General features: G+C 50.5%; 43 protein-coding genes, 4 tRNA genes and 1 pseudogene (1 of these 48 running past the window's edge). 9 read left to right on the top strand and 39 right to left on the bottom strand.

Annotation, left to right across the window (positions count from 1 at the left end; genetic code table 11):
• Positions 1 to 148 precede the first annotated feature (148 nt).
• Both BMY01_RS13325 and BMY01_RS18405 read right to left on the bottom strand, forming a co-directional pair.
• Complete coding sequence (locus tag BMY01_RS13325) at positions 149 to 1270, bottom strand: glycosyltransferase family 2 protein (RefSeq protein WP_074748312.1); 1122 nt, start codon at positions 1268 to 1270, stop codon at positions 149 to 151.
• A 398-nt stretch (positions 1271 to 1668) separates the two neighbouring features.
• Positions 1669 to 1919 (bottom strand): annotated as a pseudogene (locus tag BMY01_RS18405) (IS5/IS1182 family transposase); the annotation flags it as partial.
• A gap of 550 nt (positions 1920 to 2469) precedes the next feature.
• On the opposite strand from BMY01_RS18405, the gene BMY01_RS13315 reads away from it, so the two are divergent.
• The 4 genes from BMY01_RS13315 (at position 2470) to BMY01_RS18400 (ending at position 5112) form a co-directional block, all read left to right on the top strand.
• Positions 2470 to 2721 (top strand): acyl carrier protein, encoded by a 252-nt coding sequence (locus BMY01_RS13315; protein ID WP_074748306.1) that lies wholly within the window; start codon positions 2470 to 2472, stop codon positions 2719 to 2721.
• Entirely contained in the window at positions 2718 to 3569 is an 852-nt protein-coding gene (locus BMY01_RS13310; RefSeq protein WP_074748303.1) for a hydrolase 2, exosortase A system-associated, read from the top strand. The genes BMY01_RS13315 and BMY01_RS13310 overlap by 4 nt, the downstream gene beginning before the upstream one ends.
• Positions 3482 to 4444 (top strand): hydrolase 1, exosortase A system-associated, encoded by a 963-nt coding sequence (locus BMY01_RS13305; RefSeq protein WP_368086244.1) that lies wholly within the window; start codon positions 3482 to 3484, stop codon positions 4442 to 4444. Before BMY01_RS13310 ends, BMY01_RS13305 begins: the two co-directional genes overlap by 88 nt.
• Before the next feature lie 428 nt (positions 4445 to 4872).
• Positions 4873 to 5112, top strand: coding sequence for a tetratricopeptide repeat protein (locus BMY01_RS18400; RefSeq protein ID WP_074748297.1), 240 nt, complete (start codon positions 4873 to 4875; stop codon positions 5110 to 5112).
• A 42-nt stretch (positions 5113 to 5154) separates the two neighbouring features.
• On the opposite strand, the gene BMY01_RS13295 is transcribed toward BMY01_RS18400, so the two are convergent.
• The 8 genes from BMY01_RS13295 to BMY01_RS13260 form a co-directional block, all read right to left on the bottom strand.
• Positions 5155 to 6207, bottom strand: a complete 1053-nt coding sequence (locus BMY01_RS13295) for an SDR family oxidoreductase (RefSeq protein ID WP_074748294.1) — start codon at positions 6205 to 6207, stop codon at positions 5155 to 5157.
• Positions 6208 to 6224: 17 nt separating this feature from the next.
• Positions 6225 to 7505 (bottom strand): nucleotide sugar dehydrogenase, encoded by a 1281-nt coding sequence (locus BMY01_RS13290; RefSeq protein WP_074748291.1) that lies wholly within the window; start codon positions 7503 to 7505, stop codon positions 6225 to 6227.
• Between the two features lie 508 nt (positions 7506 to 8013).
• The gene (locus BMY01_RS13285) at positions 8014 to 9117 is read right to left on the bottom strand and encodes a fatty acid desaturase family protein (protein ID WP_074748288.1); all 1104 of its coding nucleotides are present in this window, start codon (positions 9115 to 9117) and stop codon (positions 8014 to 8016) included.
• Positions 9118 to 9224: 107 nt separating this feature from the next.
• Positions 9225 to 9776 carry a dTDP-4-dehydrorhamnose 3,5-epimerase gene (rfbC, locus tag BMY01_RS13280; protein ID WP_074748285.1) on the bottom strand — a complete coding sequence of 184 codons (552 nt, stop codon included), beginning with the start codon at positions 9774 to 9776 and terminating at the stop codon, positions 9225 to 9227.
• A complete protein-coding gene (gene rfbA / locus BMY01_RS13275; protein WP_074748282.1) occupies positions 9773 to 10660 on the bottom strand; it encodes a glucose-1-phosphate thymidylyltransferase RfbA in 888 nt (295 codons plus the stop codon). The genes rfbC and rfbA overlap by 4 nt, the downstream gene beginning before the upstream one ends.
• Complete coding sequence (rfbD, locus tag BMY01_RS13270) at positions 10657 to 11559, bottom strand: dTDP-4-dehydrorhamnose reductase (RefSeq protein WP_074748279.1); 903 nt, start codon at positions 11557 to 11559, stop codon at positions 10657 to 10659. Before rfbD ends, rfbA begins: the two co-directional genes overlap by 4 nt.
• Complete coding sequence (gene rfbB, locus BMY01_RS13265; protein WP_074748276.1) at positions 11559 to 12620, bottom strand: dTDP-glucose 4,6-dehydratase; 1062 nt, start codon at positions 12618 to 12620, stop codon at positions 11559 to 11561. The genes rfbD and rfbB overlap by 1 nt, the downstream gene beginning before the upstream one ends.
• A 111-nt stretch (positions 12621 to 12731) precedes the next feature.
• Complete coding sequence (locus BMY01_RS13260) at positions 12732 to 13463, bottom strand: pseudouridine synthase (protein ID WP_074748273.1); 732 nt, start codon at positions 13461 to 13463, stop codon at positions 12732 to 12734.
• Positions 13464 to 13572: 109 nt separating this feature from the next.
• Here BMY01_RS13260 and BMY01_RS13255 point away from each other — a divergent pair.
• A tRNA-Val gene (locus BMY01_RS13255) sits at positions 13573 to 13649 on the top strand.
• Between the two features lie 504 nt (positions 13650 to 14153).
• Here the strand turns inward: BMY01_RS13255 and BMY01_RS18135 are convergent.
• From BMY01_RS18135 to xrtB, 15 genes are all read right to left on the bottom strand, one after another.
• The gene (locus BMY01_RS18135; RefSeq protein WP_217638671.1) at positions 14154 to 14723 is read right to left on the bottom strand and encodes an FxDxF family PEP-CTERM protein; all 570 of its coding nucleotides are present in this window, start codon (positions 14721 to 14723) and stop codon (positions 14154 to 14156) included.
• 214 nt (positions 14724 to 14937) lie between these two features.
• Positions 14938 to 16383, bottom strand: a complete 1446-nt coding sequence (locus tag BMY01_RS13245) for a mannose-1-phosphate guanylyltransferase/mannose-6-phosphate isomerase (protein WP_074748270.1) — start codon at positions 16381 to 16383, stop codon at positions 14938 to 14940.
• A gap of 102 nt (positions 16384 to 16485) precedes the next feature.
• Positions 16486 to 17544: a UDP-glucose 4-epimerase GalE gene (gene galE, locus BMY01_RS13240; protein WP_074748267.1), complete on the bottom strand. Its 1059-nt coding sequence runs from the start codon at positions 17542 to 17544 to the stop codon at positions 16486 to 16488.
• A 152-nt stretch (positions 17545 to 17696) separates the two neighbouring features.
• On the bottom strand, positions 17697 to 18413 hold the full coding sequence (locus BMY01_RS13235) for a class I SAM-dependent methyltransferase (protein WP_217638670.1): 717 nt from the start codon (positions 18411 to 18413) through the stop codon (positions 17697 to 17699).
• A gap of 34 nt (positions 18414 to 18447) precedes the next feature.
• Entirely contained in the window at positions 18448 to 19560 is a 1113-nt protein-coding gene (wecB, locus tag BMY01_RS13230) for a non-hydrolyzing UDP-N-acetylglucosamine 2-epimerase (RefSeq protein WP_074748248.1), read from the bottom strand.
• Positions 19557 to 20720 carry a polysaccharide lyase family 20 protein gene (locus BMY01_RS13225; protein WP_074748244.1) on the bottom strand — a complete coding sequence of 388 codons (1164 nt, stop codon included), beginning with the start codon at positions 20718 to 20720 and terminating at the stop codon, positions 19557 to 19559. The genes wecB and BMY01_RS13225 overlap by 4 nt, the downstream gene beginning before the upstream one ends.
• Positions 20721 to 20738: 18 nt before the next feature.
• A complete protein-coding gene (locus tag BMY01_RS18130) occupies positions 20739 to 20990 on the bottom strand; it encodes a hypothetical protein (RefSeq protein WP_217638669.1) in 252 nt (83 codons plus the stop codon).
• 682 nt (positions 20991 to 21672) lie between these two features.
• Positions 21673 to 22422 (bottom strand): WecB/TagA/CpsF family glycosyltransferase, encoded by a 750-nt coding sequence (locus BMY01_RS13215; RefSeq protein WP_074748347.1) that lies wholly within the window; start codon positions 22420 to 22422, stop codon positions 21673 to 21675.
• Between the two features lie 23 nt (positions 22423 to 22445).
• Positions 22446 to 23534, bottom strand: coding sequence for a glycosyltransferase family 4 protein (locus BMY01_RS13210; RefSeq protein ID WP_074748242.1), 1089 nt, complete (start codon positions 23532 to 23534; stop codon positions 22446 to 22448).
• Positions 23535 to 23888: 354 nt separating this feature from the next.
• Positions 23889 to 26030 carry a heparinase II/III domain-containing protein gene (locus tag BMY01_RS13205; protein WP_175463266.1) on the bottom strand — a complete coding sequence of 714 codons (2142 nt, stop codon included), beginning with the start codon at positions 26028 to 26030 and terminating at the stop codon, positions 23889 to 23891.
• A 150-nt stretch (positions 26031 to 26180) separates the two neighbouring features.
• Positions 26181 to 27251 carry a glycosyltransferase family 2 protein gene (locus tag BMY01_RS13200; RefSeq protein ID WP_074748240.1) on the bottom strand — a complete coding sequence of 357 codons (1071 nt, stop codon included), beginning with the start codon at positions 27249 to 27251 and terminating at the stop codon, positions 26181 to 26183.
• Between the two features lie 116 nt (positions 27252 to 27367).
• The gene (locus tag BMY01_RS13195; protein ID WP_074748238.1) at positions 27368 to 28849 is read right to left on the bottom strand and encodes an O-antigen ligase family protein; all 1482 of its coding nucleotides are present in this window, start codon (positions 28847 to 28849) and stop codon (positions 27368 to 27370) included.
• Positions 28850 to 28899: 50 nt separating this feature from the next.
• A complete protein-coding gene (locus BMY01_RS13190; RefSeq protein WP_074748236.1) occupies positions 28900 to 30366 on the bottom strand; it encodes an oligosaccharide flippase family protein in 1467 nt (488 codons plus the stop codon).
• 59 nt (positions 30367 to 30425) lie between these two features.
• Positions 30426 to 31103, bottom strand: a complete 678-nt coding sequence (gene epsI / locus BMY01_RS13185) for an exosortase-associated protein EpsI, B-type (RefSeq protein WP_074748234.1) — start codon at positions 31101 to 31103, stop codon at positions 30426 to 30428.
• 2 nt (positions 31104 to 31105) lie between these two features.
• On the bottom strand, positions 31106 to 32020 hold the full coding sequence (gene xrtB, locus BMY01_RS13180) for an exosortase B (RefSeq protein ID WP_074748232.1): 915 nt from the start codon (positions 32018 to 32020) through the stop codon (positions 31106 to 31108).
• 46 nt (positions 32021 to 32066) lie between these two features.
• Between xrtB and BMY01_RS13175 the strand changes: the two genes are divergently transcribed.
• Positions 32067 to 32396, top strand: coding sequence for a VanZ family protein (locus tag BMY01_RS13175; RefSeq protein ID WP_074748340.1), 330 nt, complete (start codon positions 32067 to 32069; stop codon positions 32394 to 32396).
• Positions 32397 to 32573: 177 nt separating this feature from the next.
• Here the strand turns inward: BMY01_RS13175 and epsG are convergent, their stop codons facing one another.
• The 14 genes from epsG to BMY01_RS13105 form a co-directional block, all read right to left on the bottom strand.
• Entirely contained in the window at positions 32574 to 33503 is a 930-nt protein-coding gene (gene epsG, locus BMY01_RS13170; protein ID WP_175463265.1) for a chain length determinant protein tyrosine kinase EpsG, read from the bottom strand.
• A gap of 20 nt (positions 33504 to 33523) precedes the next feature.
• Entirely contained in the window at positions 33524 to 34915 is a 1392-nt protein-coding gene (epsF, locus tag BMY01_RS13165) for a chain length determinant protein EpsF (protein ID WP_074748230.1), read from the bottom strand.
• A gap of 15 nt (positions 34916 to 34930) precedes the next feature.
• Positions 34931 to 35725, bottom strand: coding sequence for a polysaccharide export protein EpsE (gene epsE, locus BMY01_RS13160; protein WP_074748180.1), 795 nt, complete (start codon positions 35723 to 35725; stop codon positions 34931 to 34933).
• Between the two features lie 28 nt (positions 35726 to 35753).
• Entirely contained in the window at positions 35754 to 36719 is a 966-nt protein-coding gene (locus BMY01_RS13155) for an EpsD family peptidyl-prolyl cis-trans isomerase (protein ID WP_074748334.1), read from the bottom strand.
• A 272-nt stretch (positions 36720 to 36991) separates the two neighbouring features.
• Positions 36992 to 38209 (bottom strand): XrtB/PEP-CTERM-associated polysaccharide biosynthesis outer membrane protein EpsL, encoded by a 1218-nt coding sequence (epsL, locus tag BMY01_RS13150; RefSeq protein ID WP_254772742.1) that lies wholly within the window; start codon positions 38207 to 38209, stop codon positions 36992 to 36994.
• A 233-nt stretch (positions 38210 to 38442) separates the two neighbouring features.
• Entirely contained in the window at positions 38443 to 39912 is a 1470-nt protein-coding gene (locus tag BMY01_RS13145) for an undecaprenyl-phosphate glucose phosphotransferase (protein WP_439331406.1), read from the bottom strand.
• The gene (gene epsA, locus BMY01_RS13140) at positions 39854 to 40657 is read right to left on the bottom strand and encodes an XrtB/PEP-CTERM-associated transcriptional regulator EpsA (protein ID WP_074748174.1); all 804 of its coding nucleotides are present in this window, start codon (positions 40655 to 40657) and stop codon (positions 39854 to 39856) included. The genes BMY01_RS13145 and epsA overlap by 59 nt, the downstream gene beginning before the upstream one ends.
• A gap of 1014 nt (positions 40658 to 41671) precedes the next feature.
• Positions 41672 to 41746 (bottom strand) — tRNA-His (locus BMY01_RS13135).
• A 65-nt stretch (positions 41747 to 41811) separates the two neighbouring features.
• Positions 41812 to 41888, bottom strand: a tRNA-Arg gene (locus tag BMY01_RS13130).
• A gap of 35 nt (positions 41889 to 41923) precedes the next feature.
• A tRNA-Pro gene (locus BMY01_RS13125) sits at positions 41924 to 42000 on the bottom strand.
• A gap of 164 nt (positions 42001 to 42164) precedes the next feature.
• Positions 42165 to 42956 carry a GTP cyclohydrolase FolE2 gene (folE2, locus tag BMY01_RS13120; protein ID WP_074748171.1) on the bottom strand — a complete coding sequence of 264 codons (792 nt, stop codon included), beginning with the start codon at positions 42954 to 42956 and terminating at the stop codon, positions 42165 to 42167.
• A gap of 61 nt (positions 42957 to 43017) precedes the next feature.
• Positions 43018 to 44862 (bottom strand): 1-deoxy-D-xylulose-5-phosphate synthase, encoded by a 1845-nt coding sequence (gene dxs / locus BMY01_RS13115; RefSeq protein ID WP_074748168.1) that lies wholly within the window; start codon positions 44860 to 44862, stop codon positions 43018 to 43020.
• Between the two features lie 59 nt (positions 44863 to 44921).
• Entirely contained in the window at positions 44922 to 45815 is an 894-nt protein-coding gene (locus BMY01_RS13110) for a polyprenyl synthetase family protein (protein ID WP_074748165.1), read from the bottom strand.
• Positions 45805 to 46059, bottom strand: coding sequence for an exodeoxyribonuclease VII small subunit (locus tag BMY01_RS13105; protein WP_074748162.1), 255 nt, complete (start codon positions 46057 to 46059; stop codon positions 45805 to 45807). Before BMY01_RS13105 ends, BMY01_RS13110 begins: the two co-directional genes overlap by 11 nt.
• A gap of 232 nt (positions 46060 to 46291) precedes the next feature.
• On the opposite strand from BMY01_RS13105, the gene BMY01_RS13100 reads away from it, so the two are divergent.
• From BMY01_RS13100 to BMY01_RS13090, 3 genes are all read left to right on the top strand, one after another.
• The gene (locus BMY01_RS13100) at positions 46292 to 47389 is read left to right on the top strand and encodes an aromatic ring-hydroxylating oxygenase subunit alpha (RefSeq protein ID WP_074748159.1); all 1098 of its coding nucleotides are present in this window, start codon (positions 46292 to 46294) and stop codon (positions 47387 to 47389) included.
• A gap of 106 nt (positions 47390 to 47495) precedes the next feature.
• Entirely contained in the window at positions 47496 to 47840 is a 345-nt protein-coding gene (locus BMY01_RS13095) for a SpoIIAA family protein (RefSeq protein WP_074748156.1), read from the top strand.
• A 689-nt stretch (positions 47841 to 48529) separates the two neighbouring features.
• Positions 48530 to 50128, top strand: partial view of a fatty acyl-AMP ligase gene (locus BMY01_RS13090; protein ID WP_074748153.1) — the 5' portion only. It continues 228 nt past the right edge of the window; 1599 of the gene's 1827 nt are visible here — the first part of the coding sequence; it begins with the start codon at positions 48530 to 48532; its stop codon lies off the right edge, out of view.

Below are 50128 nucleotides of genomic sequence, written 5' to 3'. Positions count from 1 at the left end.
GCGGGATATATCTCTTTGTGCCTGTAGATTCATGAACAACTCCTGAAAACAGTTTCAATTTATCAAAACTGTCAACCGAAGTCGTCATATTCATAGATAAATTATAGGGAAGTGAACCTTTGTAAGCGGATGCCCCCATTCGGTCATTTTAATTCCTGGACTTCGGAGCATTCTTGAATGTCCAGTAAGAATTCAAGAAATAATTGATAAGCATTGCGGGCGCAATACCGACAAGCTGGTGAATCTCCGGAGAGACCTCAGGGAACAGAATGGATAGCACTACAAAAGTGGAATAACTTACGCCCAGAGATACGAGAGAAACCATGTTGAACTTCAGACCCTTGACACGGATGTGATCTTGAGACGTGCGCCAGCGAAAGGTCCAGTAGTTATTCAACAGAAAGTTCGTGATAATCGATATTTCGATTGAGATAGGTGATGCCACATATTTATTTACGTTCGCCTGAAGGAGCAGCGTAAACACACCCAGATTCACAATCACGCCGGATAGCCCCACTATGGCGAACTTGATAAAGGTCTTTGAGCTGTGGAGACGTATCCACCAGGCGTTCAGGATAAACTCGATGATGTCCGAAATTCCGAGCTTCGACTCACCCTTGGTACGATCTACGAAGTCCACGGGAACTTCTTTTATGACTGCACCGAGAGATACGGCCTTGTGCAGCAGTGCAACCTGGAAAGCGTATCCCTGAACACGAAGATCATCAAAAGTGATTTTTCTGAGGAGAGTGGTTTTGATCGCCCTGAAACCGGCTGTGCAGTCTCGAATTCTGTACATTCCGGCAACGTAGCGTGCAACGATATTACCGCCTAGGGAATTCATGCGGCGTAGAAGCCCCCATTCCTTTGGAATGGAGCCGCCCTTCACATAACGGCTGCCAATCACAAAATCGGCGCCTCCATCGAGCGCCGCCATAAGCCGAGGCACATCCTCGGGTTTATGCGAAAAATCAGCGTCCATCTCGAACACGACGTCGGCATGAAGCTCATCCATTGCATGAATCATTCCGCGGATATAGGCGGCACCTAGCCCTGCCTTTTTTCCCATCAGCAAATGCACATTCGGATATGTCGTCTGCTTGGCCCGAATTACTTCCGCCGTGCCGTCGGGTGAATCGTCATCCACCACAAGGAGGTGCATATCATGAAGAAATTCTCGAGCCTGAACCTGTAGCGCATCAATTATGATGCCAATGTTATCCCGCTCGTTGTAGGTCGGCAAAATCACTACAACTTTTAAAGTTGTCATAGAGTATCCACGGAAAGAGACAATTCCTTAATTTAGTGGGCAGTTTGGTGCAAAAAGGACGGGGAGTTATGGGACTTTGGTTGGTTGAAGATTCTCAGGATTTTGTGGGAAACCGTTCCATTGCCGCCACATTTGTCGTATTCCAACTCGAACCAGTGGTACCTCCGACCTTGTTCGGATCGGCTTTTCTTGGATTCCACATAAAAGGTCCGGCGACGCTCACATTAGTCCCATCCGTTTAGAGGAATCTATCCGCCTAGCGCTGCGACCCCTCCGAATGTAAGGAACATATCATTTAGCGGGAGATAGAGATTATTGTCATAGATAGGGCAGATTGGGGTGCAATAAAACCCTTCGAGTCTATTCTGCTGACTAGATAGTGTAGTCACGAGACTTTGAGCCAGAGAGCGATGCATGATGGCAGCAAGGAATGATGTAGTGTTCTTGGCATATCGGGTGGCAATGCCTCGCCAGCGTTTCAGGTGGAGAGAGGTGTTTTCTACCAGATGGCGGAGTCTTTAGAGATGCTCATCATACGGTCTTTGCCTTGTCCGGTTCTTCCTCGTGGAATGACAGGTTTCATGCCCTACTTTATGGCCTGCTCAATGATCTTATCACCGTCGTAGACACGATCTGCAATCAACCGCTCACAAGTTTTTGGCGTTTACTTGTCCTACACAAACCCGCGAAAGAAGCGCCAGCGAGTAAAACAGGAAGAATCAAACTAGTCGAGCGAACCTCGTTCGAGCCTACCGAATCCTTTCCCGACTTCAGCTTTATGGAATACCCTCATTTTTTTCATGTTATTGTTTCCCAATAAAAAAAGACGTTCGAAGATTACAAGAAAATCTATTAGAAAGTAAAGCAATTTTTACCTTCAAGAAGTAACGGCCTGTGACTTGTAGTACCATTAGTGAATTTTTATCCAGGATAGCAAAATTACTGGCAGAAGCAGCAAAAACAGTGACAGGAAGGAATTTATCGCTGTCCAGCCAGTATATGCTGAAGGAGCAGCGCCTTATAAATTCTTGTACTGCTACCGCGTTTTGTCAGCTTCGGAAAAATGAAGTACGCCGTCTCGCAGCCCTTATCCTGTTTTCATTTGCCTTGACATCTCCGGTTCATTTTGAAAGTCTCATCTTGATACTCAGGGATTGCAGCAATGACGTATCCTCAAAAATAAACAGCTCGGAGTAAATATGCAGCATATTGAAGAAGTGAGAAACATCCTATCTGATGTATTGAGCCTCGGTGAAAGAAGAAATTCGCTCAATGAAGATTTCCCCTTGCTTGGGGCCATTCCCGAACTGGATTCAATGGCTGTCGTCAATGTAATCACCGCTCTCGAGGAGCACTTCGACATTACGGTTGACGATGATGAGATCAGTGCAAAAACTTTTGAAACAGTCGGCAGCCTGACGCAATTCGTCGAGCAGAAGCTGGCGGAATGAAAACGGATCCGGGCTCGATTCATGCAGAGCCTTTCTTTTTGCAAACTGACTTGGGACAGCGTTTCTGTCTTTTTCATAAGCCTCATTCTGACAAGGAATGCCGTGGAACAATTTTATATATTCATCCCTTCGGGGAGGAGATGAACAAATCCAGACGTATGGCTGCACTGCAAGCAAGAGCTTTTGCCGCGGCGGGATTTGGCGTCCTGCAGGTAGATCTCTACGGCTGTGGAGACAGCAGCGGAGATTTCAGCGATGCGGGTTGGACTATTTGGAAACAAGACCTGGCACTCGCGCGGTGTTGGCTTGAGAATCGTATTTCTGTACCTGTCAGTCTTTGGGGGCTTCGGCTAGGTGCGCTGCTGGCCTTGGACTTCGCCAGAAGCGAGACCAATCTGATTGACCGAATGATTCTATGGCAGCCGGTGGTTAATGGACAATCTTTCCTGAACCAGTTTCTGAGGTTAAAAATGGCAAATGAAATGCTCGCTGACCCCAGCACTGAAAAAGCCACAGGAACGAATTCCATGCGGCAGCGCTTAGCCAATGGAGAAACGTTGGAAGTAGCCGGATACGAGCTTGCCTCCGACTTGGCACTGACTATTGATAGCTTGAAAGCGATTGACCTCGCCGTCAGGAAATGCATAATTCACTGGTTCGAGATCGTGAGTGAACCAAGTCGTCCCATCTCACCCGCCGCGGCAAGAGTGGTTGGAGAATGGAAACGGAAAGGGGTCGAAGTGGATGTGCGTCTTATAGCATGCTCACCATTTTGGGCCACCCAGGAAATCTCGGAATGTCCTGGATTGATAACAGCCACCACCGATGCCTTTACTATTGCGACATAATGAATTGCGAGGATCGTGCCCTTGTTTTTCGCTGTGAAGACGCTTGGCTGTATGGGATCCTGAGTTTACCTCGGCAACTTTCCTCCAGAGGAGTGTTGATAGCGGTGGGTGGACCCCAATACAGAGTTGGGAGTCACAGGCAGTTTACACTGCTTGCCCGCCATCTGGCAGCAAATGGCAGTCCTGTCCTGCGCTTTGATTTCCGTGGAATGGGGGATAGCGAAGGCTCTGCACGAACCTTCGAGCATGTCGAGGATGACCTGCGCTGTGCAATAGATACCTTTCTTGCGGAAGTGCCGTCGCTTAATGAATTGGTAATTTTGGGTTTATGCGACGCGGCATCGGCTGCACTCTTTTATGCTTATCAGGATCTACGCGTAACTGGGCTGGTTTTGCTGAACCCCTGGATAAGAACGAATGAAGGGGTCGCAAAGGTCTATCTGAAGCATTATTACTCCAAACGCCTTCTTCAGTCCGATTTCTGGCACAAGATAGGGAGCGGAAAATTCGACTATGTTGCTGCCGTACACTCGCTTTGGAGAACAGTGGGCGCAGCGGTAGCAGGAAAATACCTAACTGGCACTTCCTTGAAAGGGAAAAATCTTGAAAAAACTTGTAGCCTTGCTCCCTTGCCAGAACGAATGTTTGAGGGCCTTCGCCGCTTCCAAGGCCGAGTACTCCTGATTATCAGTGGCAATGATCTTACGGCGCAAGAGTTCTTGGACCTGGTTAATGGCTCAGTCGAATGGCAAAAGCTACTGACCTCCCCACAAGTGTCGCATCTGAATTTACCGGAGGCCAACCACACCTTTTCTCGGCGAGAATGGCGCGATCAAGTCGGAGCTTGGACCCAGGACTGGATTCATTCATGGTAAGACGATAAGGCGTGTACTCGTAGCCATGGACGTGCGGCTAAATAGTTTCGTATTTATAGCGACGAGGATAAGGTAAGGATTTTGATAACGCTTCCTTATACGGATATTCAAGTTCTTCCAAAATGCGCTGTTGGCGTCCTACTGAAATGTCTGGGCTGCGCCAATTACATAACTGGAGGAGAGTGCCAGTGAAAATCATATTTAGCATGGTCACCATGCAATCACCATAATTTCCACAAATCTTCAGGCAACTCCCCATTGTGGAGAGGTGGGAACAGTCTATGACTATACAGATACTGAGGACATAAACAGAAGACGTCTAAAAACTGTTGAAGCTCACCATTTTACCTCCACGTAGAAAGCCTGCGACATGGGAATACTGGAACTCTAGGGGGAGAGTTAAATTACACGCTCATGCCGTAGTAAGAATGGTATACGGCGATTATCTGCTGAAAGCTGGACAAACTGACAAGGCGACTGAGGAACTGGGAATAGCCATTGACCTTGAACCAGAAAATCCTACTATCAACTACAATCTTGGCTTGCTCTACTTGAAACAGAAAAATTACGAGCAGGCGAAAACGTATGCGAAGAAAGCGTATGACCTCGGATTTCCGTTGCCAGGCTTGAAGAATCAACTGAAGCAAGCGGGGAAATGGGACGAATAGTGTAAAAAACGCTGATTAGCGCGGATTGAGGTCCAGCAAATCTTATACGCGCATTATCTCTGCTGTAGAGGCAAAATGTGCGATATACCAGCTCATTGCCTGCCTGAGTCCTTCATCGATGCGGTGGGACGGTTCAAAGCCAAGTAATTTAGTGGCTTTCGTAATATCCGCTTGTGAATGCCGCACATCGCCCTTGCGAAAGTCGACGTACGTCGGCTGATGATTCTCCAGCTCCGGAAACTTCTCCAGTAACAACTCGCGCATCATGCCATACAGTTGATTCAGGCTGGTGCGTTCATTCACTGCGACATTGTAAATCTGGTTCACGGCTTCCCTGTTGTCACTGAGAGCGGCGAGAAGATTGGCTTGCACTACATTGTCGATATAACAGAAATCCCGGCTGGTTTCGCCATCCCCATTGATATATAGCGTCTGATTCCTGATCAGTGCCGAAACCCATTGGGGAATAACTGCGGCATAAGCACCATTGGGGTCCTGTCTTGGACCGAATACGTTGAAATAGCGCAGCCCGATGGAGTCCAATCCATAGCAGCGCGCGAACACTTCGGCATAGAGTTCGTTCACATATTTGGTAACAGCATAGGGCGAGAGGGGACGTCCAATTACCGCTTCCACTTTTGGGAGATCCGGGTGGTCGCCGTAGGTGGAACTGGAGGCGGCGTAGATGAAGCGCCTCACTTGCGCATCCCTTGCAGCCACCAGCATGTTGAGAAATCCGGAAATATTGGCTTCGTTGGTTCGGATGGGATCTTGAATGGAACGCGGCACGGAACCCAGCGCTGCCTGGTGCAGAACAAAATCCACCCCCCGGCATGCGTTCGTGCAAGTTTCCAGTTGACAGATATCACCCTCTATAAAGCTGAAATTACCCCAGGCTTTTTCCCCGACCAGGTCCCGTATCTGCTCAAGATTCCGCAGATAGCCGGTGGAAAAATTATCCAATCCGACTACTTTCTGGTTACGCTTGATCAAGGCCTCCAGCAGATTGGATCCGATGAAGCCCGCAACGCCCGTGACCAGCCAGCAGTATTGGTGGTCCTCCAAATGCCGCAGCCATTTTGGGTAAGCAGCCATACGAGGCGGACTATCCTTCACAGTCTCCACACGTTTAAACCAGCTTCCCGCAGCGCGGCAGGATCGAACTGGGATTTCACATCTATGAAACACCCTTTGTCCGTGATTTTGGTCTGAAACTGGGTCAAGGGCATTTCAGTGAATTCGCGGTGGGCAACGGCAACAATCATTGCATCCGCGCGTGGAAGGTTCTCCCATGATTCAAGTTCCACACCGTATTCGTGGCGAGCTTCTTCGGTGCTGGCTACAGGATCGTGGACGTGAATCTCTATTCCATAGCTTTTGAGTTCACTGATCAGATCGGCAACCTTGGAATTCCTGAGATCAGGACAGTTCTCCTTGAAGGCTAGGCCGAGAACATTTACGCGCGCACTCCGAACGTTGATATCGGCCTTGATGATATGCTTGATCGTTTGTTCCGCCACGAATTTGGCCATACTGTCATTGATGCGCCGTCCCGCGAGGATGACCTGGGGGATATAACCGACCATTTCCGCCTTATGAGTAAGGTAGTAGGGATCGACGCCGATACAATGGCCTCCGACCAGACCCGGGCGAAAGGGTAAAAAATTCCATTTGGTGCCAGCCGCCTGCAGCACTTCCAGCGTGTCAATGTCCAGCTTGTCGAAAATAATCGCCAGTTCATTCATCAACGCGATATTCAGGTCTCGCTGAGTATTTTCGATTACTTTGGCTGCTTCCGCTACTTTTATGCTGGACGCACGGTGCACGCCAGCGGTAATTACGCTCTCATAAAGCGCTGCAATTTCTTCCAGGGTATCCTCATCGTCTCCAGAGACGACCTTCAGAATTTTAGTGAGCGTATGTTGCTTGTCGCCGGGATTGATCCGCTCGGGCGAGAAGCCGACATGAAAATCGTTTTTCCATTTCATGCCGGAATGTTTCTCAAGGACAGGAATACAGACTTCCTCGGTTGCTCCTGGGTAAACGGTGGATTCGTAAATAACGATTGCTCCCCGCTTCATATGTTTTCCCACGGTTTCGCTCGCACCTATGAGGGGGCGAAAATCGGGCTGATGGGCTGCGTCTACGGGTGTTGGAACGGCCACGACAATATAATCCGCCTGGGACAACTCAGCCGGGTCGGTAGTGACATGAAGCTGCTCTGCGGCTTTCAGGTCATCGGAGGAAACCTCACCGGTCGGATCGATAAATTGCTTGTAACTTGCTATCTTGCTGCTCGAAAGATCGTAGCCAATGGTTTTCCTTTTTTTTCCGAACTCCACCGCCAAAGGTAATCCCACATAGCCTAGCCCAACCACTGCCACCACACTCATCAGTTACCTCCCGCTTTATACTTATAGACGTTATAACGGCACAAAACCAGATCATCTCCATCCAATATCATCAAGCCATATCACCTCGAATACCATTGTACTGAAGGTCAGTTCCCGAACTGTTCATGGCAGCATATCATAGCGAGAAATGACAAAGGAAAAAGGAAGAGGCTGGCTGTGAGCAGGATTTGTGCTTGCCCAACACACTTTCAACATGCCCCGCCCTCTGCCTGGCTTACAGCGCGAAACCTCCTAAAACCTCTTGATGCTCTTGATGCTCTCAGAATCGCGCAAGCCAAAGAAACGATCGCACCCTGGCTCACCTATGTAGAAGCCGGGCGAGCCGGATGCCATAAGCCGACCTGCCTCGACTCAATCAGGAACAAAGTTCATTGCACCGACTGCTTTGGAACGAGTCTCCACGCAAAGTCTGGAGATCCGTTCAGGTTCGCAACCGAGTAGTGCTTGATGAACCGGGATAAGCGTCGCTTTGCGACGAATGATATTTTTAAGCGTTTCTATGCCGTCCTACACTATCGTCCAGCTCAACCACAGGTGCGGACGCCACGCTCCGCCGCGTATTCGCGACGGCTTCCTCCCATATCCGCCGTAATGCGTCCCACATGCCTGCCCGAACTGTGGTCAGATAAAGAGTATTATCGCTCAACCCGTTTACAAGACGCCGCTGAGCTTCAGCCAGATTATGGTAGGGCATGCTCATGAAGAGATGGTGTGTTGCGTGATAGCGCAAACCAACCGGAGCCCACAGGCCAGTAAGGAAGTTGCCTGGCACATTGATGGAATCGAGATATTGCTCGGCAAATTCCATCGGGCGGTCGCCGGGATTACGATACGCGTGCGCGCTCAATGTGCGCAAGGAGTTTATAAAGAAGATGAACATCGCGATGACGTACCAGAAGACCAGGAAGTAAGGGGTCAGAATACCCAGTGCAATACAGGTAACCACCACGGTGATAAATACAAAAGCGCCAAACTCCTGGATTCTCCAATGCCTGTCGTTGCGGATCGCATTCAGCGCACGCTTATAGTTCATATCTATGGTGAGTGAGGAGGCGCGCTCCCACAGAATCCGGCGCAGCGGGGGAATGAAATACGACAGCGGTGTGAGAAGCAGGAAACGAACGATGAAGAAAAGCGGCAGGATGAAGGACAGCAGCACATACCCCACCATGACCATCGGTTTCAAGGTTGCAAAAGGGATATATTCTCCATCTCCGGCAGTGCCATACACATCCCTCCTGTGGTGATCGTTGTGCACGCCATCATAGGTAAAGGAAGGAATCAGCAGAGGTATGCCACACGTCACATTCCAAATAAAGCGAAACAGCCCGAAGCTGCCCTTTCTGAGGTGGGCCAACTCATGTACAAAGATAGCGGCGCGATAAAAAGCAAACGTGGCAACGAGCATCGCCAACAACTGCCAGAATGAAAAGAGCGGCATGGACAGGATGATCAGGAAGGCTGTCCAGCCAAGCGAGATATGGAAGAGAAAATCCAACCAGTAGATCCAGGGGTTGGGCGTCATAAGATCGCGGACAAGGTTGTGCGCCTCCCGCAACGGAAATTCCTGTCCTGGCTGTATCTGCATCATTACCGGATACTCACTGTTCTTTGTCTGGTACCGACTCGGTCTGACGCGCTATCTGCTCTCTTTCCATGTCCCGCCATTATTTCACGAACCTGGAACACAGCGCGACTTCATTCGAACACCTCGGCATGAACCAGTCTCGCCGCCTTTTCATCTTTGCTGGAAACGACGGGGCTTGCCCCTGTCTCAATGGGCCATTCGATGGCAATTCCCGGGTCGTTCCACAGAATACTGCGATCAAAATCAGAAAAATAGTACTCGGTGGTTTTATATAAGAAATCTGCAATGTCACTGAGGACATAGAACCCATGCGCAAATCCGGGCGGCAACCACAACTGGCGGTAATTGTCTTCAGTCAATTCCACCCCCACCCAATGCCCAAAAGTAGGGGATGATCTGCGAATGTCTACCGCTACGTCGAATACTGCCCCACGCACGACACGTACCAGCTTTCCCTGCGGCCGACGAATCTGATAGTGTAGACCGCGCAGCACACCCTTGACAGAGCGGCTATGATTATCCTGTACAAACCGCACGTCAAGTCCGATCGCCTCCCGGAAATTTTCCTGATTGAAGCTCTCGAAGAAAAATCCGCGACTATCTCCGAATACTTTAGGCTCGATTATCAGGACCTCCGGGATAGAGGTGGCGATAACCTTCATGTAACCACCCGTTCCTCTAGCAAGTGTTTCAAGTACTGGCCGTAACCATTCTTGGCCAGAGGTTGCGCCAGCTTCGCAAGCTGCTCACCGCTGATGAAACCCTGGCGAAAGGCAATCTCTTCCGGGCAGGCCACTTTGAGTCCTTGACGGTGTTCGATGGTTTCAATGAAGTTGCTCGCTTCTATCAGGCTTTCGTGCGTGCCGGTATCGAGCCAGGCATAGCCACGCCCCATGATTTCCACATTGAGCTGATTGTGCTTGAGATAAGTGCGATTGACATCGGTGATTTCCAGCTCGCCGCGCGCGGAAGGCTTGAGTCCACTGGCAATGTCCACCACCTGATTATCGTAGAAATAAAGGCCAGTCACCGCGTAGTTGCTCTTGGGTTGAGCAGGTTTTTCTTCCAGCGAAGAAACACGATGATTCGCATCAAAGGCGACGACCCCGTACCGCTCCGGGTCCTGTACGTGATAGGCAAAGACTGTCGCACCTTCCTGTCTTTCCATGGCATGCTGTAATTGCAGATGCAAATCGTGGCCATAGAAAATGTTATCACCCAACACAAGCGCGCTCGAATCCCTTCCAATGAAATCCCTGCCAATGATAAAAGCATGAGCGAGCCCATCCGGGCTGTTTTGCACCGCATATTGCAGGTTCAAACCCCAATCGCCCCCATCACCCAGAAGCTGCTCGAAACGTGGCGTATCCTGAGGAGTGGAAATAATGAGAATGTCGCGAATACCCGCAAGCATCAATGTGCTGAGCGGATAGTAGATCATGGGCTTGTCGTAAATAGGCAGCAGTTGTTTGGAGACCGCTTTTGTCACCGGATAGAGCCGTGTGCCGGAGCCCCCGGCAAGAATGATGCCTTTACGCTGAATCATAGTGGTTTCTCGAGAATTTCGGTGAGCATGCGGGCAACCCCTGTCTCCCACGACGGCAAGCTTAAATCGAATGTGCTTTGCAGTTTTCCGGTATCGAGGCGGGAGTTTTTTGGCCGCCGAGCGGCGGATGGAAATTCGTTGCTTGCTACCGGGACAATATTTTCCGGCGCGACCGTGAGCTTGACTCCTCTCTGCCGCGCAAAGTTCAATACAAAACTCGCATAACCATACCAGGATGTTTCACCCGCGGCAGCCAGATGATAAAGCCCTGAGATATTCTGCCGCTGCCTGCTTATCCGTATGACGTGAGCAGTGATGTCAGCCAGAAGCTCCGCACCGGTAGGAGCACCGACCTGGTCATCGATAACATTGAGACTATCGCGTTGCTGAGCCAAGCGCAGCATGGTTTTTGCGAAATTACTGCCACGCGCTGCAAAAACCCAACTCGTGCGAAAGATGAGATGGTTGCAACCCGAGGTCAAAATCGCTTGCTCGGCTTCGAGCTTAGTTATGCCGTACACATTTAAAGGGGCGGGAGAATCGGTTTCCATACGAGGCGCACTTCCGCTCCCGTCAAATACATAATCGGTAGAATAATGTACCAGCCAGGCGCCCAGCTTGCCGGCCTCGCGGGCGAGTATAGCGGGAGCGAGGGCGTTGATGAGACGGACACGCTCCGGCTCGCTTTCAGCCTTGTCCACCGCTGTATAGGCGGCGGCATTCACGATCACATCCGGCGCAACTGCCCGAACGGTATCCGCAATTCCATCGAAGCGCGTGAAGTCACCGCAGTATTCCCGGCTCCCAAAATCCAGAGTCACTATCTCTCCCAGGGGGGCAAGACTGCGCTGCAGTTCCCACCCAACCTGGCCGTCTTTTCCGAACAGCAGAATTTTCATCAAGCGCGCTCTTTGTAGTTCTTCTCCACCCAGTGTCGGTAAGCACCGGATTGAACATGGGTGACCCAAACCGCGTTGTCGAGATACCATTGCACGGTTTTGCTGATTCCTGTTTCAAAAGTTTCAGCAGGTCTCCAACCCAGCTCAAGCTCGATTTTGCTCGCATCGATCGCATAGCGCCGGTCATGGCCTGGACGATCCGCCACATATTTGATCAGATTGCGATAGGACTGGCCCGCCTGGGGGCGAAACGTGTCCAGCAGGCTACAGATTGTTTCCACAATTTCGATGTTGGGTTTTTCATTCCAGCCCCCGATATTATAAATCTGTCCCGGAACGCCGTCCTCCAGCACGCGGCGAATGGCGCTGCAATGATCTTTTACGTAGAGCCAGTCACGGATTTGCTGGCCATCGCCGTAGACCGGCAATGACTTTCCGGCCAGTGCATGGACAATCATGAGCGGGATGAGCTTTTCGGGAAATTGATATGGGCCGTAATTGTTGGAGCAGTTTGTTGTGAGAACAGGCAATCCGTAAGTGTGGTGATAGGCGCGCACCAAATGATCGCTCGCTGCCTTGCTTGCCGAGTAAGGGCTGTTAGGTTCGTAACGATGCGTCTCGGTAAAAGGCATTTCGTCTTTTGCCAGCGAGCCATAAACCTCATCGGTCGAGACATGCAGAAAACGAAACTGCTGCTTTTCATTTTCCTTCAATTTGCTCCAGTAATCGCGAGATGCTTCCAGAAGGCGAAAGGTGCCCACGATGTTGGTCTGTATGAAATCCTCCGGACCATGTATGGAACGATCGACATGGCTCTCTGCGGCAAAATTAAGGATGGCGCGCGGCCGATAGTCCTTTAGCAGATGAACCAGGAGATCGGAATCACCAATATCGCCTTGTATAAAAACATGCCGCTTGTCACCCTCCAACGTTTTCAGGTTCTCCAGGTTGCCAGCATAAGTAAGCACGTCGAGGTTGATGACCGCCTCGTCAGATTGCTCCAACCAATCCAATACGAAATTTGCCCCGATAAATCCGGCGCCTCCTGTTACCAGAATCATTTGCTCTTCCTTGAACTCATTACGTTATGCTGTTTAATACACCCTTACGGCTTGGGAATCCTTACGATGAATCCTGATGATGGACAAAATCGAAAAATGCAGAATAAGTGGTTAAAACTCTTCGTCTTGCCGCAAATAACGCCACTTTCCCAAGGGAAGCTCGCCCAGCCTTACCTTGCCGATGCGAACGCGTTTCAGTCCTGTGACCTTCAAACCAACCAGTTCGCACATTCTACGAATCTGCCGCTTCCTGCCTTCCTTTAAAATGAACCTCAACTGGTCCTTATTTTGCTGGACCACCGCGGCACGTTTCAGTGCCTGTCCATCCAGACTCAGGCCGTGACTTAACAGATTCAGAGTGCGCTGGGACAACGCTCCTTCTACACGTACAAGATACTCCTTTTCAATCTCGGATTCGGCACCGATCAATTTCCTTGCGATGCGACCGTCCTGGGTAAACACAAGCAATCCACTTGAATCGATATCCAACCGACCTGCGGGCGCCATGCCTTTCAAATTTGATGGACTAAAACTGGACGGTGCATTGCTATCATGAAACTGCGATTCTCTATTAATGAGGCTGATCGCGGGCTTGTATCCTCGCTCGGGTTGTCCTGAAACATACCCGACGGGCTTATGCAACAGTACGGTGATTTGATCACACTGCTGCGCTTGCGCCATGCGCGCAAGCTTTATTTCCTGCGTAGGAAAAACCTTGATGCCCAATTGACTTATGCGCTCGCCATCCACAAATACCCAGCCGCGTTCGATATAGTCATCCGCTTCCCGGCGCGAACACAACCCCTTCTGGGACATGAGCTTGGATAACCGGATTTTTTCCATTGCTTCCTGCTGCTGAACGAAAAAGACTCGCGAACATAACGACACATCGTTCAAGAACTGCACATTATAGTTTGAACGTCCGCACCGTTTCAGCTAAAATTCGCCTTGCAGGCGCGTAGCTCAGCTGGTTAGAGCACCACCTTGACATGGTGGGGGTCGTTGGTTCGAGTCCAATCGCGCCTACCAATTTAAAGGGGCTCTTTCCCATTAACGGGGATGGGCATTAATCAGACACGGTTGGTCACACCGTCCAACCGCATTGAGCCAATATCCCTTACATCCGTTATCCTGTTTCCTCCAATAAACAGGATAGCGCGCTTGGTCTTTCTCTTGCTTTTTGCTGCACGCTCCCCTGCCATACTTTCTCTCTGCCGCGTCCGATCATTTAAACCATCGAAAGAAGTTTCGATTTCCGTACACGCGGGTTACGATCAGGATGCCCTGGACCAGGAAAACGTTTGAAAGTATTCCTTTGAGGGAAGAAAGGTCCTTTACTCAAAAAGGGAATGCAGACAGACGAAAAACTCAGAAATCCGTGGGAATGAAAAGAGCATCCTAGCTATGAAAATGAGAAGCGGTACGACGTCGAATTCGAATGGTTTCGACAGGATTATAACAAGAAGAAGTAATAAAACGGGAACGGCCCCCGAAGGGGCCGCGTCAAAAGAACAAAGGACTGAGAATCTTCGCTTATGAGGTTTTGCGCATTCCCCGGCGACGAACAACGGCGCCCATGAGCCCCAAACCAGCGAGAAGCATCGCATATGTTTCGGGTTCAGGTATCGATGCTGCAATGGCCCCCGCATATATGCCACCCTCGCTACCACCTGTTACACCAGTAATGTTAAGGTAATGCAAGCCGGAAAGGGAAGTGTTCCAATCCAGGCTCAGCATATTATCGCTGTTACCGGGTGAGGGAAGCACAACCGATTGCAGAACAGTATCATCACCACCCCCTATCGCCCCGTCAGCGCCGGCTGACACAAGCGACATGGTGGCAAGCACCGTATCAAAGCTAAATCCACTAAAGCTGAGTGGAATGTCTACCACCGTTGCGGCACCGCCGAAGTTAGGCTGTTGTACGTCAAACGTGAAAATGTCGCTAAAACCGGTGGTTGTCGGTCCCACGATACTGTTGAAAACTGTGGGCGCAGAGGTGGATATCGTGCCCAGACTCTGTTGTGTATCGGCATATGCTGCAGCACTGGCGCTTGCCAGGACCGCAACTGCAACGGCTTGTTTCAATGGAAATTTAGTCATCTTATACCTCCTAATCGTCATGTACATGGAAGTTAAGCCAACCATCCCTACATAACTCTTCATATATGGAAGAGTGGCTGACAATTTTTTTGTGGGTGATACCTGTTGCACCGAGGTGCGAAATAAATTCGCGAGCCTCGATAATGGAAGATTACACTCCGTGGGAAAATGATCAATAGACCGATAGGACTAGCTAAGGGAATTGATCGAGTCTTCAGCTTTCCTTTCTTCCATAAACATCCTCGAATCGCACGATGTCGTCTTCTCCCAAATATGAACCGGATTGAACCTCTATCATCTCCAATGGGACGCAGCCAGGGTTCTGCAAACGATGACGCGTGCCCAGTGGTATGAAAGTAGATTCATTTTCCGACACAAGATAAGTCGTATCGCCACGGGTTACCTGTGCAGTTCCATGTACGACGATCCAATGCTCGGCGCGATGATGGTGCATCTGAAGCGACAACGAAGCGCCTGGCTTGACAACGATCCGCTTTACCTGGAAACGCTCACCCGAATCGACTCCATCATACCACCCCCAAGGACGGAATACCTTTCGGTGCAGCTCGCTCTCCGGTCGGCCCCCGCGCTTAAGGTCGTCCACGATTTTCTTTACATGCTGGGTTTTGTTCATGTGGGCCACGAGGATGGCATCAGGGGTTTCAATCACCACCATGTCCTCAATCCCCACGCAGGCCACGAGCCGATGCTCGGACAAGGCCAATACGTTGCGGCAATCATTCAACAGCACATCGCCTTGAGACACGTTGCCTTGATGATCCTTGGGCAGAACCTGCCACAAGGAATCCCAGGACCCCACATCGGACCATCCCGCGGAGAGCGGAATGAACACTCCGGCCGGCAATGAGTCATCATGAGCGAGGCGCTCCATTACGGCATAATCAATCGAATCGCTCGGACAGCGCAGAAACTCTTCCTTATTGACACGTAAAAAATCGCCATCGACTACCCCCTTCTCCCAGGCTGCACGACAAGCGGTTGAAATATCGGGACGACAGGCACCTATGACAGCAAGCCATACCGAAGCCGTCATCATGAATAGCCCGCTGTTCCAGAAATAGGAGCCAGTCTCGAGATATGTTTGGGCGGTGACACGATCGGGTTTTTCAACAAAGCGCGCTATCCGGCTTGCCCCACTCGTTCCCAGGGGCTCGCCGGCTTCAATATAGCCATAGCCTGTTTCCGGCGAATCCGGCGTGATTCCAAATGTTACCACTGCACCGGCCGCAGCTAGCGTCATGCCTGCACGAATGGCCATTTGAAAACGAGGCACATCAACGATCACATGATCTGCCGGCATCACCAGCAGAACTGGATCGCTTCCATCCCGCATTGCTGCAAGTGCGGCCAGTGTAAGTGCGGGAGCAGTATTACGTCCCACCGGCTCGAGCAGAATATTCCCTTTTGTTCCCATGAGCCGCAGTTGCTCGGCAATGACAAAGCGGTACTCCTCGTTACAAATAACGAGAGGCGCTCCAAGCTCGATATCGGTGAGTCCTTCCATGCGGCGGAGGGTAGCTTGCAACAGCGAGTCTTCACCGATAAAAGACAAGAGCTGTTTGGGATATTTCTGGCGTGAAAGGGGCCACAGGCGGGTTCCGGACCCGCCGGAGAGGACAATGGGAACCAATGGTTGCATAAAGTTTTTACGAAAAACGAATCGTTGCTGCTCGAGTGGATTTACCAGGGACCCTGGCAGCAGAGAGCTGATAGCGGCAAAGAAATTAGAACCACACTCACTCTAGTCCAAATGTGAATTCTCGCCCCCATATCCCTCGGGATTCTGGTTCTGCCAGCGCCAGGTGTCAACGCACATTTCTTCGAGGCTCCGCTCTGCCCTCCAGCCGAGGAGATCGGATGCGAGTGCGGGCTCAGCATAGCATGAGGCAATATCACCCGGGCGGCGGGAAGCAATTCTGTATGATACCTTTCGGCCACTCGCCTTTTCAAAAGCCCTTATCATTTCCAGCACACTATAGCCCGTCCCGGTTCCGAGGTTTACCGTCAGGCATCCTCGCCTGTTAACGGCGTCTGCATTGCGCACTTCCGGATTCTCGAGGGCTTCGAGGGCTTTGAGATGGCCTAATGCCAAATCCACGACATGAATATAGTCGCGCACACCCGTCCCATCCGGCGTAGGATAATCATTACCCCACACATTCAGATACTCGCGACGGCCGATGGCAACCTGGGCCACAAAGGGCATGAGATTATCAGGAGTTCCTCTGGGGTCTTCACCGATCAGACCGCTGGAATGTGCTCCAACAGGATTGAAATACCTGAGGATGGCACAGCGCCAGGAAGAATCACTGCGGTACAGATCGCGCAGAATTTCTTCAATCATCAGTTTGCTCCGCCCATAGGGATTCGTGGCAGAGAGAGGATGATCTTCCGTTAATGGCAGCCGCTTTGGCTCACCGTAAACAGTAGCAGAGGAGCTGAATACCAGAGTCTTCACTCCGCACTCTGACATCGCCTCCAGCAAACGAAGAGTACCCACAACGTTATTATCGTAGTAAGCCAGCGGCTGCTGCACCGACTCTCCCACGGCTTTAAGGCCGGCGAAGTGGATGACGGCGCTTGCTTGACTCTCTTGGAGGGCTTTGGTCAAGGAGGAACGATCACGGCAATCGCCTTGCACAACGCGGAGTTTTTTTCCGGTGATATGCTCAACCCGCCTTAATGCTTCAGGATGGCTATTGCAAAAATTGTCGAATACAGTGACATCAAGGCCTGCGCTCAACAATTCCACACAGGTATGTGAACCTATATAACCTGCGCCACCGGTGACAAGGATCATAAGTTGTTTTACTCCGACACACAAGATCCGTCAATCATGGCACACTCTGCATCAAAGAGTGAACCATGACAGGGAATGCAAAAGACTTGTTCCCCATCGCAGTCGAGCCCACGCTCTGCTTCCACTCGCGCGGGTTTTTGGAAAATAGCACACTATTTCGCCAAAACCATCAGCGAAAATCCTCCAAGGATCCTCACTGTCAGATCCTGATTGATCAAGAATAATATTTTCCTGGGAACCTTCAGTAACTTGGCTTTCCATCCCCAAATCGCCAGATTTGGAAGATCGGAATTGTTTGTATAGAAAAAATCTATTACTTCATAGCCTGTATCCTTCAAAGTTGCCAGGGCGGTTTCCTTTGTGAATTGGTGGATGTGACCCACTGATAACCGCTGCTTTATAAGTGGAGTGCTACGTAGTACCCATTGGACCGACAACTCGAGGGGAATATGGAATACCTTGTACGCTCCCTTTTTCCGCAGATCGCGTAGAAATCCGAAATAATCTTCGACATGCTCGAATACATCGATGGCCATTACCACGTCGAACTCGGCACTGTCGTCAAATAAACTTTTGTGATGGTAACGTAGATTGCCTCTCGTCTTTTTTCTGCATAATTCAAATGCGCCTGGAGAAATTTCATATCCTGTAAACGATACCTCATCACCATAACGCGTAGCCAGATTCTCTAATATACCTCCAGCCCCACATCCAACCTCGCATACGGTCGAGGGATGAACACCGTTTCTTTTTAATAACCTGTCTATGTGATCCGCTTTCCACGGCGAATCCTCCTCATGCCAGGTTGGATGTTTGCTTAAATAAGTTCCATCCTCGTAAATGCTATTTGTCCCCATACTCACCTCCATGAATATAGCGCCTTGATTTATTATACTTCTGTACTCACAGTTTCATTTCCTTCACTAGCACGTCAACAATCCGTTGGGCCGCTTTCCCATCCCACAGATGAGGACGCCGGCCGCTTTTGCCTTCTCCGCGCAATATCTTTCGTACCTCGCCAATGATGCACGCCGGTTCTGTGCCCGCCAACACGTTGGACCCCTCTTCCACAGTGATAGGACGTTCGGTATTGTCGCGGAGGGTAACGCAAGGCACACCGAGAGCAGTGGTTTCTTCCTGTAATCCTCCGCTGTCGGTCAGCACCACTGCGGCGTCCTTCCATAGATTAAGAAAAGGCATGTATGCCTGCGGTCCTACCAGCGTTATGTTCGGCCCCAGCTCAATGCCAAATTTCTCAAGATTACCTCGCGTGCGAGGATGGACCGGAAAAATCAGGGGCAATTCCATCGCAATATCCCGTAGTGCACTGCACAGGCGGGTTATCATCTCGGCGTTATCCACATTGCTCGGGCGGTGCAGAGTCACGACTCCATAACGACTTCCGTTGGCTGTATGCCTCGTCTTGAACGGGGTTGTTTCAAGACTGGAAATATCGAGACCCTCCAGCTTTTTGAGCTGGTACAGTAAATTATCGATCATTACGTGCCCGACGTAGTGAATCGCGGAATCCTGCTTTCCTTCCCGCTTCAAGTGATCGATTCCACTGGGTTCAGTCACGAAAAACCAGTCGGAAATACTATCGGTAACAATACGATTGACTTCCTCCGGCATTGTGATATCGCCACTCCTTAAGCCGGCTTCTACGTGAGCTACGGGTATATGCAACTTTTTGGCGACGATAGAACAGGCCAATGTCGAGTTTACATCACCTACCACCAGTACGGCATTCGGAAGGTCAGCTTCACAAAGTTCCTCAAACGCCATCATAATCCTGGCAGTCTGCTGCGCGTGGGTTCCACCGCCGGCTGCCATGAATACATCCGGCTGGGGAATGCCAAGTTCTTCGAAAAACACGTCATTCATATCCCTGTCGTAATGCTGACCGGTATGGATGATTTTAAATAGCACGCCGTCGCGCGCTTGTAAAGCGCGCACAATCGGCGCGATTTTCATGAAATTCGGGCGAGCGCCAGCAATTAGATATATTCTTTTCATGCAGGCACACGGCTCTCTGTTAGCGAGATCGTCCGACGCGTATACGTGAAGAAACCGATGGCTGCCACACCGACCAGCATCATCAAATAAATGTTTGGCTCAGGCACGAGGGACATTGACATAGACTGAAACATTTCCTTTCCGTCCCCGAGGATGACATTATGAAGGGTTTCATCATGCCCGTGGCCCAGGTTCTCCCCTGCCTGGGCCACCCGGTGAGCAAGGATATCCCTTGCCGGGACAACTCGCCGAGCAAGGATATCCCCTATCCTGTCGCTTAAGTCCTGTTCCACGCTCCAGCGCAGAAGTGGATTGAGAGAAATGCTTGACTCAGGCACGAGGGACATTGACTGAAACATTACTTTGTCGTCGTCCCTGATGATGACTCCAGAGAAATATGTGGAAACAGGTTCCGGACTGGGCGACCAATCATATAGCCCGCTCTTGAACCATACGCCCCGTTCGTCATTGAAAGTGTTGATGTGATTTTTCTCTTGGAAAAGCAGTGTCCCATCTTTCCAGAATTCGAGAAAACCTGTATTGTCCGCAGCCCACTTTACGTGCAAGTCTAAAAACGTCCAACGTCCAGGATGAATATCCCATGAGGCCAATTCCCGACGCTCATAATTAACTCCGGCGATTGCCTGAGTGCCTGCTGGCGAGGTAATCTTGTCGTAGTCGAATGCATTCATGAGCTTTATCCTTTCATCCTGAACCACCACTGCAAGAGTGGGATACCGCCTATTACTCTCCCCAATATCGACGGTATTATGGATCTGCGTTATAGCGACATCATTCTTCGCTGTGGCAAACGCTTTTGGAAGATAGTAACCCCAGGAATACCACCGTTCGGAGCCAACGGGATCCTGGAAGGTGCTTAATTCTGAGCGGTAACCCCCATGTGTAGGCAGATCGCCATGAACATGAGTTGCCCGCATCACCAACTGACCGGAACCCGCTGGATCACGAACCTGCTCCAGGCGAGACGGAATACCCTTCGGAGCCAAAGCACCACCAAAAAGCGTTCCATTGGCTTCGAGCGCCCGGTAACCGGAAAAATCACCCTTACTTAATCTTCCATCGAAAACTATATCAGCATAGGCGAAACTAAAAGGAAACGTTAAAGCAAAATATAAAACAAGCGCTGTAATTCTGATCATCCTTGCTCCAAAAAAATGCTAATTGATACGGCAGATTCGTCTACCAGCGATTTTGTATTCCGAATATTTGGCTTTGCCGGAAGCGCCAAAAACGATGGCTTCTATGTTCGGTTGCTCACAGATCCACTCGATCGCCTCTCTGGTGGGAATTGTACCCGATGCGAACACCGACATTGGGATGGCGCGGAATTTCTTCTCACGCAATACTCGCTCGTAAGTCTCGAAACCGCAGCACATGCGAAACCCGATCTTGTTGATGTTGGAACACACGATCGGATTCTCGATACCACCTCCTCGAGCGCATCCAGCAATCTCGGCATGTTCACCGTAATGAAGCCGCGTTCGGCGTCGCTATAGCGAGATTTGATATGGTCGACAAAAATACGAAAAGCCGCCTTGAAGTTGAGATCCAACAACAGATCGACGACAACGTTTTGAAGGAAGATTATGGGAGTATACAAACCTTACATCTTCATTTTCGCATCCACCAGCAAAGCGGTAATGTCTTCAATATCCTTTCGTGCCAGGGACATTCCTCCGCACAACGCCGCATTCACAATCCCCTTTCGGGGAGGAACGCTTCAATGCGCCTATCATCCCATCCTCGGTGACTGGGTTTGTATACTTATGGTCATAAGGCATGTATGGTAAAAACTGGAATTCCTTGCAACATCCCGGATTTGATCACAGCCCATTGCGATACGATCATGAGTAGTGCATATAAACGATGTGACGCCTTCATCATATTGATAGCGCCGGCACAGGGCATGACATAAACTTTGATCTATAGAATAATGACTAATACCGGTAAGATTCATCTACCCATATTTTTTGCTCTGCTCAGGAAGTGGAGAAGACGATAGCACCAATATTTCGGTAGCTGAAGAGGTCAATAATTGGCTTTACGATCTCATCCCTCATATGCGAACGCCAAACGTTTTTGCTACAGAACTTACTTGATCTTGTCCGCCCTGAAAAATTCCTTAAACAGTAAACCAAAAAAAGCCATGTCATCGATAAAATAACGCCTAAACATTCGGCGCGGTTCCTGGAGAAATCGATAAAACCATTCCAACCCCCCTTTTTGCATCCACTTTGGAGCACGCTTTACCTTTCCAACAGCCACATCAAATGTCCCTCCCACACCCATTGCAAAAGGCACGCGCATCTCTTCCTGATAGCGCCCTAAAAAGTATTCCTTTTTAGGTGAACTGATAGCCACAAACAACAGGTCCGTTCGTGCCGCCTTAATTTGCTCGACTATTGCAGCCTCCTCCTCCGGTTTCCAATAGCCATTGTGGTAGCCCACAATAGCGAGGCCCACATACTTACGTTCATAGATTCGCTTTAGATCAGACACGACATCTTCCCGGGCGCCCAATAGAAAAACTCGCCAACCTTTTATTGCAGAACGAGACATCAATGCCTCGAATAAATCCACCCCAGCAATACGTTCCTTCAAGGGCCTGCCTAGCAGGCGAGAAGCCCAAACTACTGGCATACCATCGACATTAACCAATGCACAGTTGTTTATAATGCGTTTTAACTCTTTGTCTTGATTAGCTTTAACTAGTTTATCCACATTGACAACGACGTGTTGGTGAGCTTGACCTGACTTGATGAAGCCTTCAATAATGTTGAGCGTCTCTTCCATCGACAGATTATCAATCTGGCAGCCCATAATTTCTACACGTGAACTCATGATAATCCCCTTACTGGTCATCGCTAGAATCCTGATTTACCATTTGTGCCTTCCCTGAGTCTTTCATAGACCAGAGAAAGCTGCTCCATCATCGCAGGGGCGCTAAATCGCGTTTCTACTGTCCTCAGCGCATTTTCCGCCAATATTTTACGAAGACTGGAATCTTCCAGTATCTCCCTTAAAGCTTGCGCTAGAGCGTGAGCATCTCCGGGTGGAACAAGTAAGCCGTTTTCTCGATCCTTGATCACTTCCGGTATACCTCCGACGGGAGTTATAATGATCGCCTTTCCGGCTGCCATCGCTTCCAACATAGCCATTGGTAAACCTTCATCATGGGAGGGAAGTGTGAAAATCGACGCGCGAGCAAGTTCTTCCGCTCTCTGATCCGCGTCTATCCAACCAAGAAACTCTACATTAGAGCCAATCCCCAGTTCATCTGCCGTCTTTCGCGCCAGATCGAGCTCCCCATCTCCGCAAATAACTAATCTGATATCCGGCAGCGAATCCTTGAGTAGAGATAAAGCTTTCAACAATTCGAATATTCCCTTCCGTTTTCCTACATGCCCTAGAAAAAGTATTCGTCCGGCCTCTTCTCGTTCGGGTGACTGCATTCCGAACCTGACGGAATTGGGGATAACTTGGATAGTAGCCGCAGGGGCATAGGTTGAGAGAAAAGTTGCCCAGCTTTCCGATAATGCGATCACTGTCGAACTCCTCTCGAGTGTTCGGCGAATCCACCACCTCAGCAGAGGTCCAGATTCAGTTTCTGCAAAATGATGAAATGTGGCTCCATGCAAATGAAAAACTGTCTTGCAACGGAACACCCTGGCGATAGCAAGAAAAATCGATTTCCTAATAAAACTTATACCGGAAGCGGAATGGACATAAACGACAGCTGGTTTGGCAAAGCTGCAATACCAGAACACCTGCAGGGTAGCGAAAAGCCCTGTTGTTAACTTTTTGAAAAGTGATCCCTCCGTGTGTGAAGTAATATATCTCACATTTTGTTGTTCGAGAAAACCCTCCTCCTCCAGTAAGGTCACAACGGACGCTATGCCTCCTCTACTAGTCGAGTCGGTTCCGAGCATAAGGGATACCTTTTCTTTATTCATTTAGGAGGTTTTCTTCATTTATTTGAGCTTAAGATATGATTCGCCAAGGACCGGACTCTTCCAATTCACCTTTGGAACAGCCTGTGTGCAATACTCCCGGAAATCCACCAATATTGCGAATGGCCGGTATCAGATACTTCAATTTTCCCCTACGCCCACAAATCTGGCGAAAATCGTTTCAGTCCATCCTAGTAGGGAAGAAACTATGATCTTAAGATGATAACGCCTGGGAGAATACCAAACCGACCGTTCGCGAGATTATGAACCCCCCCGAAAAGAGGAGCGGTCATGGCTAAAAAACCACATGATCTCCCCGTTTATCCCGAGGATAAAACAGTAGCCCCACTACTTGCTTTATTTGGCAACATGAATGCTCTCGTTACCCACCTTGATCTGCCGATTACTTTCAAAATTTTCCATCTTTATCGGAGTATTCTTGCAGTCTATATCCACCACGACCAGAAACTCCACGGCAGCCTTTCGCTCTTTCGTCTGGAAACGTCCATGCCACTGATCAGGGGTTGCGTTCCCGCCTTGATCATTCCGTGAGGGAGGTTTTTTAGGGGGAGCGTCAAACTTGTTGTTCTGCGTGAATTCAATGGCGCGCGGCTGCAACATATTGATACAGGCACGCGCAGCCTTCTGCTTGACCCCGATCGATCCCGCTTCCTTGATCTCGAATGGGTTGAGAGCGTGTATATTCCACTCGAACTGACGTGGAGTGGTAGATCGCAGGGAATCATGGATGATGAGCACATTTTCATCCCGCAAGTACCACAGACGCCTTCTGGCCTGTTGCAAGGCACCCTCATAGGCCGGTGTTGCATCTCCTTCCGTGAAATCTACTTTCCCATTGGTATGAAACTCCGTCAATCGCCCTTTCGCGGTCATTTTCTCCGGACCTGTTTTCTCTGCCTGGCCTTTTCCTCCATCAAAGGTTATGGCGTTGTGAGCCTTGGTTCGCCAATACCACTGCTTGTCGTGAGGAGATCCATACCAGTCGTAATATCCACTATCGATCAGCAAAGACTCTCCCCTGGATACGAGAACAAAAGAATTGTTATCGGCGTGGCTGTGGTTAAACGCCGCGTAGGGGCTTGACCTGAAATAGATTGACGTTCTTAATGGATCGACTATTGCACTATGCATCGCCACCCATCCTATATCACGAAAAGCGATCGCGTTTGTTTCAGGTGGCTCGGGGCTCACTCCTTCCACCGGCAAGGGAATTGGAGCCGCCAAATGCCGTATAAGGTCTTCGTTTTTGTCAATATTGAGAACATACCAAGCCGCCAACGGGTTGTCCTGGCGCGAAGCGAAACCTTTAATCAGACTGAAGTCGGGAGGTATCTCTGCGCCATCCCCAAAAAGCTGAATGGGCGAGGATGGTGGCTCGAAATACACAAAGTATTTGAGAAATCCTTGCGACCACGGTTTGTTGTAAATATTGACCCCTGTCGCGGCCCGAATCGAGTCCCAGCGCGGAATGATACCAAGGTCGAGCGACCATATGGCGTAAGCCGAACTGTTTGCCCATCCTCCCTCCTCACCTCCCCAAGGGCTTACGGTGTGAATATAAAAACGGAAAGAATCATTGAACCAACTCTCAGACTCTGGCAGACTTCCAACCATTAGTGCCGAAAGATCTGCGAGATACGCCAGATTTGTCCATCCATGCGAGTCGTAGTGTGATACATCGAAGCGCCTTTGCCCGCCCAGAAGGTCATCGTAGATTGCCTGACCCCGTACCGCGATCGATTTTAGCCATAGCTTTTGGGATTCAACAGGCACTGCATCTCCTAGCCAGTCGTAGGCTGAGGCAAGCGCAATTGCGATATCGCGAGATGCCTGATCCTGGGATTTATATCCTGTAGGACCGTTTGGATCCAGTGCAGCGAGCGCGTCGCCGGTTCTCAGTGCCTCTGCCAGTAGGATCGGATCGCGGGTAAGCTGCCAGAGAAGAGCTGCGGCCCTGAGTTGCCATGCTTCTCCTGTTACATAATTTCGGATGGCGAACAAAGAGTTCGCCCAATCCGCCTCCTTGCCGACTTTGCGCTCAACTTTCTTCGGTGGCGCACCAAGTGCGGGGCGAGCCATTTTCTTTTGTATCTGGTTCTTTAAGACTTCCACGACATTCTTTCGCTCGCTCAGGACGAGCGAACGCAACTTGCTTTCATCCCTACCTCCCAGGAGGCTGCGAGGCCTGGGTTTATCCCGCAGTTCCCGCAGCAAATCCTCATTACCCGGTACGACGAAGGGTATCGCATCCTCAGGAACTGTGAATTGACGCCAGTCGCTTCCGCCAACCTCATTGCCGGCTCCGATCGGACGAACCTGCCAGGAATACTTACCTGGCGGCAAGCTGATGGAGGGGGAATACCAGTTCCGCGAGGTTCGCCACTCATACCGTTTTCCCCCTTCCTGCCGTACTACCAGCTGGTACTCTGCAGAAAGATTGATTCGCCGCCAGTCGAAATCCGGCGGATTCTGTTTCACTATGGCTCCATTCACAGGCGCGACGGGAATATACTCAGGCGATATCGGCTCTGCCCAGTCACTCCATCCTAGCTGAGCATAAACGAGCAGACTTACGACAGCAAATGCTTGAAGTGTATGTTTTGTAAACACAGTCGTTAGCAATCGAAGTTAATAGTTCGCGGTACTGATTCTTTTGGGTTCGATGGCAAGTGTTGACGGAAGCTTCTCACGAACAGCTGCCACCTCTGGTTCACTCTCCTTTAAAACGACGCTAGGGATTTCTGCATTGGGCGAATGAAGGTTACGCAGCGTAAATCCCCTAATGATCCCAAGTGCTGCCAAATGCCACAGCAGCATAGATATTGCCGCATCCCTGAAACTCCGTTTCTTGAAAACCAGGCATGCGTACACCAGAAGACCAAATCCCGCCAATCCGGCCAAAATCCGCCAATCTTCCACGAGGATCAGACTGACCAGCCAGATGAGCCAATAGGCAAGCGTAGCCAATGGATGGATGAACATTCTGATTGCATCAAACCTGTAAGGCTGGGCAAGTGCAAGCTTAAGGAACACACCGCCGGAGGCTACACGACCGTTTCGCCATAGCCGTCCAATCAAGGAACGGGTCGTACCAGTATGACCGGTATGAAGAATCGCCACAACAGGTAGACGTACCAATCGCCAGCCCTGGCTGCGCAACCGAAAGCCCAGTTCGGCTTCTTCAAAGGCTTGGAGATTGCGGTTTCCGGCATATCCCCCTGAGTTTTCGATAGCGTTACGACGATATAATCCACCGCCGTGCAAGCATGCCACCTCCCCTGGAGTCGTGGGTTTGTAGTTATTGCGCTGGCGCTCAAACCAGTTTCTTGTCGTCCTATCCCGCAATAATCCAGATACTCCCGCAAGGTGGACATCGCTCTCCAGCAATTCGAGAGCCTGCGAGAGAAAACCTGGCTGCAGCTCCATGTCTCCGTCCAGGAGATACACATAACGCCCGCTCGAATGCTGAAACCCAAGCTGAACGCCACTGCCGCAACCACGATCTTCGATAGCACGCAACTGTACTACTTTCACGTCATAATTCTTTGCTATTTCAACCGTATCATCAGTGGATAGCGAATCCGCGACGATGATCTCGACTCCTCCCTCTATTCCCCGAACGGAATCAAGAACCGATTTAATGCACTTGGCGATCTTACCCCCTTCGTTATAGGTCTTTATAAGGACTGATAATCTCATACTGCACCTCATGAAGATTGAAACTCACTTTATCGCTCATCATTATTTCTTGCCCCTCACCTCATGAGTATCAAGAAGGATTTCCGATAAAAGGAACAAAATTTGGACAGATTTACTTATCTAATTCCTGCAGTCTTGACAAAACCATTCCGCCAGGTAGGTTCTGCGCGAGTTTCGTGAAAACCTTTAGCGCCTCTATCGATAGCATAGATAAAATAAGCCATTATCGCCAGGCTCTCGCCTCCGAGGATGGAATTTGGCGCAATCGGCACCTCTGTCATCGACCGAATGAAAAAAACAGCAAGCATGGCGAGGCTGCCGCCGCGCGTGACTTTTGCTGCGCGTATGGAGTAGCGCGAAAAGAAATAGAGAAACACCAATAAGGCTGTCAAGCCGATAAATCCAGAAACGGAAAATACTTGTAGAAACAGGTTATGAGCGTGAGCCGCAGCGCTGAGACCCCACCGGAGTCTGTTTTCCAAATGCCAAAACTCCGGCCCCTGCCCGAACAAAGGACTCGCCATGCCGCCCTGAATAGCCCTCTCCCAGATGAACGTGCGACCAGTTCCAGTTGCCAGGTCATCCACGGCTCGGGCCTCCAATTGGCGTTCGAGCGATGCCAGCAGGGAGGTGTCGGAGAACATCAACCAGGCACCACCTATTGTCAGAAATGCGCTAAAAGCAACAATCAAGATAGAAAGTGCATAAGCCTGGTTTGTTCTGTTGACTCTTGCCTTTGCGCTAACATTAGATAGCAACCGCCAGCTAAGAATAATGAGGAGCCCGAAAGAAGCTGCCACAATCGATGTCTTTGATTGCGCCAAAATCAGTGCCAGTGATGCTGCCGCGAGAATGCATCTTTTAATCCACACTTTTGCTGAAGGTTCCGCTGCCTCAAGGGTTAGAAGGGCACATGCTATTGCTCCCATAGCGTTGGCATGACCGGTTACACCCCAAAGGCGTGTTGTGAATCCGGGAATAAGACCTATATAGCCAGGCTGTACCACAAGACTTGGCACAACCACCGCAGCGACTAAACTGACGAGCACCACTACTGTGAGGCACTGCTTGACAACATCTACTGGATCGCCGCTCGACATCCGTACCCAAAGGAACAGGGCGAGAAATACGAAAAATGGATAGACCAGTGATACATGGAAATAATGACTATCACCAAAAACAAACGGCAAGATGCTGAACGCCACATAAAATATCATGAACGCAATCACAATATCGTTAGGTGAATGCAATCCTCTTCGATCAAAGCTATTATTCCTTGCCTTACTTTTCCTTGGAATCAGCATCCAGGCAGCGCACAAAGCGACAGAGATTCCGATTATCGCCGCGAGAAGCAGCTTGGCAAGTATTGTTCCTCCAACCTCACTCTCTAACCCGACAACCAAACCTTGTTGCTCCATTTTTATAACACGCCCTGAGAGGACGATAGTGCCCACGCTCGCTACAACTATCATCCACATCAGGTAGCTGAACAGTCGACCGGGCCAATTCGACGCCGCGCTTACAGTGACAATCATGGCACCCACGCAGCAAAGCGCGAAAACGAATGCCGCAATTAAGAGAACAATGATTGTAAACACCTTAAATCCTCGTGAATGATAGAACGTCGGCGATATGTGACCTTATTAAATTAAAGGCCCAGCAAGGTGACCGCCCTGCGGCCCACCGAAAATCTCTCCAGCAGATTTGTAAGATTGAGGCTAAAGAAAAAATGGGGAAATACTTTGAACAGCGCCAGCAGCACGAGGCACTTGAGAACAAGTGCCAGCAGCTCGATGGGAATCACTGCTGGAGGCAAGAAGTCGCCGAGCTGGGTAACAGGCATGGCCATAAAGATCCCCATAAAAAAAGGACCTCTTATTACCGAAATGAACTCGGCTGACTTAATCCCGCCCCTTACTGCTATTGCTTTTAGCTGTAACAAGAAGCGGGCAATGTAGGCAGCAGTGATGGCGACTCCCACATAGACGAGGCTAATGTTTATAGTGAGATACAAGCCAAGGATCAGGATCATCAAGCAAGCTGTCTGGGAGTAAAGTACTGTTTTTTGATCACCGGTTGCGGTAAGGATCGCACCGGAAAGCGAACTCATCGCGAGTGCAATCATCCCTATCGACATAGCGGAAAAAATTCCAGCGGAATCAACCCATTTGTTACCGAACACTAATTTAATGATCAGTTCTGCATGAGTGAGAGTATATCCATATGCCGGGAAGACGATAAAACTGACCCCAGCGAGAGCGCTTAAGTAAAGACGCTTTATTCGCCGTTGGTCATCACCAATTGCGGAAGCCGTGGAAAAAAGGATAGTCTGAAGCGTTTGTACCACGTGCAGCGCAGGGGTGCGTGCCAACATGGAAGCGGCGTTGAAATTGCCTAATGATGATGCACCGAGGCTACCAACGAATACGCCACCACTGTTATCTACAGCCCAGTTCAAGACGTTGATTCCGGCCACTTGACGTCCAATTGGACCACTCTTGGTAGGCTGCAAGGGATTCGTTAGTCTTAATGAGTGTGGACTATAGTAATGCCCGATAACAACTTGAAGAATGCTTTGCACATACCAAGCCGCAACCAGCGCCCAGACGCCGAAGCCAGCTAAAGCCATAGCTACCCCCACAATAGGATAGGCTACAAGATAGGCTCCAGTGGTTGATATTTGAATCTCTCTAAATCGAAGTTCAGCCCTCAATTTCGATTGAGATATTGCGAAGAATCCGATGAACAGATACGAAGGAGCGGAGTATCTGAATACAACTCCGACAAGTTCATTTCCGAGATAATCTGCAATAGGATATGAAATGGCGATAACAACAAGCATGGAAATAAACGATAAAAGCATGATTCTGGAAAAGGCTGTAGCGATTTCCCGTTTATCATTGAAATGCCCTTGTATCAAAGACCATCCAAAGCCTTGATCAATGATCAAAGCCAGTACTGCGTGAAGTAGCACTGCATAGCCGAACGTGCCTACCAGTTCGGGACCGAGTTGCCGCATGATCAAGATCTGCGCAATCAACTGCGCGGCAATTCGAATGATCGTTCCGGTATAGTTGCTCTTGACGGCGCTTAAGCTCTTGACTGCAAGACTCATATCCGCCTATTCAAACGTTCCCGGAAAAGGATGCAAAGAGACGGGTGGGATCCGCATCATCACGTTCCTGAAAATCGCTTTCGTTGCATTACCGGCATTGCGGCCAGGATATCGTTTATGAATGCCTGGTGCATTTCAAATGCGTGCCGGTTATCCTCATCAATGGATGAGACCCGAAAAAGCAGTCCATCAGGAATCAGCCCCCTCAGACCATATTGCATCTCCGCCAGCTTCTTTTTCCAGCCCTGGACTATTGGCCTGTCGCCTATCATTACCCAATACGTGACAGGTTCAATCCTGTGTTTTTCCAGCGAGGTTACGAGCTGCACAACGGGAATCGAACCCGTTGGTGAGACAATGCTTCCTTTCTCTCTCGATATCAGTTCAAAACCCTGTGCGGGATAACAAACCTCCGGATAGTGCGTTTGCATGGAATCTCGCTGATCATCGCCATAGGCTATTGCCAGCATGATGCGATAGCCGTTGGAATTCGCATACGTACGGCTCAGTGTCTGGGTGTAGATACGTTCGATCAGCTCCTTTTGCTGGGGATCGACCATTTGTATAAAGTTGTGCTGCTCTTCCCTCCAGTCTCCGAATTCCTTCGGTATTATTTTTTCGAGGTCGACTGCCGGACCCTGGTCGGCGATTTTTTGTGTAGGCTTCAGCGCGAGCGCGAGGCCTGAGGCAGCGAGCATGAGTACTAGAAGTAAGCAATTTCTTAGCCAGGGATTCATCGTCATGCTTCGCCGAGCGCGTTGCTTCTAACACGCAACCTGACTGTCATTTGTAATAGCGAATCGACTCCAATGATCAGCAGCAAAGCACTGAGGAACAGCACCATGCCGGCAAAGCCGTGCAGGAAGCCTTGCCCTGCCTCATCGCCGAAATGATAGGTAATCAACGTCAGTACCATTACCCGGATAACGTTGGCGGTGAAGGATATCGGGACAATAAGGATAGCCAATGCGACGTTTCTGAATAACGAGTCGTGACGAATCAGATTAAGATAGAGCAGGCCGAGCGCCTCGAGCGTAAAGAGAGTATGAAGACCTGCACACGCATCTGCTACCAGCAGCTTGTATTGCGCGATTTGCAGGATCACTCCGGTACGGGCGATGGGGTAGTTGAACCAGAAAAGAATCGTTTCCGCCACATATGAAACTGCCATTTTCATCGGCATTGTCAGAGCATCCACGAACGCGGAGGGGAGAGGAATCATGAACAACATGAAAAAGAGCGGAAACCATTGCACCTTGAGCGCGCGGGAGCCACGCATAAGCAAAACAATGGCGGCAAGCAGCCAGATTACCGAGCCGATTTCGAACAGCAGGATTTCCTGAGAGCGCCCGATCACATAGAGCATCAGGCCAAAAATAAAGATCGGCCAGCCTGCAGTCGGAGCTGAAGGCTCCGACTCGCTCTGATGCCACATTTCCGGCCACTTCCGGTAGATAAGCCAACAAGCGATACCCAGCACAATCGGACCATGGGCTTGCTGATCGGTGGACCAGACACCGCGAAAAAGATCGACCAGACTTGGTAAATAAAGTACGATTAATCCGGCAATGATAGGTAACCAGATGAGCAAGAGATTGCGGGGTTCCACTGGCAGGTTTTTTCTGTTGAAGATAATTGAAGAATTTATAATCATTTTGTTTTCACAACATCTGTTATCTCGCTACCTTCGCACTGCCTCCATGTTGCTCGTGCTGGGAATTCTGACTGGCCTATTTGCCGGTGGAGCGCACCCTGCTGCCGTAAACCTGATACCCAGTCCTTGGGATAAGCTTGTCCACGCTGTTATTTTCGCCCTGCTCACTTGGGCTATAGGTGCAGCGAGTGGCATCACTGGCTGGCGACGGCTGGGGCTCGCATTTCTCGGAGCAGTACTGATCGGCTTGCTTGATGAATGGCATCAGATGTATCTGCCCGGCCGCAAGGCAGGGTGGGATGATCTTGCCGCTGATGTGACAGGTAGTCTTATCGGTATTGCCTTGCTCGAGGCAGGGTGGCGACGTCGGAATTAATACGGCTTTCCCAACTGCGCCAATAGCCCTCCTCTCTATTTTTACAAGCGAATCAAGAAAATGAAGAAAATATAAGATATATATCATCCCTTTCGTTTAGCGCCTGATGTTCGCGGAATTTCGATCATGCTAATCATATATGATGGTATGACCCTAAATCCATGCCGCTTTTATTATTCAAAAATCATTCAGCACAGAACCTACCACCGCAGCACCCGTCTGCTGGAAACGTCGCGCCAGCTCCACGGTGCGTGATAGAGAGGTATGGTTCTTTCGAAGGACAATCAAGGCAGCAGATGCCTCCGTCGCGATGATTTGTGCTTCCCCGTATTCACTTGCTGAAGGTGTATCCACGATAACGACATCAAACTCGCAGCCAACCGCTTGCAGCAAATCCGCGAAAACGGGTCGACCGATGAGTTCTTGTGGATTTGGCGGTACTGCGCCCGCGGGCAGTACGGAAAGACCAAGCAATGAAGGAATTCTGACAATGCTCTCCAAACCAGCACGACCTGCAAGGTAGCTGGATAAGCCTCCACCTGTATTCACTTTAAAGAATTCCTGCTGCCGGGGCGCCCGAAGATTTGCATCGATGAGCAATGTACTTTTGCCAAGTTGTGAAAAAACGATGGCAAGATTGGCAGCTATGAAGCTTCGACCTTCTCCCAGTCCTGGACTGACAATGGCAAGCACGTTCCGGTCCGTATCCGGCTCGAACCAGCGTAGCATGAGCTGGCTGCGCAGACTTCGCAGGTGTTCGACGACAGGACTGAACGGTTTGTAAGCCGCGATTAAATGATGACTGAGACTGTTGTCGCCTGCTGGCAGATAGAGATTGTTAAACTGGCGCGAAAGAGCAAAGCGCACGTCGTCTTCCGTGAGCAAACCGAGGCATATAGCCGCTTCACCAAAGGGGTTTTGCTGCTGTACTTGCGCCTCCAGTATGCGAGTCACATTCTCCTCGGACAGCCTTCCCGCATTGACGAGAATGGCACCGATCGAACTGCTATTTCCAATGATTTGAGTTCGGCCCGCAAAGAACGATTCGCGGGAATTGGAATTCTGACTCCGCTTGATGGCGGGCAAACTGGCGCTTACGGGATTCATGATGTAGCTCCGTTTGAGTATTAACTGGTTTCCGGGTTAGGTAATTTGGGAAGACGACTCGAAAACTTGTTGCGAGACGGGCCGGACATTACCGCCAGCACCGGAATCTCTATGGCTTCCACGATGTCCTCTACAGAACGCACACGTCGATTCATTAATTCCATTACCAGGGCGACGCCCACACCTAGCAGCGTCCCAAGAAAAATGGAAATCAGCATATTGAGCAATAACTTGGGTTTTGACGGCTCACTCGGGATTGAAGCAGGGTTCAGCGGGGTTATGTTAGTCTGAACGGAAAGACTTTCCAGACGGGTGAGAGCACTACGCTGGCTTATGCCTTCGAAATTGCGTTGCGCAGCTTCCACGTCCCCTTGAAGGACACTCATCTGATCACGCTGCCTGTTAAGCTCCAGCACGCGCCCCTTCTGCTTTTCCATCGCTTCGAGCAACTCTTGCTCCTTTCGCTTCCCCACTTCATATGAAGTGCCGATACTGCTATGTATCTTGCGCGTTTCAGCAGATAGCTTGCTTCTGAGAGATGCGAGTTCAGATTGCGTGCGTTTGGTTTGTGGATGATTTGGCCCCAGATAGGCGCTGCTTTCCTGAAGCTTCGCGTCGAGGCGCGCAATGTCCGATTTGAGGCTATTTATCAACGGGCTCTGTATGACCTCAGCCAAAGTATCCGGATCTTCAGCGGCTTTCCGTTTACTGCTACTGTCCGATGTCTGGGCTTGAATAAGAGTGAGTTGACTTGAAAGTTCATTGAGCTTGGCTACTTCATAATCCAGACGTTCCTCAGTGGCGACGAGCCCGGTTTCCTGTTGATACGCGGAAAGCGCGGCTTTGGCTCGCTCGAGCTCATCCCTGGCCGCGGCAGTTTGTCCTTTGAACCAGTGCGCATACTGGCGGGCAGGGGCGACCTTCAAATCCAGATTCACGTCGATATAGGCTTGAGCGAAGGCGTTTGCAACAGCCGCGGCAAAATTGGGATCACTCCCCGTATACTCAATGTAGATTACGTTGCTTTCCCGGGAAGGTTTGACATCAAGCTTTCTTTTCAGCAAGTTGGCCAGCCAGGTGGTAAGCTCACCCTTGCTTCCGTCCTCCTCCCACTGCTCCTTTACCACGGGGCTTTCATCCAACCGCAGCATTTTTACGACACGCTCTGCTACACGGTCGCTATTGATCACGTCTACCTGGGTAGCCATGTAAGTCGGGGACGTCAGGCCGGGCAATACCATCCCCGCTACCGGGTCGGGCGATTTAATGTCAACCACTACAGCTGTACCGGCGGTATATTGTTTAGGCAATAACAAACTGACTATAAGGGTAGCGATTACCGTAAACAATAAAATAGAGAGGACTACCTTATACCGGGCACGAAGGATGAGTAAAAATTGTTGAAGTGTCATAGGTACGGAAGACGCTTAAAAAATGCTTTCTCGCACATAGATTATGTCGTTGGGCTGGACAGCGTCGGTCATCTTGGGTGAAAGCCTCTCCACGACTCCATCCGCGTTTCTGCGATCAAGACGCAACCACCATTCGCTCCCTCGCGGAGTGGGCCCACCGCCCTGAGCCAAAGCCTGCATTACCGTCATGCCTCGCTCAATACGATAAGCGCCGGGTCGCTGTGCCTCGCCGTAAATATAGAAAACGGGAGCCCGGTGAACATAAATCGTGTCTCCTCCAGCAAGGATGATATCTTCATCGGATCTCTCTTCCAGATAGAGTGCGGGAATATCAATCACCTTTCGGAAGGCCTGTCCGTTGCGTGTACCGGTAACGATTGCGAAATCATCGCCGAGCGGGGTGGTACCTCCCGCGGCAGCCAGCATGTCACTCACTCTACTCAGGGTTTCCAGTGGAAAGCGTCCCGGTCGATTGACCTGACCCAGCACACTCACCTGATTGCCTCGCATCTGCAGGAGGACAATGGTCACCTGGGGTTGCTTTATGAAACCACCCTTTTTAAGGGCGGCTGCAAGTTTATTTTCGGCGGAAGCAACAGAAAGCCCTCCGACCTCGACAGCGCCCACCAGCGGAAACGTGATGGAACCACTTTCGGAAACCCGGGTTTCAGTAGTAAGGTCAGGGTTCTGAAAAACCTGAATGCGCAGGATATCACCCGGACCCAGCGGGTAGTCAGGACTCTCGGCAAAAACCTGAGCCGAAGACAACATTGATAAAAGGATCAAGGTACGAACCAAAATTTGGAACATATTGTCGAACTTCCTCTTGATAATTGCGTTATCTCAACAAACCAGCCGCACCCTTTTCAAGGCCGGTATTATCGACTTGCGACGAACTCGTATCCGTAGCACTGGCGACTGACGAAACGGAATGTTCTCCGCCGGATGCATTTTTATCCGAAGTAGCGAATTCGCCCATGTAGGTGATATTGGCTTTTGCCTTGAGAGCCTTTATTTCCCCCCTCGCGGCTTCCGCCGCGCGCTGATTTCCAAGAAACTGCTGGATACGCGGCAACGCTGCTGCTTCGGTAATCGGCGCTGTTTGTGCGGCGGCAATCCGCATGAGGGTAATCGATTGCGGACCCTGGATGAGCAGGCCCTGGCCGGGTTTCAGCGGATGTATCTGGGGCAGGAGCTCAAGAGGAATCTGCTCGGCAGAACGTGTTGCGCTGCCAGCGGCAAATTTTATCTCCTTGCCTTTCAGCCACTTTGCAATGTCTTCCATGGGCTTGCCTGAGTCGAGCATTTGCCGCAACTCGTCCGCGACACCGGCTGATGAAGGAAGCACAATTTCCTGTATGTTATAAATGCGGCGTTCCGCGAAAAGCTGCGGATGTTCCGAATAGTAGTTTTTTGCTTCTTCGACGGTTGGCTTTGGAGTAGCCGCAGTGATCTGCTCGAGATAGGCGCGTGCAAGAATCTCTCTACGGGCGTTATCCAACGCCATGAGAACTTCCGGTGAACGGTCAAGTTTTTTATTGATAGCCTGCTCTACCGCAAGCTCCTGATCGACGAGGCGATCAAGAACTTCCCGCCGAATCTTGGAGGCGTTTTCCGGAGAACTTGCGCTATTGCGCGTGGCTCTGGCCAGAACATAATTAAGTTGATGCACGGAGATTTCGCCGGAATTTACTTTGGCCGCTACCTGACTGACTGGTTGTTGTGATTCTTTTTTGTCGCAGGCCACGAGTCCTAAAGCAAGCAACGGGAATAATAGTGCCGTTATGAATTTCTGACGATTCATTTTCATATGATCAAATTTGTTGAGCCATTGGCTTTTCGGTTAAAGAATAGGACAAATAATTTAAAACAATTCTGTGTTTTCAAGTATTTTACACTTCCTGCCAGTACAGACTCTCGTCAATACAGGCGTGTAATTCAGGTACCTGACAACCACGGTAGCCGAGGTAGTATTTGGCCGCAATAGTCCGTTCGTACTATCAGACTCCCATTGTAAATCACCTTTTCCCAACTCCTCTCAATAGTAATAATAGCGAAACATGGGTTGCTTGATCATCAAAAATTAAGCGTGGCCGAAACACTTCCTGCAGTGCTGTCAAAATCAAAGCCACGATGATTGGAACTGCGATGATCCCGATGAAAAGCGGCGCTTAAATAGAGTGTGTTAAGTGGCCGCCAATCAAGAGCAACCAAACCGGAATGCATTTGATCGCTCCGGTTCTCTGTAGGAAGAGGAACAACAGCGCCATGAAAATCACTGAGAACATAATCATAGCGCACCCTCAATGCAGTCTTTTCCGTGATTTGCCAAGTCGGGGCAATCGAGAAGCGATTGGTGGCAATGTAACTACTCGAGAAACGCTCAAAGATAGAATTCTGAAAGGCAAATGGTGCAGTCTGGAAATTGGACAATTGCCTGGACCATCCCCCCGTCAACTGCAGTTTGCTGGTCGGCATCCAACTTATATTGAGATCGCCCACGAAGCCGGCGAAGTTTCGCTGGGAAAAATGAGCATGCTTACGATCGAGGTAGCCGATTCGTCCTTCTATGGAGGTCTTGACCGTGATGGGCCAACGCATGCGGAGCTCGTGCTCCATTTCATCGAAACGGGTGTCAAAGAGAACGTCGGCAAGAGGCTCCGGTCGATTGATGAACTCCCCGCGCCCGCTTCTCACTTTGTAAGTGAGCGAACCACCGGAACTTGAGACATAGCGTATTCCCCCCTCCACCGAGGAAATCTTGTTGTTGAAATCCTGAATGGTTATCCGGCTGTTCTTCATGACGCTATGGTCAAGACCGCCAATGAGATGCCAAGCCCTGTTAAGCTCAAGAACCCCATCGAAATGATAGTTGTCAATGGTGCGCAGATTGCGGTTCGTACCATTCACAAAACCGGAGAGGTTTGCAAAATTGTTAAGCGCTTCACTGTGGCGGCTAGTCAATCTGCCATGAAGGTAAGGGGTTGCATACCAGTGCCAGGCCGCATTGTAATTTTTCCCGAGAAAATCAAGAAAATCAAAATTCATGTAACGGTTATCAACCAGGGTACCGGTTACCTCGAAGCGTTGCAGGGAATATGTTTTATTAAACCCAAGAGTTGCAGACGTGATAATGATCTGATCGGCTCTCCGCGGTTGACCGGTTAATGCAACCGGATTAACGAGGGGAGACAAACGAAAGACATTGCTGTCGTACGTAAATGTGGTGCCCGCGGTCACGCTGAAAGTCTTGTCGGGAATCATCCTGGGGGGATGTGGCATCTGTTGAGCCATTACCTGTTGCGCATCCAACAAAAAAAAACCTGAAGAAGCAATTACTGCGATCCAACGACAGCGACCAAGGGAAAGATTTAACGGCAATCTTTTTTTCATTTTAGATATCTCTATCTTTCCGATACAAAGGAGGCTGCAAGAGTATCACCTTGACTAACGGGAAGATAGCGGAAGTGTTATTCGTGTTAATGATTACTGAGAGGCTTTGCGGCGCATGAGAGAAGCACTTACACTTAATATGCAGCTCGATCTTTCAGTACTACCAGAATAGTCTTGCAGATGATGTGCAAATCGAGCCGCAACGACCAGTTGCGCAAATAATCGAGATCATGATCGATGCGTGCCTGCATCTTGTCCAGGGTTCGCGTCTCCCCACGGTAGCCGTTGACCTGCGCCCAACCCGTAATTCCCGGCTTTACCTTGTGCCGGATCATGTAGCCTTTTATAAGATTGCGATATATCTCGTTGTGCGCTACTGCATGAGGCCGGGGACCGACAATGCTCATGCGCCCCTGCAATACATTGATGAACTGCGGCAATTCATCCAGGGAATTCTTCCGCAGGAAAGCCCCAACGCGGGTTATGCGGTTATCATTCCTTTGTGCTTGCCGAATGGTATTCCCATCTTCGCAGACACTCATCGATCGAAACTTGTAAACAAGGATTTCCTCTCCGTCCAGTCCATAGCGTCGCTGCTTGAAAATAATGGGGCCTGGCGAATCCAGCCGGATGGCAGTCGCGATGAGCAGCAGAAGTGGTGATATGAGTAGTAGTATAAGTAGGGAGAGGATAATGTCGCTTGCGCGCTTGACCATCCCATTGGAGCCCGTAAAAGGCGATTCGCAGACAGCGATAACCGGTGTACCACACACTGTGCCACTGCGCGCCTGAATAAGATCCGTAATAAACATGTCGGGTACAAAATAGATGGAGGCCGTCGTATCTTTCAGTTCTTCGAGAACATGCAGAATGCGTGGCTGGGAAGCCATCGGCAACGACAGATAAATGAACTGAATGCGATGCTCCTTGACAAATTCGGGAAGTTCTCGAAGCCTTCCGAGCAAGGGATTATGCCGCGCGTGCGAAAGTCGGCTCTCATTCCGATCATCAAAAAAACCGGACAGTTCCATATTCGAATAACGCGTCTCATGGATACGACGGGCGAGTGCCACTCCCTGCTCGTTCATGCCGACTATGATGGCGCGCTGCGGTGGACCCTGGAGCATGAGAAGATAGGGTGCGGCGATACGAAACAGCAGATGGACGCCGATTTGACTTAAGGGGGCAGCCCATAGCCATGTGATGAGCACCTGCCTTGAGAACTGCGCGATATAGCCAGTTGCAAAACCGAGAAAAAAAAGTAGCAAAGCCATCCAGAACCAGGTATAGAACACGTCGAAGATAAGGACTTTGACGGATGATCGGAGATGTGACGCACCCGGAAAGGAGATAGAGAACACGATCACCGACAGGATCAAATAAGGCGGGAGTAATTCGCCTTCGAAACTGGTGCTTATCAGCCATAACGAAAGTGTCAGTACTGCCGGATCAAGCACCGACTCGACCGCGCTCAACATATTGTTAGCCAGCGGGCCTTTCACCTGGCGAGCGGTAACAGTTGAAGCGGAAAATGTGGGATTTGCCTCAGCCATGACCAACGCGTTGCTCAATTTTAGAAATTGCTTGTACCCGGTTGTAGACATCGAGTTTCCGGAATATCTGGTGCAGGTGGTTTTTGACAGTGTAAGAACTGATGCGCAGGATACTGCCGATTTCGGCATTTGTTTTGCCCTTTCTTACCCAAGTCATTATTTCGACTTCTCGCTCGCTCAGTCCATGGAGATCGAACCCCGGCGCATCTGCAAGGAGGGAGGGGCCGCAGGAGTGCTGCGGCAAGGGTGTTACGCGGCGCAAAGCCGTATCAAGGTAAGGCAGCAGAATTTCCATTGCGATCAATGTTGAATCGTCAAGCTTATCCTTCGAACTGAAGACGACATAAAGGCAATCATGGTGTCCGCGCTCATCACTGATACCATGGAACAGTGACGAACGCATGTTGCGTAACGCTCTTCCGAAAGAACAGTGCGCTGCCCCATCCCCCTGAAGAATCTCCGACATCCCCAACTGCGCCTCGCAAACCCTGGATGCACAAGGAATGCGTCCCATCTCAATCCAACGGTTGTAGGATACGCGCAACAATGGAGAAAGCCGGTCCAACTGCAATTGCGCCGTTCTGAGACCGGGCAGCGGAGAAATGATATCGTATCGGACATTATTCGAACCGAAATCGCCCCAAGCCGCAAGCAGGATCTCGTGGGGCAAATAATGCTGCACTTCCCCTTGCAGCCATTTTAACAGGTCAAAATGGCGGCGAACTGCTGTTCCTTCCTGAATGATGCGAAAGTAACGCTGAAGATGATCATCAGTGAACGGAGGGAAGAAACCCATTTTATTTTGTGAGTAATTGGTTTATTGAATGGGTTAAATAACTCAGGCTTTAATACTGGCGATAAAACGAATGTAAATTTTGGGCGGACGCTGCCGTTACATTCCGTAGTTGGTTGTTCTTTCTCTGATACAGCACAAACGCCCCTGGTTTCCCCGTCAGTCTTTCCAATGTTGGATGCTGTGAGTTCTGCTCGACACCGTGCTTCATTTTGGGCTTCCGCCTTATCGGGAGTATTCGAAATAATGACTCACTACTGTTACCAAAGTATTTCCATATACCGCTACATCGATATCAAGGATAACAGGTGAAAAGTCTTCCCTGCTAACGACTACTACCTGCAAAAACTATCTGCAAAAGAGCAAGAGTGAGAACAGCAATAGGGCAAGGATCAAATATTACCGGTAATAAAAAGACTGTCTGTTCGCTAATTCACATAACCTCAATAAATATAAATTTGCTGCTTGGGAGGAAGTTTGATGATCGGAATCAAGATCCGAAGCAGGTATTACGAAGGGCATATTGGGTGCCCGAACAAGGGGGTGTTTAGGGGCTGCTACCGGCAGATCCACGTGCTTCGCAAGTGTGAAGGCTGAAACTGGATAAAACCAGGGGTACCCGGTTGGAGAGGACCCTCTTGCGTTGCCGGCGTACGTAAACGAGTTATGCAAAATTGCTGACAATAGAAGCAGTCCCGGTCAGTTGTGAAGGAATCATGATCTGAATTTATGGAGAGTTAAGTATGGGAGTTGATTGCTTTCGGCTCCCAAGCAGGAAAAGGGTGAAATCCTGACTCTGATAAAGTTCCTTGTTTCGTCGCACTTTACCCATAGCCCACCCGTTTTTAAGACTCTACTACAAAAGATTTCAAACTGAAAGGTTGTGTACGTCATGCTGTGCACAACTGATTAGCCATGGTTATGCCGTTTACTTCACGCTACGCAGGGCAAGTTCAAATAGCGAGGATCTGCGGTGCGCAAAGTCTCGCATTGAATGAAATGGATGGGTAGATATTTTGGGGTGGCTGATGGGGATCGAACCCACGACAACCGGAATCACAATCCGGGACTCTACCGCTGAGCTACAGCCACCATCCGAGAAAATCGCAATACACAATTCCGATACCCGCCGCAGGGCTACGACGAGAGATAGCTTGTGGCGTGCCCGACAGGAATCGAACCTGTAACCCCCAGCTTAGAAGGCTGGTGCTCTATCCGGTTGAGCTACGGGCACCACTCAAATCGGATTTCGCCTCGAATTAGCATGAATGGTCGGGGTGGAGAGATTTGAACTCCCGACATCCTGGTCCCAAACCAGGCGCGCTACCAGGCTACGCTACACCCCGGAAAGGGCGATAATATACCTTTCCGCCGCTAAAAGGTCAATTTTGGTTCCTTGGGGAAAATCAGATTGAGCGTAGGATCGCGCTTATTACTGTACCTTATCCCCGAAGCGGGGGCACTGGATCAAGGAGCCGGGCGCAGGAAGCAGATCGAGACGGGAGAGAGCTCAACTCTTCAATTTGTCGCACTCGATCAGCGCATATGCGGAATGATTATGAATGGATTCGAAATTTTCCGCTTCCACTGTGTAAGCATCTATCCGCTCGTCCCGATTGAGCACTGATGCGATATCCCGCACTGCATCCTCGACGAACTTGGGATTACCGTAGGCCTTCTCGGTGACATACTTTTCGTCCGAGCGTTTAAGCAATCCATAGAGCTCACAGGATGCCTGGTCTTCCACCATGCGGATCAGATCTTCTATCCATACAAAATGATTTGTCCGGATTGATATGGACATATGGGATCGCTGGTTGTGCGCTCCATAGTCCGATACTTCTTTGGAGCATGGGCAAAGGCTCGTTACGGGCACGACCACTTTCAAAGTGAAGCGGTATTCTCCGTTTCTGATTTGCCCGACGAACGTAACGTCATAGTCCATCAGACTCTTTATGCCGGAAACCGGTGCGGTTTTGGCGATGAAATACGGGAAACGCATTTCGATATCGCCGGATTCCGCCTCGAGCTTCTTCACCATGGAAACCAGTAGCTTTTCAAACGTTTCCACCGAGATCACCGAATCATGCTTATTCAGCATCTCGACAAAACGAGACATGTGCACGCCTTTGAGGTGATGCGGCAGGTTTACATACATGTTGAATACGGCCACTGTATGCTGAACGCGAGCCTTATCCATTACCCTTACCGGATGGCGGATTGCCCTGATCCCCGCTTTGTCGATCGCAATGCGTCTCGTATCGGCCACACTTTGCACATCTGCAATGAGCGTTTTGTTCATCGTGTACCGTTGCAAGGAAGAACATCGCACATCAAAGGCATGCGATGCAAAAGTGAGCGGTTTACTTCGGGAATCTCGCTCTTATGGCGCGTACGATACCTTCCCTATCCAGTCCGCACTCGCTCAACATCTGAGAAGGGTCGCCCTGGTCGAGGAAAGTGTCCGGCAGACCCAGCTGCAATACCGGAACTGTACGACCTCGGGCAGATAGTGATTCCAGAACCGCGCTGCCTGCGCCGCCCATGACAGTGTTTTCCTCCACAGTAACAAGCAATTCGTGATTGGCTGCCAGCGATGCAACGAGATCATCGTCCAGGGGTTTGACAAAACGCATATTGGCGACTGTCGCATTCAATTCTTCCGCCGCCTCAAGACAAGGCTGGAGCATGCTGCCGAACGCGAGCAATGCAATTTCCGCTCCCTCCCGCCGTATTTCACCGCGTCCGATCGGCAGCATCTGCATCTCTTTCTGCGGGACCACACCGCTACCTGAACCTCGGGGGTAGCGCACAGCGGCAGGCGTATTCATCTGAAAAGCGGTATACAGCATCTGGCGGCATTCGTTCTCATCCGAAGGGGCCATTACGGTAATGTTCGGGATACAGCGCAGGTAAGTCAGATCGAAACTCCCCGCATGAGTAGGTCCGTCTGCTCCCACCAGTCCGGCACGGTCTATGGCAAACACGACAGGAAGATTCTGAATGGCAACGTCATGAATCAGCTGGTCATATGCGCGCTGGAGAAATGTCGAATAGATCGCCACCACCGGCTTCAACCCATCGCATGCGAGACCGGCTGCGAAAGTGACGGCATGCTGCTCGGCGATGCCCACGTCAAAATAACGATCGGGATACTCGTGGGAAAACCTCACCATACCCGATCCCTCCCGCATGGCCGGAGTGATCCCTACCAGACGCTGGTCCAATGCCGCCATGTCACACAGCCAATCCCCGAAAATCTGGGTATAGGACGGCTTGGCTGAAGCCTTGGGAATGATGCCCGCATCGGGATTGAACCTTGTTACGCCGTGATAAAGAATCGGATCGTCTTCCGCTGCCTTGTACCCCGCTCCCTTACGGGTTACCACGTGCAGAAACTGGGGACCGCGAAGATGCCTGATGTTGTTGAGCGTGCTGACAAGCACGTCAAGATCATGGCCATCAATAGGCCCGATATAATTGAAACCGAATTCTTCAAACAACGTGCTTGGCGTCACCATGCCTTTTACATGCTCCTCGGCACGCTTGGCAAGTTCCAGCACGTGTGGAACCACCCCCAGCATTTTCTCGCCGGCGCGCCGCGCGGTTGCATAAAACTGACCGGACATGAGCCGCGCCAGATAATTGTTGAGCGCTCCCACTGGCCGGGAAATCGACATATCGTTGTCGTTCAGAATGACCAGCAGGTCGGTATCCATGGCGCCGGCATTATTCAAAGCCTCGAACGCCATGCCGGCACTCATCGCGCCATCACCGATCACCGCGACCACGGACCGCTTCTTGCCTTCCCGCTGCGATGCTACTGCCATCCCAAGCGCAGCGCTGATGGAGGTGCTGGAGTGAGCGGTGCCGAAAGCGTCATACTCACTTTCATCCCGGCGCGGAAAGCCGGCGATACCGCCGCGCATGCGCAATTTGCTCATGCCTTCGCGCCGTCCGGTCAGAATTTTATGGACATAGGTCTGGTGGCCCACATCCCATACCAGGCGGTCGTAGGGTGTATTGAAAACGTAGTGCAGTGCGATGGTCAGTTCGACCGTGCCAAGATTGGAGGACAGATGACCGCCGGTTTTGGCTACCGATTCAACCAGGAATTGGCGTAACTCGTCCGCAAGCTGCGGCAACAACTTGCGTTCCAGTGCCCGCAGCTTGACAGGATCGGTAATAGTATTGAGCAATGGGTGCATTTAAACCTTGAAAATTACAAAATCCTTTTTCCGGGAAACAGGCTAGCCGTCAAAATTCTTCAAAATTCCCGGTGAATGATAAAGTCAGTTACCTGCCTCAATCGTCCTGCGGCTGCCTTAAACATCTCCAGGGATGCATATGCCTCCCGCCGCAACTCCTCCGCGAGCTCGCGGGCCCGTTTGCTCCCCAGAATACTCACATAGGTAGGCTTATTGTTTTCGGCATCCTTGCCGGCAGTCTTGCCGAGGGCGGCAGTGGTTGCCTCGGCGTCGAGAACGTCATCGACAACTTGAAATGCAAGACCGATGCATTTGGCAAAATGATCAAGGGCTGCCAACTGGGCTTCGTCCAACCTGCTCCCACAATAGGCACCCAGCATTACCGCGGCTCGAATAAGCGCGCCTGTCTTGTGAATATGCATGAATTCCAGTTCGGGGAGGCTTAATGTCCTGCCGACACTGGCAAGATCGACAGCCTGCCCTCCCGCCATGCCGCGCGAACCCGCCGCTTGCGCCAGACGCCTGATCATTTCAAGTTGCATCTTCGGGGTGTCAGCCAGGGAGTATTCGGCCAGCAACTGAAAAGCGAGGCTCTGCAAGCTGTCACCCGTCAATAGGGCAATTGCTTCCCCATATTCGATATGACAGGTAGGCTTGCCCCGACGCAATACATCGTCATCCATGCAGGGCAAATCATCGTGCACGAGTGAATAGGCATGAATGAGTTCCACTGCGGCAGCAGCAATCGTCACCCTCTCCTCGTTCGCATTGTTCAGCTCGCCAGCTGCAAAAGCGAGCAAAGGCCGTACGCGCTTGCCCCCACCCAGAACGGTGTAGCGCATCGCTTCATGCAAGCGCTCAGGCGCGACGTCTGCGGCGGGAAGCAGGGTCTGCAGGGAATTTTCGATGCGTACCTGGTGGCTTCTCGCCCAATCCTGAAAATCAGCGGTCATCAATACCGGAAGGGGAGAAATTTTTCAGTGTGTTGGCTTCAAGGAGGCGTACCTGTTGCTGCGCATCCTGCAACTTGGAGTGGCAATATTGTAGCAATTCCGTCCCACGTTTGTGAGCTTCGAGGGATTCTTCAAGCGGCATCTGCCCTGCTTCCATTTCCATAACGATGCTTTCCAGCTCAGCCAGCGCAGCTTCAAAATCTTCCGGAGGGGAAAATTTGACGGGGTCGGCGGGCTTTGTCATGATAAACACGCTGTCAGAATGGGTGTATCGCGGGCAAACGGCAAAAATAACGCAATAAGTGGTGTCAGGTCAATTAAATACACGAAACTTTCCCACGAAAGAGGTTTCTTAGTCGGATTATAAGCGTTTCAGGGCAAGGGCATGAGGACATGCTCATTCTCTTCCTTGTCTTCCCTGCCGTTCCTGGTTTTGATAATCCAGCCATCTTTATTTGAAAGGTGAAAAGTAGCATATGGTCGATCTGATTGATGTTTGCCAATTGGCTCCAACGCAACTGCCGGTTGACTGGTATCTCGACTCTCAAATCCTTGAACTGGAAAAACGCATTCTGTTCGACCAGGGACCGGGCTATGTCGGCCATGAGATCATGGTGCCAAACATTGGCGACTATTATGTGCCAGAATGGATGGATAACGCGAAAATGCTGGTGCGTAATAAGGATGGTATCGAGTTGCTATCCAACGTCTGCCGCCACAGGCAGTCACTGCTGCTCAAAGGGAGTGGCAACACCAGAAACATCGTTTGCCCGGTGCATCGCTGGACGTATGACTTGAAGGGCACGTTGCTCGGTGCACCTCATTTCCCCGAAAACCCTTGCCTCAATCTTTCCAATACGCCTTTGCAGAGCTGGAACGGACTCCTGTTTCAAGGCAGGCGGAATGTTGCGCGCGATCTGGGCAACTTGCAAGTCCTGAAGAATTTCGACTTCTCGGGCCATGTGCTGGAACGCCTTCAGATAGATGAATACGCCTGCAACTGGAAAACCTTCATAGAGGTTTATCTGGAGGACTACCACGTCGAGCCATACCATCCAGGCCTGGGCAATTTTGTTGACACGGCTGCACTGGAATGGGAGTTCGGGGAGTGGTACAACGTTCAGACTGTGGGGATCAATAACGCCCTGACCCGCCCGGGAACGCCCGTCTATGCAAAATGGCACGAGCAACTGTTGCTGCAGACAGCGGGCGAAATACCGAGGCATGGTGCAATCTGGATGCTGTATTATCCCAACATCATGATGGAATGGTATCCCCATGTATTAGTCATCAGCACGGTGCTTCCTACCGGAACAGAGCGTTGCACCAATGTGGTGGAGTTCTATTATCCTGAAGATATCGCTTTGTTTGAGCGTGAATTCATTGAAGCAGAACAGGCCGCCTATCGTGAAACCGCTGCTGAGGATGATGAAATCTGCAAGCTGATGACAGAAGGGCGCCGTGCGCTGTACAAACAAGGTGTGAGCGAGGCCGGACCATATCAATCGCCGATGGAAGATGGCATGGTGCACTTTCACAAGTTTCTGCGGCGAGAAATTGAACCACACATCTGAGCGATAAGTGATATCCTTTTGCTGAGCGGATTTTTCTTCGGTAGCCCGAATTTTTTGGACTACCCGGATTTTTCTCTGCCCGCGTAATTTATATTGTGGGTAACACATGATAACCATTGAGGAAACGGAAAATCTGATCAGTATCGCTGTTTTCGGTGAATTCACCCTGGCCGATTACCAGGAATTCGAGGACAAGGTACTCCGCAAGGCTGGCCGCGACGGCAAGGTGAATGTACTGTTCGATTGGCGGGATATGCTGAGCTACACCATTGATGTCGCTTGGGAGGACATCAAATTCGTGCGGGAACACGGCAGCGAATTCAATCGCATCGCGATAATCACTGAAAACCAGTGGCGCGCTTGGGCGGCCTGGGTATCCAATCTATTTGTCGATGCCGACATAAGGGTATTCCGGGATTATGCCGAAGCAAAGACATGGCTTGAAGGATGAGGCGACCCGGTACTGATTGAGTGTAAATCCGGCTTTGCACCTTGGAGTCAGCGGCAGGCCTATTCCAGGCGAGGAATTTTTTCAAGGATTCCCTGTGGTGTGTAGTGTGATTCCGGAAGATCGCGCCCGGGCTTGCAATAATCTGCCTCGAAAATAAAAGAAGAGTTGATCCATCGATAGATGGATTCCTGTAAAATGTCGCGCGGCTGCGAAAGAGATTGAGATCAGATCTAACGCGAAGCTGAAGGGTCCGGTTCCGGCAAGTGTTGCAAAAAAGACACACATTTCCCTTCCATTCTCCAAAACCTCTTTATATCGTCTGCCAACTCGTACAGAATGGAGCTTGTCGCCTATCCTGTAAATAATCGAAAGCAGACTGCGTGTTAGAGACAGCCCCTTTGCGTGAAGGAGCGGGATCCGGTAATGCCCGAAGTACATGATAAAGCTGCTCTATTACGATAATAAGAGCTGAGTATAAGAAGGTTCGTTGATTTCACAGATTAGCGCATTTATTTTTTGTTTTTCGAGCTACTGCCTTTACCGGGAGCCAGGTAAAGCCGATATTTTCAAGCAGCATCTCGAACTCGAACGACGCGACAGCGGATGATGGCCAAAAACAACGATTGCCCGACTGGAATCCTTTATATTATAAAAAGATGACTAGTACGATTAATTTGGAGGGGAAGACCTTGAGTTCAACAATAGCGAAGTTGAACGCTCCGCTGACGCAAGCGTTTAACCCTCAATTATCAAGCGAGCAGCCGGCAGCTGCGATCCCCACACCTACCTACAACACTCAAGCTCAGAGATTAGCCGACTTCGACACCTTAATCGCTGCGCTCGAGTATGCGGCGGCAGGTACAGCCGGATATAACTTTTACGATGCCAAGGGTAATCTCCGCTCCGTTCTTCCCTATCAGGCATTAAGGCAAAATGCCCAAACAGCGGCGCAGCAGTTGCTCGGGCTTGGATTGGCGAGAGGAGACCGTGTTGCGATTATTGCCGACACGACGCCGGAATTCGTGGAAATCTTTTATGCATGCCGCTATGCAGGACTGGTACCTTATGCAATGCCTGTTCCTGTCAACCTCGGCAGCCATGCGGTTTATGTTCGGCAGTTGCGCGGAATGCTGGAGGCAGGTCAGGCAAGCGCCGCTCTGGCGAGCCTTGACTATGTCGGTTTCTTGAAAGAAGCGGCCGACGGGTCGCAATATCTGCGCTGGGTGGGAACGCCGGAGCAACTTGGGGAACTGCCGACGCTGAATATCGAGCTCACGCCAAATAGTCCCGATGAAATTGCATACCTGCAATTTACTTCGGGAAGCACGCGCATGCCGCGTGGAGTAGTAATTACCGAAGGTGCACTGATGAGCAATCTTCAGGGCATTGTCCGTCACGGTCTGAATATCCGGGCAGGAGACCGCTGCGCATCCTGGCTGCCGTTTTATCATGACATGGGCTTGGTCGGCATGGTAATGGCACCGATGGTGGCACAGGTTTCCGTTGATTATCTGGCTACCCGTGATTTTGCAATCAGGCCGCTGCAATGGCTGCGCCTGATCAGCAGAAATCGCGCCACCGTCGCGTTCAGCCAACCTTTTGGACTCAAGCTCTGCACGCTTCGCGTGCGCGATTCCGACCTGGAAGATCTTGACCTCAGCAGTTGGCGTGCAGCGGGAGTCGGCGCGGAAATGATCCGTCCGGACACTTTGAGGAATTTTGCGGAAAAATTTGCCCCCGCCGGTTTTGACGCGCGCGCATTCCTCCCCTGCTATGGGCTGGCTGAATCGACGCTCGCCGTTACCTTCTCCGAAGTTGGTCAAGGTTTTCAGAGTTTGCGAGTCGACGCGGCAACCCTCGTTGACAGGAAAATGGCAGTACGGTTGCAGGTGGAAGGCCGGAAGTACAGTGAATTTGTCAACTGCGGCCGTGCCTTGCCGGGGCATATCGTCAAAGTGGTCGACGAGGCTGGTCAGCAACTCCCTGATTTGCGCGTGGGCAGCGTACTCGTGCAGGGCAGCAGTATCATGACAGGTTATTTCAACAATCCGGAAGACACCTGCAAGACACTCAAACTGGGGAACTGGCTGGATACGGGTGATCTGGGGTTCCTCTTTGAAGGGGATCTCTACATCACCGGGCGTCGTACCGATGTAATCATCGTCAATGGACGTAACATCCGTGCCCAGGATATCGAGGAGCTTGCCGAACAGCAACCCGAAGTGAGAACGCGTGAAGCGTCTGCCTTCGGCATTACTGACGCCAATGACGTCACGACCATTGTCCTG

The organism is Nitrosospira multiformis (genome assembly GCF_900110185.1).
In the GTDB taxonomy this organism is placed as follows: domain Bacteria; phylum Pseudomonadota; class Gammaproteobacteria; order Burkholderiales; family Nitrosomonadaceae; genus Nitrosospira; species Nitrosospira multiformis_A.
The sequence above is the reverse complement of the archived record's forward strand: the minus strand, read 5'-3'. Positions and strand labels throughout refer to the sequence as shown.

Coding starts and splice junctions, on each gene's coding strand:
- BMY01_RS13325 (WP_074748312.1), bottom strand. CDS start 1,270: ATGACAACTTTAAAAGTTGTAGTGATTTTGCCGACCTACAACGAGCGG.
- BMY01_RS13315 (WP_074748306.1), top strand. CDS start 2,470: ATGCAGCATATTGAAGAAGTGAGAAACATCCTATCTGATGTATTGAGC.
- BMY01_RS13310 (WP_074748303.1), top strand. CDS start 2,718: ATGAAAACGGATCCGGGCTCGATTCATGCAGAGCCTTTCTTTTTGCAA.
- BMY01_RS13305 (WP_368086244.1), top strand. CDS start 3,482: ATGCTCACCATTTTGGGCCACCCAGGAAATCTCGGAATGTCCTGGATT.
- BMY01_RS18400 (WP_074748297.1), top strand. CDS start 4,873: ATGGTATACGGCGATTATCTGCTGAAAGCTGGACAAACTGACAAGGCG.
- BMY01_RS13295 (WP_074748294.1), bottom strand. CDS start 6,207: ATGGCTGCTTACCCAAAATGGCTGCGGCATTTGGAGGACCACCAATAC.
- BMY01_RS13290 (WP_074748291.1), bottom strand. CDS start 7,505: ATGAGTGTGGTGGCAGTGGTTGGGCTAGGCTATGTGGGATTACCTTTG.
- BMY01_RS13285 (WP_074748288.1), bottom strand. CDS start 9,117: ATGATGCAGATACAGCCAGGACAGGAATTTCCGTTGCGGGAGGCGCAC.
- rfbC (WP_074748285.1), bottom strand. CDS start 9,776: ATGAAGGTTATCGCCACCTCTATCCCGGAGGTCCTGATAATCGAGCCT.
- rfbA (WP_074748282.1), bottom strand. CDS start 10,660: ATGATTCAGCGTAAAGGCATCATTCTTGCCGGGGGCTCCGGCACACGG.
- rfbD (WP_074748279.1), bottom strand. CDS start 11,559: ATGAAAATTCTGCTGTTCGGAAAAGACGGCCAGGTTGGGTGGGAACTG.
- rfbB (WP_074748276.1), bottom strand. CDS start 12,620: ATGATTCTGGTAACAGGAGGCGCCGGATTTATCGGGGCAAATTTCGTA.
- BMY01_RS13260 (WP_074748273.1), bottom strand. CDS start 13,463: ATGGAAAAAATCCGGTTATCCAAGCTCATGTCCCAGAAGGGGTTGTGT.
- BMY01_RS18135 (WP_217638671.1), bottom strand. CDS start 14,723: ATGACTAAATTTCCATTGAAACAAGCCGTTGCAGTTGCGGTCCTGGCA.
- BMY01_RS13245 (WP_074748270.1), bottom strand. CDS start 16,383: ATGCAACCATTGGTTCCCATTGTCCTCTCCGGCGGGTCCGGAACCCGC.
- galE (WP_074748267.1), bottom strand. CDS start 17,544: ATGATCCTTGTCACCGGTGGCGCAGGTTATATAGGTTCACATACCTGT.
- BMY01_RS13235 (WP_217638670.1), bottom strand. CDS start 18,413: ATGGAGGTGAGTATGGGGACAAATAGCATTTACGAGGATGGAACTTAT.
- wecB (WP_074748248.1), bottom strand. CDS start 19,560: ATGAAAAGAATATATCTAATTGCTGGCGCTCGCCCGAATTTCATGAAA.
- BMY01_RS13225 (WP_074748244.1), bottom strand. CDS start 20,720: ATGATCAGAATTACAGCGCTTGTTTTATATTTTGCTTTAACGTTTCCT.
- BMY01_RS13215 (WP_074748347.1), bottom strand. CDS start 22,422: ATGAGTTCACGTGTAGAAATTATGGGCTGCCAGATTGATAATCTGTCG.
- BMY01_RS13210 (WP_074748242.1), bottom strand. CDS start 23,534: ATGAATAAAGAAAAGGTATCCCTTATGCTCGGAACCGACTCGACTAGT.
- BMY01_RS13200 (WP_074748240.1), bottom strand. CDS start 27,251: ATGAGATTATCAGTCCTTATAAAGACCTATAACGAAGGGGGTAAGATC.
- BMY01_RS13190 (WP_074748236.1), bottom strand. CDS start 30,366: ATGAGTCTTGCAGTCAAGAGCTTAAGCGCCGTCAAGAGCAACTATACC.
- epsI (WP_074748234.1), bottom strand. CDS start 31,103: ATGAATCCCTGGCTAAGAAATTGCTTACTTCTAGTACTCATGCTCGCT.
- xrtB (WP_074748232.1), bottom strand. CDS start 32,020: ATGATTATAAATTCTTCAATTATCTTCAACAGAAAAAACCTGCCAGTG.
- BMY01_RS13175 (WP_074748340.1), top strand. CDS start 32,067: ATGTTGCTCGTGCTGGGAATTCTGACTGGCCTATTTGCCGGTGGAGCG.
- epsG (WP_175463265.1), bottom strand. CDS start 33,503: ATGAATCCCGTAAGCGCCAGTTTGCCCGCCATCAAGCGGAGTCAGAAT.
- epsF (WP_074748230.1), bottom strand. CDS start 34,915: ATGACACTTCAACAATTTTTACTCATCCTTCGTGCCCGGTATAAGGTA.
- epsE (WP_074748180.1), bottom strand. CDS start 35,725: ATGTTCCAAATTTTGGTTCGTACCTTGATCCTTTTATCAATGTTGTCT.
- BMY01_RS13155 (WP_074748334.1), bottom strand. CDS start 36,719: ATGAATCGTCAGAAATTCATAACGGCACTATTATTCCCGTTGCTTGCT.
- epsL (WP_254772742.1), bottom strand. CDS start 38,209: ATGGCTCAACAGATGCCACATCCCCCCAGGATGATTCCCGACAAGACT.
- BMY01_RS13145 (WP_439331406.1), bottom strand. CDS start 39,912: ATGTCTACAACCGGGTACAAGCAATTTCTAAAATTGAGCAACGCGTTG.
- epsA (WP_074748174.1), bottom strand. CDS start 40,657: ATGGGTTTCTTCCCTCCGTTCACTGATGATCATCTTCAGCGTTACTTT.
- folE2 (WP_074748171.1), bottom strand. CDS start 42,956: ATGAACAAAACGCTCATTGCAGATGTGCAAAGTGTGGCCGATACGAGA.
- dxs (WP_074748168.1), bottom strand. CDS start 44,862: ATGCACCCATTGCTCAATACTATTACCGATCCTGTCAAGCTGCGGGCA.
- BMY01_RS13110 (WP_074748165.1), bottom strand. CDS start 45,815: ATGACCGCTGATTTTCAGGATTGGGCGAGAAGCCACCAGGTACGCATC.
- BMY01_RS13105 (WP_074748162.1), bottom strand. CDS start 46,059: ATGACAAAGCCCGCCGACCCCGTCAAATTTTCCCCTCCGGAAGATTTT.
- BMY01_RS13100 (WP_074748159.1), top strand. CDS start 46,292: ATGGTCGATCTGATTGATGTTTGCCAATTGGCTCCAACGCAACTGCCG.
- BMY01_RS13095 (WP_074748156.1), top strand. CDS start 47,496: ATGATAACCATTGAGGAAACGGAAAATCTGATCAGTATCGCTGTTTTC.